Raw genomic sequence first — 57,671 nt, 5'->3', positions numbered from 1 at the left:
TTTTTGGCGAAAAATATCAAGTAAAAGATGGTATAAAAAATAACAAATATATTTTTAAGAGTTACATATCTTTAAATATAAATGTGTATTATTAATGACAGAGAGCACATGATTAGTTAGAGTGCTTATTTCTGGCCGATTAATTGGCATATAGTCTAATATCAATTTATTTTTCAGTTCTAGGTTCGGAATTATTGATGAGTCAGCAAGATCACAGCCCATCTAAGCGTCGTTTTATTCAAGGCGCCGCCGCAGTTATGTTACTGAGCGTTAGCCCATTCGGTTTTTCTGCTAATAGCAGCGTGATTGCTGTGCGTATTTGGCCTGCATCGAGTTACACTCGTGTAACGCTTGAATCAAGCGTTCCGCTAAAGTACCGCCAGTTTGTGCTGAATAACCCAGAGCGGATTGTTGTTGACCTTGAGGGCGTACAGTTAAATAACGTACTTAAGCAGATGGGAACTCAAATTCAAACACGTGACCCTTATCTCAAATTGGTCAGAGTGGGGCAATTTGATCCTAAAACCGTACGCCTTGTTTTTGAAGTGAAAAATAAAGTGACCCCACAATTCTTTACCATGTCGCCTGTGGGGGAGTTTAAACACCGCTTAGTCCTTGATTTCTATCCAGGCAAAGGTGTGGATACTAGCGATGATCCATTATTAGCATTACTCGAGGACTACAATAAAGGTGACCTCGAAGAAAGTATGCCTGCGCAAGCGAAAAAACCAGGTAAAGCAGGGACGGATCGCCCAATTATTATTATGATTGACCCTGGGCACGGTGGGGAAGACCCAGGTGCGATAGGGAAATATAAAACACGTGAAAAAGATGTTGTCTTGCAGATTGCACGGCGCTTAAAAGCGTTGATTGATAAAGATCCTAAAATGCGTGCTTACATGACACGTAATGAGGATGTGTTTATTCCTCTTAAAGTGCGTGTTGCAAAAGCACGTAAGATGCAGGCTGATTTATTTGTTTCAATTCACGCAGATGCATTTACTAATCGTTCAGCACATGGCTCATCGGTTTTTGCATTATCGACTAAAGGAGCTACCAGTAATACGGCTCGCTACCTTGCTCAAACTCAGAATGAGGCCGATTTAATTGGTGGTGTAAGTAAGAGTGGTGATGTGTATCTTGACCACACAATGTTGGATTTAGTCCAGACAGCAACGATTAATGATAGTTTGAAATTTGGTGATGAAGTACTCAAACGTATGGGGAAAGTCAACCGATTACACAAAAATAAGGTTGATCAAGCTGGATTTGCGGTACTCAAAGCACCTGAAATTCCATCAATATTAGTTGAAACCGCGTTTATCAGTAACTTGGAAGAAGAGCGTAAGCTGAAAACGGCTAAGTTCCAACAACAAATGGCAGAGTCTATCTTTGAAGGGGTAAAAGCTTACTTCCGCAATGGTGGTGAGTTAGCGATCCGCAACTAACCATAACGAACGGTAAATAAACAGGTGATAAGCAAAAGCGAGTCGCCTTTTTTATTTGTAAAAATAAAGGTGGTGATTAATATTTTTGAGAGTGTGGTGCTAGGGGAAGAAATGGTTGCGGGGGCTGGATTTGAACCAACGACCTTCGGGTTATGAGCCCGACGAGCTACCAAGCTGCTCCACCCCGCGACTGAAGAAGTAAAAAAATTGGTTGCGGGAGCTGGATTTGAACCAACGACCTTCGGGTTATGAGCCCGACGAGCTACCAAGCTGCTCCATCCCGCGACTGAATTCTTTACAACGTTTTGATTTTTTTTACTACTTTACTGATTAAATCAGTATTGGTTGCGGGGGCTGGATTTGAACCAACGACCTTCGGGTTATGAGCCCGACGAGCTACCATGCTGCTCCACCCCGCGTCCGATAGCGGGCACTATACTCGGGATGAGATCTGATGCAAGTTTTTTCGTGTTTTTTTTTCATTTTTAGCATTCTACAGAACAAAATACGCACGTTATGTTTATTTTTTGAACTTTGCGGGGGTGGCAAAGAAAAATAATTTAACTAAATATGTTTACTCGTTTCATTCCCATTTTGGGTTTGCTATTGTGCGTTGCATATTGGATTGTGGGTTGTATTTGGATGGTGGAGCATGAACTTAGAATTAATGAAGGTAATTAATATGCTATCGGTGAAAAAATGGTCAATAGTAAATAAGTGGATAGTCACAGGTGTCTTTTTTTCATTGTTGGCAGGATGCCAAACTCACCCAACGGATAAAGGCCAACAATACAAAGATGGTCGTCTTGTTGAAGACTTACAGAAAGTTAATCAGGTAAATGTTCAAGGCAAACCAATAAATGCACCTGACTTTAATCAGCAGATCGTTGAAATTAAAAATGCATCTCCGCGTTTATTCCAAAATAACCGTGACACTTATCATGCGATTGAAAATTGGTTAATGGCAGGTGGAAACCCCGCACAGCTCGCCAGCTTCAATTTATCGGCCTTCCAAATGGAAGGGGCTGATAATTACGGGAACGTTCAATTTACGGGGTATTACACACCTGTTATTGAAGCAAGACGTTCACCACAAGGGGAATTTCGCCATCCATTATATGGAATGCCCCCAAAAGGGAAATCGCGGTTACCTAGCCGAGCAGCTATCTATAATGGCGCGTTGAGTAATAACCTCATTTTGGCTTACAGTAATTCCGCTGTAGATAATTTTATGATGGAAGTTCAAGGGAGTGGCTATGTCGATTTTGGTGATGGTAGCCCGCTGAATTTCTTTGGGTATGCAGGGAAAAATGGCCACGCGTATAAAAGTATCGGTAAAGTTCTTGTTGACCGTGGCGAAGTGCCATTAAGCCAAATGTCTTTACAAGCTATCCACGATTGGACAAATAGCCATAGTGAGCAAGAAGTTCGTCAATTATTGGAGGAAAATGCATCGTTTGTTTTCTTCAAACCGCAATCTTTTGTACCAGTAAGAGGCGCTAGCGCAGTTCCGTTGATAGCAAAAGCGTCAGTTGCGTCAGATAAAACCTTGATCCCAGCAGGAACGGCATTGCTGGCGGAAATTCCTGTTTTAGATGGTAATGGTAAATTTACGGGGCAATACGAAATGCGTATGATGGTTGCCTTGGATGTAGGGGGAGCGATTAAAGGCCACCACTTCGATATTTACCATGGAACAGGTCATGACGCAGGCAAAATGGCTGGTTTTTATAACCATTATGGACGCGTCTGGGTGCTGAAAAAGAGTCAGCCCCTTTTTGGTGCAATGTAATTACCGTCTTAACTAAGGTTGTTTGTTATTATGCAAGCTAAGCTTTCAGATGCTTGGATGCAGCGTTTTGCTGGGATCGGGCGTTTATATGGGCAGAAAGCCCTTCATCTTTTTGCGCGCTCTCATGTCTGTGTTGTCGGTGTGGGTGGTGTTGGTGTATGGGCAGCTGAGGCATTAGCTCGTTCTGGAATTGGTGCAATCACCTTAATTGATATGGATGATATTTGCGTCACGAATACTAACCGTCAATTACATGCTATTAAATCAACCGTTGGCTTACCGAAGGTTGAGGTGATGAAAGCGCGGATTTTGGAGATTAACCCAGAGTGTGTGGTGAATGTCATTGATGATTTCATCACAGTCGATAATGTCGCTCAGTACTTCAGTACGGGGTTTGATTACGTTATTGATGCAATTGATAGTGTTCGGCCTAAAGCTGCACTACTGGCTTATTGTAGGCGATTTAAAATCCCTGTAGTCACAACTGGTGGGGCTGGTGGTCAAATAGATCCCACACAAATACAAGTGGTGGATCTGGCGAAAACCATTCAAGACCCATTAGCGGCAAAGCTTCGTGAGCGGTTAAAGTCGGACTTTAATGTGGTTAAAAATGGTAAAGGCAAGCTAGGAATTGATTGCGTGTTTTCCACGGAACAGCTTGTTTATCCACAAAGTGATGGCACTGTCTGCGCAGCAAAAAGTACTGCAGAAGGCTCAAAAAGAATGGATTGTGCATCAGGTTTCGGGGCCGTCACCATGGTCACAGCAAGTTTTGGCTTTATTGCTGTGGCGCATGCGTTGAAAAAAATGATGGCAAAAGCCCAAAGAAATGTAGAAAAAAACATTAAATAGTGAAGAGGCTATTGCGATACATAGCCTCTTTCGTTGATTAGGCTGGCGTCATTTCATTGGAAATATTTCGAATTGCCGTAATTAATGATTGAATACCATTTTGGCGAGATTCGCTGAGCTGACTGGGTAAGCCTGTTTGTTCCAACAATTCATTGAAGTCGAATTCCATAATTTCTTTCGCTGTTTTTTGCTCAATAGCCGCTAATAAAATCGCAAAAAGCCCTTTTACAACACGACCTTCACTGTCACCATAGAAATGGAAAGTTTCATCATCATTGAGTATTGCACCAATCCACACTCGGTTTTCACAGCCTTTCACTTCTTGAGTTTGTTGCTTCTCATCATCAGTTAGTGTCGGTAATTGTCTCGCTAATTGGATAAGTAAACGGTACTTATCTTCCCAAGCTTTATGTGCGGAAAACTGTTCAACTATTTCCTGAATTTTAATCTCTGTACCAAAAGGGTGCGGAGCAAGCTCATATTTAGTCGAAGTCATTAGGCTTCCTTTTTATCTTTAGTATTGATTTAGTCATTGAGTATTGAAAGTGAGCGAGTGACTGCATTAATAAGTTTATCAATATCTTGTAGGTTATTATATGGCATCACAGAGATGCGTATGCAGCCACTAATATTCAAGGCATCCATTAAAGGTTGAGCACAATGTTGCCCATAGCGTAATGCAATATGCTGTTCAGTCAAGAGCACACCTAAATCGCTATGGTGAATACTTTCAAAATTGAATGAAAGTAATGGTGAATTAGGCACACTATAACCAATAAAACCAGGAATGCGTGAGAGTTTTTTATTGGCTTGTTCGATAAGTGAGCAAGTATAAGCTTCTGCTTGTACTAAATCGATAGATTGAATCCACTCAAGAACGGCTGAAAAAGCAATAACCCCAGCAATATTAGGTGTGCCTGCTTCAAAACATTGAGGAATGGGGGCTGGCGTGAAACCTTCAAAAGTCACCTCAGTCAACATTTTTCCCCCGCCGTGCCAAGGCACCATGGCTTCTAATAATGCTGTTTTTCCATAACAAACACCGAGGCCTGTAGGGCCATACAGTTTATGGGCGGAAAAAACATAAAAGTCGATATCTTCAGCACTAACATCAATAGGGCAGTGTACAGCGCCTTGGGCGCCATCAACGATAACCAGGGCACCTATTTGGTGGGCGAGATGAGTGATTGCCGATAAGTCAGGCTGAAAGCCAGTGACGTTCGACATTTGTGTAATAGCAATGGCTTTGGTTTTGTTATTTAGCAGTGATTTTAGCGTTGCTAAACTGAGTGAGGCACCTTGTTCGATGGGCCATTTTATAATTTTAGCGCCAGTTTGCTTAGCAACTATCATCCAAGGTAATAAATTTGAATGATGTTCTATTTCGCTGACAATGATTTCATCACCTGCTTGTAAGATTGGCCGAAAATAACTCTGAGCAATCAAATTAATCGACTCGGTGGCACCTCGTGTCCAAATTATATTATTTTCACTGGCGGCATTAATAAATTTTGCCGTTCGAATACGGCCTAATTCATAGTCGCGAGTTAATTTTAATGACTCTGGTGATTGACCGCGGTAAACCGAGCTACCAGATAAGCGGTAGTAATTATTTGAAGCCTCAATCATTGCAATCGGTTTCAATGCAGTTGCTGCACTATCAAAAAATAATGTTGAGGAATTTATTGCAGGAAATAATTGGCGAAATGCGGTAGCGCTAAAATGATCCATGGGTTCTTTCTTTTTAGTCAATAATTATCTGTGTTATCTGATAGTTGTGGGTATTGTCTACAGAGATGTACATTTATCCGTACATTATTGATTATTTTTTGATTAATTTAAACTTGTCATTTTCAATCAAAACATTGAAATATTTTGTTACGTTTGGTATTACTTATTAGCAATATCAAAAGTAAATTTTCTTGGGTGATTCAGTGTATTGCACCGCAAAGTAATCCTTTTTGTTTGAGAGTTCTTTTTTAGAAAGCATAAACTGAATTATTTTCAGGAATTATCTTAAATATCTAACTTAAAGTTTTTTCGGTACACTAGTAATTATCTGTAGCTATTTGTATTTACTAAGTTAAATTTTTCATTTGTCCTAAGTAAATACCAGTAAAAAAATCAAAAAAAAGCACCGCGTTTTGGCGGTGCACTATAAAAAATCACTATGGACAGACAGGGTAAATGTACAGGAAGTGAAAAAAACAGTAGCAAAAGCTACAAAGTCTGGTTCAACCAGACAACTTGCAAACACAACATCACAACCACAAAGCCAAAAGTTTCAAAGTAACTAAACTCTGTAACTTTTCGTTCCGGCTTAGGAAGTGCGCATACTATAGGTATTTACTGGCAGATCCTCAAGGGACAAATTATAATGCTTCGGATGAAAAAAACTAATGCATAACGAGATGCCGAGTAGAAGTGATTATGTCTAAAAGATTACCGCCACTGAATGCGCTGAGAGTGTTTGACGCCGCAGCCCGTCATTTAAGTTTTACTAAGGCAGCAGAAGAATTATTTGTCACCCAAGCAGCCGTGAGTCACCAAATGAAAAGTTTGGAAGACTTTCTTGGGTTAAAGCTATTTCGTCGGCGTAATCGCTCGCTACTTCTTACGGAAGAAGGGCAAAGTTATTACCTTGATATTAAAGAAATATTTTCTTCTTTAAATGAAGCAACACGTAAGTTGCAAGCGAGAAGCGCCAAAGGTGCATTAACGGTGAGTTTATCACCCAGTTTTGCTATCCAATGGTTGGTACCTAGGCTTTCAGGGTTTAACCAAGCTTACCCAGGTATTGATGTCCGCATTCAAGCCGTTGATCGAGAAGAAGATAAACTCGCAGATGATGTGGATGTGGCGATTTTTTATGGTCGAGGAAATTGGTCTGGTTTAAGAACTGATAGGCTTTACGCTGAATATTTAATGCCAGTTTGTGCACCGTCATTAATGACAGGGGAAAACCAACTAAAAAATCCAGAAGATTTAGCAAAACATACACTGCTTCATGATTCTTCTCGAAGAGACTGGCAAGCGTATGTTAAACAGCTAGAGCTACAGAATATAGTGAATGTACAACAAGGGCCGATTTTCAGCCATAGCGCGATGGTGATTCAAGCGGCAGTACATGGACAAGGTGTTGCATTAACCAATAATGTAATGGCAAAGAATGAAATTGACGCAGGGCGTTTGGTTTGTCCCTTTAGCGAGGTGTTAGTTAGTAAAAATGCGTTTTATTTAGTTTGCCAAGAAAGCCAAGCAGATTTAGGCAAAATAGCTGCTTTTCGTCAGTGGATCCTTGCGCAAGCAGCGAGTGAACAAGAAAAATTGGGTTTTATTACGGGTGACCAAGATGTGGCGCTTATTCAGTAATCAAGTATTTAAACAAAAGGTGTTACTGTGAATAGTCGTTTGATGTTAATTTTCGCTGGAATTAGTGGCTTTTTTACTGTTGCTTTTGGGGCTATTGGTTCTCATGCGTTATCGTCAATTATGAGTGTCCATCAAATGGACTGGATTGAAACTGGATTGCGTTATCAGATGTTGCACACTATTGCATTAATGGTATTAGGCGCAATTTTATTACGTAAAGTGATCCTATGGTTTTATTGGTCAGGTGTTTTTTTCTCTGTTGGGATACTTCTTTTTAGCGGTAGCCTTTATTGTATGGCCCTATTGCAGGTAAAATACTTTTCTTATTTTACGCCAATAGGGGGAGTTTGTTTCCTGATTGGTTGGTTGTTAGTAGTTATTGGCGCTATGCGTCTAAGGAAATCGGCGTCACGTAATGAGTAATAAAATTGCACTTTATTGTCGGCCAGGCTTTGAAAAAGAGTGCGCAGCAGAGATTACGGATAAAGCAGGGCAAAAAGAAATTTATGGTTTTGCCCGTGTAAAAGAAAATAGTGGTTATGTCATTTTTGAGTGCTACCAAGCTGAAGATGCAGACACTCTCGCCCGTACATTGCCTTTTCGTGAGCTAATTTTTGCTCGCCAAATGATTGTGGTTGGTGATTTATTAAAAGACTTGCCACCTGAAGATCGTATCACCCCAATAGTCAATGCGCTAAGCCAACAAGTGGTGAGAGCAGGTGATATTCGGGTGGAGGTCGCAGATACCAACGAATCCAAAGAACTGATGAAGTTTTGCCGTAAATTTACGGTGCCTTTACGTAATGCGTTGCGTAAAGAAAAAATCTTACTTCCACTTGAGAATTTCAAAAGACCCGTGATCCACGTGTTTTTTATTGCACCAGGTTGCTGTTATACGGGATATTCATATACCAATAATAGCTCAAATTTTTATATGGGTATTCCGCGTTTAAAATTTCCATCAGATGCGCCCAGCCGTTCTACCTTGAAGTTAGAAGAAGCATTTCACGTCTTTATTCCTTATGAAGAGTGGGATGAGCGTCTTGCCAGTGGAATGAAAGCGGTCGATTTAGGCGCTTGCCCTGGGGGCTGGACTTATCAACTAGTGAAACGTAGCATGATGGTTCATGCGGTTGATAATGGCCCGATGGCAGAAAGTTTGATGGATACAGGGCAAGTTACTCATCACCGTGTAGATGGTTTTAAGTTTCAACCTTCATCACAAAACATCACATGGTTAGTGTGTGATATGGTTGAAAAGCCAGCAAAAGTGGCTGCATTGATGACGGATTGGTTAGCTCAAGGTTGGTGCCGCGAGGCCATATTTAACCTAAAACTGCCAATGAAAAAGCGCTATGAAGAAGTCTCACACATATTAGAAAAGATGCAGGTGCAGCTGAAAGAACGGGGTGTAAACGTGCTAATCCAAGCTAAGCAGCTTTATCATGATCGTGAAGAAGTGACTGTGCATGTGATGCGTGTTTGGTCAGCAAACCCAATGGCGCGTGAATATTATTAATTTATAAAACTAATAAGAAAGGCCACTAATTAACTCAGAGGCCTTTTTATTTTGATCAGTTGCTTATATAACGTAGCTGGTTTAAATTTCCTTGCAGTGCAATATCCGTTCTTAATGTGGCAATATCGCGGCAAATTAATGCGATTTCTTGTTGATTAACTAGTTTTTTTTGCCATTTTTCTTCCAGTTTATCTAAATTCGCAAATAAGTTTTCGATAGAGTGATATTGCTGCAATAGTATTGCCGCACTTTTCGGGCCAATACCTGCGACACCTGGAACCTTACTGCTACTGATCCCCGCAAGTCCCCAATAATCAGGAAGTTGTTCAGGAGAAACGCCAAATTCCTTTTCGATAAAAGGAATATCTAGCCAGCGTTTTTGGAAATAATCGCGAATGCGTAGATTAGGCGAAAGCAGTTGACAGTAGCCTTTATCGGTGGAAACGATGGTAACAGTGTGCCCAGCTCCCGCGATACGTGTTGCTAACGTGGCCGCTAAATCATCAGCCTCATCCCCTACAGATTGCCAACAGTGAATGCCTTTTTCTGTAAATAAAGCCATTAGATCAGAGAGCTCAGCGTGTAAATCTTCAGGCATCGGCGACCGACCTGCTTTGTAATCAGGGAGTTTTTCATGACGCCAGCTTTGATGGCGACCTTCTTCATCAAACACTGCGACAATGTGTGTGGCATCTGTATGAGTGAGCAACTGTGATATCGCAGATAGACAGGTTTCTCCACACGGGCTTCCTTGCACCGCATGGATACGGCGTATTAAATTTAATGCATCAATAATTAATAAATGGATCATAAATACGCCATTACAGATTTATTTCACGATTTCATAGCAAGGCTCATATGCAGTGCCACCTGGCAATTTCATTCGATGTTGTTCAACAAAGCCTTGGAGTAACACATCCATACGCCTCATGAGATCGCTATCACCGTGAATTTTGAATGGGCCATGTTTTTCAATGGCTTTCATACCAAATTCCTTCACATTACCTGCAACGATACCAGAGAACGCACGGCGTAAATCTGAAGCCAATTTTTCAGGTGCTTGTCCTGGATGAAGGTTCAGTGAGGCCATGTTTTCATGTGTTGGTTCAAACGGATGCTGCAAGTCGTGCGCAATTTTAATTGACCAGTTGAAGCTGTATGCATCGCCTGTGCTACGGCGATTCTCTTTCACTTGTGGCATGCTTCTTTTCATCACACGCGCCACTTCTTGAGCATCATCGATAATGATTTGATAGTGTTTGCTCGCTTCATCCCCTAAAGTATGTCGGATAAAATCATCGAGAACTTCAAAGTATTCAGCGCTTTCTTTCGGACCCGTTAAAATAAGCGGGAGAACTTGCTCTTTATTGGCTGGATCCATCAAGATGCCCAGCAAATACAGCAGCTCTTCAGCGGTACCAACGCCACCTGGAAAAATAATAATACCGTGACCTAAACGGACGAACGCTTCTAACCGTTTTTCAATGTCAGGCATAATAATTAACTCGTTAACTAATGGGTTAGGTGGCTCTGCTGCGATGATTGAAGGTTCGGTTAAGCCAATGAAACGGCTATCTTTATACTGTTGTTGGGCATGACCAACAGCTGCACCTTTCATTGGGGCTTCCATCGCACCAGGCCCACAGCCCGTACAGATATTCAGTTCACGTAAACCCAGTTCGTTACCAACTTTACGGCCATATTGATATTCAATTTCATTTATTGAGTGGCCGCCCCAGCAAACTATCATGCTTGGGTCATCATCAATATGTAATGCACGAGCATTGCGTAGGATAGAGAAAATCATATTGGTGATGTGCGTGCCATTTTCCGTATCAAAATGGAGTTGCTCTTTAGCTTGGTTTATTTGCGCATGAACGAATAAAATATCGCGTAAAACTGCAAATAAGTTAGCTTGCAAAGTACGAATAATTTTCCCGTCAACAAATGCTTTTTCTGGTGGCTCGATAAGCTCAAGTTTTACACCACGTTCACGACGTAATACGTTGATATCAAAGTCTTTGCTTTTTTCTAGTAGCTCTTTACTGCTATCAGTAAGGCTTCCAGAATGTAAAACCGCGAGTGAGCAGTTTCTAAATAACTGGTATAAATCGCTACTTGCAGTGCGTTTAAGCATGTCAACTTCAAGCTGCGAAAGTAGATCCATAGATCCTAATGGACTGATATGCGTAATCAAGTAGTACTCCTTTACCCCATGGGTTCTTGATAGGTGAATTGTACCGCAAATACACTAGTGCATTTACTTTTCAACTGTTTTTCAAGCATTTTTTAACTACATGTGTACTTATTGGCGAGCCAAACGACCAAGTTCAGGTTCAAAAATTTCATTACTACGCCATGGGTTAATGTCCAGCCCCCCGCGGCGGGTATAACGCGCGTAAACACTCAATTTTTCGGGTCTACACAGTTGCATAATGTCGTTAAAAATTCGTTCAACACACTGCTCATGAAACTCATTATGATGGCGAAACGAAACCAAATAGCGTAAGAGCGCTTCATGATTGATTTTAGGACCATGGTAGTGGATTTGTACAGAGCCCCAGTCAGGTTGATTTGTAATCAAACAATTCGATTTTAGCAAATGACTGACTAATGTTTCTTCAACAATCGGTTCTTGAGTACAACCCGCTAGATAGTCACGATTAAACTCGTACTGTTCGATAGTAATGTCTTGCTCATCAATACACAGCCCTTTAAAGGGTAAGATTGGCTGATGAGAAAAAGCCTCTAGCTTATGAAGTGTAACGTCAACTTTGCCATTAGCACAGTGGCTTAAGTCATTTTGCAAAACGCTTCGCACATTTTCCCAAGTTTCAAAGCGAGTTTGATTAAAGCTGTTGAGATAGAGCTTAAAACTTTTAGACTCAATCAGGTTGTCACTTGTTGCATCCACACTGATTGAACCAATAGCCACTTGGGGAACGCCACTTTGATTTAGCCAAGAAAGTTCATATAAGGTCCAAATATCAGCACCATGAAATGGCAGTGAATTTGCATAAATATCCAGTGGATCACGGTTTAAGCTCCTAGGGACGGGCTGCAGTAGCGAGGCATCGTATTGGTCGTGATACGCCGTTTTTTTCCCGAGGGTTAAATTGTCAAGAGCGGGATTGTTCTGGTAGTGTGACATAGTGATCCTTATACTTCATAAACAAAATGAGGCTAAAAGGCGCAATGAGTACATTTTATTCGCCTGCAAACATCTGTCATAATACCATTTATCCATCATATTGACGTCTTTCAATTTAGGCTAGCCGTAAAAATTACGTAATTATGAATACAATACTCTCTCAAGCGTTACAGCGTTTTACTCAAAACTATATTTCAGCGTGGGAACAACAAACGGGGTTACCACCTGCATCTGTTGATTTATATGGTATTCCTTCTCCTTGTGTCGTGAGAACAGGCGAGAACTGGGTCTATTGGGAACCGCAAGCATTTCCCATTAAGGATGCACATTTAAATAAAGTCGCTACGGCATTGGATATCAGTTTACAGGACGATATTCATCACTTTTATACCACTCAGCTGGCTGGGGATATGAAAGCCACATTTCGTGATATTACCTTAAGTTTGGTACAAGTATGGAATGAAGAGGATTTTATTCGCTTACAAGAAAATTTAATTGGGCATTTAGTCACTCAAAAGCGTTTAAAGTTATCGCCAACTCTGTTTATTGCCACAATAGACTCTGAAATTGAAATGATCTCGTTGTGTAATTTGACAGGGGAGGTGATCTTAGAAAAATTTGGTAGCCAAGAGCGGCGCGTACTTTCACCAAATTTAGCGAGTTTTATTGGAGAGTTACTCCCTGTTGTTGAGCTTCAGGAGTAAGTATTTTAGGATAAATGTTGTAAGTCAGGACTTACAATTGGGTTAAGTAATTTCTCAAAGTTATTTAATTTTATTTAAATGATAATTAATTAACTTTTAATTTCATGACGTTACTACCAATAATGGAAACACCGCTTTTTTAAATTAATTTTTGTTTGCTCAGCTAGGTTGTTTCATTAATAGATTTAATACATTCTTATGCCGCTGGACAGGGTAAGTTCGTTTAGCTTTTTATACATCGTAATGTATAAAAAATGAAAAAACCAAAGCGATGGACTGCTTAATAGGCAGGAACAACCTATTAAATTGTTTTATTCAACAGGATGTTGAACGACAGGATGTCGTTTTGCAGGATGCATTAAAATCTAAAATGTGATGTTAAGCCAGTCGGCCTGATTTAGGCCGGCTGGCTTTTTTTGTTATTCTAGCTTGTAATCAACGGATTGTTACTTCGTTGAGTTCGCACTGAGTGATGCAATAATTTCTTGGCTCATCGCATCACGAAGTGCTTCACGTCGACGAAATTCAGCACGACGCTGGCTTTTCACGGATTCTATATCACGAACTGGCTCTTGTAATGGAAGCTGGTACCAACCATCAGATGATAATGTTGCACTACATTCTTGCCAAAAAGTATCATAGCTCGATTTTAAATGTTGGCTCTTAATATGGCTATTGTTTGAAATGCCTTGGATTGATGTCACTTTGAAATAGGTCGCGACAGCATAAACAGCAGACATTAATAGGTTTTTGGGCCTCATACCATGCATTTGTTTGGTGATTAGGCGAACCTGCTCAACACTTTGGTCGGTTGATGGGCCTTGCAGTGAGCAAACATAGAGTTGCCCTTCAGGCCCAAAAGAAAAACTCATTAAATAGATATCATCACCCGTTTCATTACGCAGGTGTAAGGTAAGATCGCCTTCTCTTGGGTATTGAGAATAAATCAAGGTGAGCTGTGCAAAATCACCAGATTTCAGCTCAATATTTGCAACAGTTAACCCTTCACGTTTTGCCGAAAACATTTTTTCGACGGCTTTAGGGGTAAAGGTTTTTTCAATTAAATCCAGTGTATAGCTTGCTGTCAGCAATTTTTGCTTTCCACTCCAAGCTTTATGCAGATATTTATTAATTGGGCGCTCAATAAAATGGGGAACTCCGTTAATTGCAGAAGCGAGCTGAGCACTTTGATATGTCTGACACATGCCTTGGTACTGTTGATATTGCACTGAAGGGAGTTTCGCTATGCGAATTTTTCTTTTGAGCTCAACATATTTACCACTGAAGGCCTTCCATGCCTTATTTTCCTTGCGCCACTGCTTTAGTAATCCCATAGATAGACCATTTTATTGTTAATTATTTTGCTAAAATTCAATTAAAAAAAAACATTTTATTATATCCGTATACACCCTAACAAAACATCAACGAAACTTATTGAATTGAATTTATTATGAATAAATAAATGCAATAGAAGTAAACCCGCTTGTATATAAGACAGAACAACCCCATTTATCCGACAGAATCATTGGCAAAATTACAGTATATTTCGCAGCATAAAGGTTAAAAGGGTTACATATGAACAAAGAACAACGCATTGTTGAAAAGCTTCGCCATCTCGAAGAGGAAATGAAATTAAAATTATTGTGGCGTGAGCATCCACCTGAACAGGATGCGTTTAAAAGTGTCGAGCCATTTTGTATTGATACGATGGAAGCACTGGAATGGCTACAATGGATCTTAATTCCACGTTTACAAGCGATTATTGACCAAGGTGGCATGTTACCTGCAAATTTTGCTATCGCGCCGTATTTTGAAGAAGCCTATAAGCACGATGAAGAAGAGCAATATGTGGCTCTTATCCAGCACTTGCGTGAGCTAGACAGCATCTTTTCAACTAATTCAAACGGGTGATTGATGTTAGAAATCATTTATCAAGATGAATATATGATTGCGGTGAATAAACCCGCAGGTATGTTAGTTCACCGCAGTTGGTTAGATAGCAAAGAAACTGTTTTTGTGATGCAAACATTGCGTGACCAAATTGGCCAATATGTTTATCCCATTCATCGTCTCGATAGACCGACATCAGGTATTTTATTATTTGCGTTATCGAGTGACATTGCGAGGTTGCTAGCTACTCAGTTTGAAAAACATCAGTTAGAGAAAACGTATCATGCCATTGTGCGTGGCTATCTGACAGATGAGCAAACTATTGATTACCCTTTACTGGAAGAGTTAGACAAAATTGCAGACAAACATGCCACTCGGGAGCCTGTGTTACAAGAGTGCATTACCCATTGCCGTCCAATTGCGACGGTGGAATGCCCTGTGGCCATCGGTCGCTATGAAACAGCACGCTTTAGTTTAGTCGAATTAACACCACAAACAGGTCGAAAACATCAGCTCAGGCGGCATATGTCTCACTTACGTCACCCAATTATTGGGGATAGTAAACATGGTGACTTACGCCAAAATCGAGGGGTAACAGAACATTTTTCTGTGTCGCGTCTAATGTTGCACGCAAGTCAATTAAATTTAAGTCATCCTATAACAGAAGAAAATATATCTCTGGTTGCACCTTGGGATGCACAATGGATATCACTGATTGAGCAGTTTGGATGGTCAGCACAAGTCGCTAATTTAAGTATGAAAGTTATTAATCCATCAGTTTAAATAAATTTAGAGGGAGGCGTTATGTCAAAAATAGGTATCTTTGTTGGTACTGTCTATGGCAACTCTTTAGCTGTGGCTGAAATAGCACAAGAAATCTTAGAGGAACGAGGGCATGAAGTGGTTGTCTTTGACGAACCCACTCTGAATGATTGGCAATTATACAATTCAGGAAATGAAATTGCGTTAATCGTGACTTCCTCTACAGGACAAGGTGATTTACCTGACTCTATTGCACCACTTTTTAATGAAATCAATGATGTTGTTGGTTACCAACCTGATTTACGTTATGGGTTAATTGCTTTAGGTGATAGCAGTTATGAAAGTTTTTGTGGCGCTGGGTTACGTTTTGATGAAGTGCTGACCGAACAATCAGCTACGCGTATTGGTGATATTCTTTTTATTGACGCTATTGAAGTGGATGTTCCTGAAGAGTTTGCAAAACCGTGGGTTGAAGCGTGGAGTGAATTACTTTAAGTACCTGCACCGTGGAGTAACCCTTTTCGATACGAATTCAGGTGATTTCACGGCGCAGTAAATTATTTTGCAGGTCAGTTACTTACGAGTCAGTTTTTCTAAGTCAGCTTCAATTTCTGCAATTTTGTTTGAAACTACATGTTCTAAATGACGTAAGTCATCAAGGATTTTGTGTTTTAAATCAATATCAGTTTTATCTGTTTGGCAAATTTGATCAAGTTCTTCAATGGCATAGCGAAGGTTGGTGTTAATTTCGTGGATCTCTTTGAAATTATTACCACCATCCGCGATAGTTTTACGTTGGCGTGGGTATTTGAATTTTACACTTTTGGCAAAAAATTCCCCTTTGTCTTTACGGAAGTAAATTTTCAAAATATCGTTATTTGCTTCTTGGCGCAGGGTATAGCGGTCGATATCCTGAGGGTTACTAATGCCTAAACTTTTCAAATTATCGTACATGTTAGCTCGCTTAACTGTAGAGTCAGAGTCGGTGAACAGAATAATCGTGTGAACAGGCCGCAACAATACCAGTCTATTTCTCTTGTACTGTGCTATTGACCTAAAGACGTAAATAACATTAAGCCATTACGTAAATAGCATCATGATAATGAAAAATAAAATAATACAGTTTTATTGATGGTAAACGGCAAAAGTCACGAACATATTATGCGCGATTTCTCGAAATTGACCAACTTCTCTTTGCAATAAAACGGTGAAAAGAAAAAGGAGATGTGGGGGAGATAAGGGAACTTGGCCACCCGAGTTGCATACAGCGTATGCATTTCGGGATAGCTTCGTTTTACCAGATTACTGCTAAGTGATTCAAAAACAGCAGTAAAAGGTTCAGGAGGAGAAACTGTTAGAAAACTAGTTATTCATCAATAGTTCTTAATAATTCATTGATGCCAACTTTTCCGCGCGTTTTTTCATCCACTTTCTTGACGATGACTGCACAATATAAGCTGTAGTTACCCTCTTTCGACGGTAAATTGCCTGATACAACGACAGACCCCGCAGGAACGCGGCCATAAAAAATTTCGCCCGTTTCACGGTCATAAATTTTAGTGCTTTGCCCCAAATAGACGCCCATGGAAATCACCGATCCTTCCTCGACAATGACACCTTCAACAACTTCAGAGCGTGCGCCAATAAAGCAGTTGTCTTCGATAATGGTTGGGTTCGCTTGTAATGGTTCTAACACGCCACCAATACCGACACCGCCAGATAAATGCACGTTTTTACCAATTTGCGCACAAGAGCCCACTGTTGCCCAAGTGTCGACCATTGTTCCTTCATCGACATAGGCACCAATATTGACATAAGATGGCATGAGTACACTATTCTTGGCGATATAGGCACCTTTACGAACCGCGGCAGGTGGTACAACGCGAAAACCTTCTTTTTCGAAGCGTGTTTGGTCGTAATCGGCAAATTTCATTGGTACTTTGTCGAAGTAGCGACTTTCAGCACCGTCAATCACTTGATTGTCTTGGATACGAAATGACAGTAAGACGGCCTTTTTTAACCATTGGTGAGTGACCCAGACACCTGCGATTTTTTCGGCAACACGCAGTTTACCGCTATCTAATAACGCGATAGTGTCCAAAACGGCTTGTTTAACGGGGGCTGAAACCGTATTTGGCGTGATGTTAGCACGGTCTTCAAATGCGTTTTCAATGATCGCTTGTAAATGCTGCATTGATTCTATTTCCCTCTTGAATAACATAAAAGTGAGCGTTCACCATAAAAATGTGATGAACGTTATATTTTATCCTTCGATTGTAGGGCTTCTGTCAACCTTTCTGATAACACTTGTTGCATTTTTTTATCGAGTGCTTTGTGTTCTTTATCTGCTAACACAAAGAAATCCTCTACTTTTTCGCCAATTGTGGTGATCCTCGCGCCGTATAAAGAAATTTCTAGCTGTGCAAAAATATGGCCAATTCTTGCCAGCAAACCGGGCTGGTCTAACGCGAATAATTCCATGTAGGTACGGCGTTCATTGGTGGAGTGCAAGAAGTTGACCTTGGTAGGAACCGTAAAATGGCGCAATTTAGAGGGCAATGTACGTTGTTTCGGCAGGGAAATTTCAGGTTGCTGTACCGCCAGTAACAACATTTTGCGTATGTGGTCATAACGGTCTTTGGCGAGCGGCGAGCCATTTGGCTCAAGGACTACAAAGGTATCCATCGCCATATTGTCTTTATTGGTGAATATTTGAGCGCTGTGAATGCTTAAATTGCGACGGTCTAGTTCACTGGCTACGGCGGCAAACAGATGCGATTTATCGTGACACCAAATAAAAATTTCTGTTCCACCATGTTTCGGTTGAGTGCTGATTAGCACTAAAGGCTGAGTTAAATCATGATGTAACAGGTTTTTGGCATGCCAAGCGAGTTGCGACGGGGTGTGGCGTAAAAAATAGTCGGCATGGCAGCGTGACCACAGTTTTTGCAGTTTCTCTTCATCAATTGCAAGAGGGCGAAGCAGAGATAACGCTTGATTGCGGTGATGGCGAATGCGCTCCCGTAAATCTGGCGTACTTTGCATGCCTTGGTTGAGCTGATGTTCCGTTGATAGGAAGAGTTCGCGAATTAAGCTCTGCTTCCAGCTGTTCCATAAAGTGCTATTGGTGGCGCAAATATCTGCAACCGTTAGACACATCAAATAGTTAAGTCGAGAAACCGATTTCACCTCACCTGCAAATTGCTTGATAACATCAGGGTCTTGAATATCTCGGCGTTGAGCAGTAACCGACATCAATAAGTGGTTTTTAACAAGCCATGCAGCAAGCTCAGCTTCTTTTGCTGATAAATCATGCAGTAGCGCAAAGTCATACACAAAATCAGCGCCTAAATCGGAGTGATCCCCTGAACGGCCTTTGGCGATATCATGGAAGATAGCCGCAAGGCGTAAAATCTCAGGTTGTAGCAGTTTAGGGTAAACGCTGACACACAAAGGGTGCTCGCGACGGTTTTCTTCAAGTGTAAAACTGTCGATTTTTTGTAAAACACGGATGGTGTGCTCGTCAACGGTATAGGCGTGAAACAAGTCAAACTGCATTTGCCCAACAATGTTGCTCCAAAGCGGCGTATAGGCGCTAAGTACGCTGTGCAGGTGCATGGGAACAAATGCGCCTTTAATTGCTCGTGGGTGGCGCAGAATTTTTAGGAACAACTTGCGTGCCTCAGGGATTTCACACAGTGGCACGCTCAAGTTTCGTCGAGCAAAGCGCAGTAGGCGCAATGTTGTGGAATAGATACCCGTGATGTTTGGATAGCGAGCCATTTGGTAGAACATTTTTAAAATAGCGGCAGGTTGGTTGATAAATAGGTTTTCATCGATAACATCAATTAATGTGCCGCGTAATTGAAATTGTGAATCAATCGGTCGCGGTTTTTCATTTGGTTTAAGGGTTAAAATCGCTTCATCAAATAGCTGTAATAGCATTTGATTTAGCTCCCTCACGCGGCGAGTCACACGATAAAAATCTTTCATCATGCGTTCTACAGGCTGATTTTTCTCACCGACATAACCTAGTAAACGTGCAACGCTAAATTGGCGATCGAACAGTAAACGGTTATCGTGGCGCTTCACCACTAAGTGGAGCGCGAAACGAATTTTCCATAAAAAAGTGAGGCATTCTTTGAGCTCTTGGCGTTCTTCTTCAGTCAAAAAACCAAAACCAACCATCTCATCTACTGTGGTCGCACCAAAATGGCGCCTTCCAACCCAAAGTAAGGTATGAATATCCCGTAGGCCGCCAGGGCTGCTTTTGATGTCGGGTTCTAAATTGTAACTGGTACTATGGTAACGCTGGTGGCGTTCTTGTTGCTCAGCAATTTTTGCCGCAAAAAAGGTGGCTGATGGCCAAAAATCATCACTGAAAATGGTTTTTTGTAGCGATAAGAAAAGGGTGATATCACCGCAAATAAGCCGTGATTCGATTAAATTGGTTGCTGTTGTTAAATCGGCATTGCCTGCTTCGATACATTCAGCAAGAGAACGGACGCTATGCCCAATATCAAAGCGTAAGTCCCACAGTAACGTGATAAATTGGCCAATTTTTGTAGCGATATCCTCGGGAAGTGGTTGTTTACTGAGAATTAAAATATCAATATCAGAAAGTGGATGGAGCTCATGTCGCCCATAGCCCCCGACAGCCACAAGGGACATATTTGCTTGTTTGTCGAATTCGAAAGCCTGCCAAAGCCTTGTCAACAAAGCATCAAGGTAATCACTGCGAACGTGAATTAAATCAACCACATTTTTACCTTGATTAAAGCTGTCTTCAAGCCAACGATCAAAATCATCAACATGTTGCCTTAAGGTAATGAGGTCAAGGTCGTGGGCAGTGAAGTGGTTTGGTGCAAGATATGTTGCAGAGGATGCCGTCATCTTTATCTTTCCGTATTGATAGCCATAAAGAAACTACGACCAGCTTACGGTTTTTTGTGAAAGATGAACAGAGGAAGAACCCTCTTAATCGAGGGTTCTTGGGGAAATTTATTCGTTAACTAAAACCGCAGAAATAAACGGCTCTTCTTCTTTACGCAGTGTGAGGATCTCACAGCCATTGTCGGTGACAACTAAGGTGTGCTCATATTGTGCAGACCAGCCGCGATCTTTGGTTTTTACCGTCCAGCCATCTTTCATCGTGCGAATACGGTGGTCGCCTGTATTCACCATCGGTTCGATGGTGAATGCCATGCCTTTTTGCAGAATGACGCCACTGTCATCTGCATCATAATGCAGCACTTGTGGCTCTTCATGGAAACCTTCGCCAATACCGTGACCACAATATTCACGAACAACGGAGAAACTTTGTTTTTCAACGAATTCTTGAATCGCTTTACCGATGGTACGTAGGCGAATGCCAGGTTTAACCATACGAATGGCTAAATATAGGCTTTCTTGGGTGACTTGGCACAGGCGTTCGCCTTGAATAGTTGGTTTTCCAACAATAAACATCATTGAAGTATCGCCGTGGAAGCCTTCTTTAATCACGGTGACATCGATATTCACGATGTCACCGTCTTTTAGGATTTTTTCATCGCTTGGAATACCGTGGCAGATAACATCATTAACGGAAATACAAACGGATTTTGGAAAACCATGGTAGTTCAGGCATGCTGGAATTGCTTGTTGTGTATCAACAATGTGTTGATGGCAAAGTCTATCCAGCTCACCTGTGCTAACACCTGGTACCACATGCGGTGCGATCATTTCTAATACTTCGGCAGCTAAGCGGCCAGCAACACGCATTTTCTGAATATCTTCTTCAGTTTTGATAATAATAGCCATGAGTTCAGTCCATTCATGCCAGCAATGATTGATGACATGTTAAAAAATGAGAGGTTGAAAATGGGTTTTTGAGACCATTTTTTAGCATTAATAACACTTATGGTAACAGCCACCGCATTTTCTGCCAACTAGCTATCGAAAGGTTCGAGAGTTGAAGTTGCTATTAGAATAAGGTAACAGAAGCGAGTGGCTTGTTCATTTTGAGCTTTTAACCGCACAAATTGCAAAAAACACCAGTAAGTGAATGAGTATCCATTATAAAAATAGGGCTTTTTCATCACATCAAAAAAGGTCTATAATTAACCCAATACGGATCACGTATTAGATAGGCGAAATGCGAACCATAAAATCCATTTTTCACGCATTTTTATGTGTGAAAAAATCAACAAAAGTTGGCTTCTAAGTTGGTTTTATGGTATAAAGCGCGCCGGCAATCCATATTATTTCTTCTCATCTTCATTGAAATGTCAACTTATGGCAGCAAAATGAGGTTTCCTGAAAAGGAAATTGGATTTGCGAAACTTAAACTCAATTGTGTATAACACACACGAATCGACACGTGCGCCGGGGTGCTCTTATGCGTTTAGACGCAGCTTTGGAGTCGGTAGTATGGGATTCGTGGAGGCATAACCCCAATTACTTAAATACAGAGGTATTAAATGGCAACTGTTTCCATGCGCGATATGTTACAAGCGGGCGTTCACTTTGGTCACCAGACTCGTTACTGGAACCCAAAAATGAAACCTTTCATTTTCGGCGCGCGTAATAAAGTTCATATCATCAACCTGGAAAAAACTGTTCCAATGTTCAACGAAGCTCTGGCTGAGTTGACTAAAATTGCTTCTCGTAAAGGCAAAATTCTGTTTGTTGGTACTAAACGTGCTGCAAGCGAAGCCGTTCAAGAAGCTGCTAACAGCTGTGACCAATATTTCGTTAACCACCGTTGGTTAGGCGGAATGTTGACTAACTGGAAAACTGTTCGTCAGTCAATCAAACGTCTGAAAGATTTAGAAGTTCAATCACAAGACGGTACTTTCGACAAACTGACCAAGAAAGAAGCGCTGATGCGTACTCGTGAACTTGGCAAGTTAGAAAACAGCTTAGGCGGTATCAAAGATATGGGCGGTTTACCTGACGCTCTGTTCGTTATCGATGCAGACCACGAACACATTGCTATCAAAGAAGCAAACAACCTGGGTATCCCAGTATTTGCTATCGTTGATACTAACTCTGATCCAGATGGTATTGATTTCATTATCCCTGGTAACGACGATGCAATCCGTGCAATCAAACTGTATCTGGGCGCTGTAGCAAGCACCGTTCGTGAAGGTCGTTCGCAAGATCTGGCTGTTCAAGCAGAAGAAAGCTTAGTAGAAGCTGAATAATAAGGTTTTAACCTTATTAACAGGTATTGCTATACAGGTACTGCTATATGTTAGAAGGGGCCTGATTTAGGCCCCTTTTATATATGAATCAGAACTATCCACGTGGGGAAGACTCTCACGGGGAATATCGAGGAATAAATCACATGTCTGGAATTACCGCTGCATTGGTAAAAGAACTGCGCGAACGTACTGGCGCAGGTATGATGGAATGTAAAAAAGCACTTGTTGAAGCTAATGGCGACATCGAATTAGCGATTGATAACATGCGTAAATCAGGTCAAGCAAAAGCGGCTAAAAAAGCAGGCCGTGTTGCAGCTGAAGGTGTTATCCTGACTGAAGTTTTCAACGATGGTAAAACAGGTGCTCTGGTTGAGCTGAACTGTGAAACTGACTTCGTTGCTAAAGACGCAGGTTTCTTAGCATTCGGTAAAGAAGTTTTAGCTTCTGTTGTTGCTGATAAAAATGCTGACATCGACGCGCTGAAAGCAAAATTCGAAGAAGCTCGTACAACATTAGTTGCGAAAATTGGTGAAAACATCAATATTCGTCGCGTTGCTATTCTGGAAGGCGCACAAGTAGGTAGCTACCTGCACGGTGCTCGTATTGGTGTTTTAGTCGCTGGCGAAGGCGCAGACGAAGAATTACTGAAACACATCGCTATGCACATCGCTGCAAGCAAACCTGAATATGTGACTCCAGACAACGTTCCAGCTGATGTTGTTGCTCATGAGCACCAAATTCAGTTAGACATCGCAATGCAATCAGGTAAACCACGCGAGATCGCTGAAAAAATGGTTATCGGTCGCATGAACAAATTCACTGGCGAAATTTCTTTGACTGGCCAACCTTTCGTCATGGATCCAAGCAAATCTGTTGGTGACTTACTGAAAGAGAAAGGTGCTACTGTTTCTGGTTTCCTTCGTTTCGAAGTTGGTGAAGGTATCGAGAAAGTTGAAACTGACTTTGCAGCAGAAGTTGCTGCGATGAGCAAGTAATCAACTAAGGGCCGCCAATTGGCGGCTCTGTTTTATTCACGTTTCTTTCAAGTAAACAAACATGAGTTAGCGGGTATGAGAGACCATCAACGTTATCTTTTGGCTTGAAATATTACGTGGGTAATTAAGGTTTAAAAATCTATTCAAATTTAGGTATGTAGAACCTGTGTGTTCTGCGTATGTTACCCCAATAAATAATCTGTTAGGACAGAACACCATGGCTACCAATGCAAAACCCGTTTATCAGCGTATTCTGCTTAAATTAAGTGGCGAAGCCTTACAAGGCGCAGAAGGTTTTGGTATCGATGCTAGCGTTTTAGATCGTATGGCTCAGGAAATCAAAGAACTCATAGAACTGGGTATACAGGTCGGTGTGGTTATTGGCGGTGGTAACCTGTTTCGTGGTGCTGGTTTGGCACAAGCTGGTATGAACCGTGTTGTCGGTGACCACATGGGTATGTTAGCCACGGTGATGAACGGACTCGCTATGCGCGATGCTTTGCACCGTGCTTATGTGAATGCAAGACTGATGTCTGCTATTCCATTAAACGGCGTCTGTGATAATTACAGCTGGGCAGAAGCCATCAGCTTGCTACGTCACGGCCGTGTTGTTATTTTTTCTGCGGGAACAGGTAATCCATTCTTTACAACAGACTCTGCAGCGTGTTTACGCGGTATTGAAATTGAAGCGGATGTTGTGTTAAAAGCCACAAAAGTTGATGGCGTCTATTCAGCTGATCCAGCAAAAGACCCTGATGCTGTATTATATGAAAACCTGAATTATCAAGAGGTTTTGGAACGTGAATTAAAAGTGATGGACTTAGCTGCCTTCACATTAGCTCGCGATCATAACTTACCAATTCGTGTTTTCAATATGAATAAACCAGGTGCATTACGCCGTGTTGTCATGGGCGAAAACGAAGGTACTCTGATTTCTCACAACTAATACTCAGAGACACAGCCTGAGTTTAAATGTATTATCTAAGATAAATTCAGACAATTTAAGCGAGGTCGCATTGCGGCCTTTAATAATCAGTTCTTAAGGGTTGAAAACGTGATTAACGAAATCCAAAAAGATGCTCAAGACCGTATGGAAAAGAGCCTTGAAGCATTCAAAAACCAAATCAGCAAAGTTCGTACAGGCCGTGCATCTCCAAGTTTATTAGATGGTATCACTGTTGAATATTATGGCTCAGCGACACCATTGCGCCAATTAGCTAACGTGACGGTTGAAGATTCACGTACATTAGCTATTTCTGTTTTTGACCGTAGCATGTCACCTGCGATTGAAAAAGCGATTATGGCGTCTGATTTAGGCTTGAACCCATCTTCTGCTGGCACTGTTATCCGTGTTCCGCTTCCTCCGTTAACGGAAGAACGTCGTAAAGACTTAATTAAAGTGGTTCGTGGTGAAGCGGAGCAAGGTCGTATCGCTGTTCGTAACGTGCGTCGTGACGCTAATGACAAAGTAAAAGCGCTGCTAAAAGATAAAGAAATTAGTGAAGATGATGAGCGTCGTTCACAAGATGACATTCAAAAGCTGACTGATAGCTACATCAAGAAAGTTGATGAGTCATTAGCGCAAAAAGAAGCAGAATTGATGGAGTTTTAATCCATTATGATGATAAAGCCACCAATGCAAACTGTAAAAGTGTGCGTTAGCGTGGCTTTATTATTTTTCGTACCCATTAAAAAATCCTTTCTTATCACTAAGCTGATATAATCTCAGTATTGAATTAATACAGAGTATCCGATCACTATGAAACGTCTGACAGTCCTGGGTTCAACAGGTTCAATTGGTACTAATACACTTTCTGTTGTTCGTCAAAATCCTGAAAAATTCCAAGTTCTTGCCCTTGTTGCAGGTAAAAATGTTGCCGAAATGGCAAAGCAGTGTCTTGAGTTTAATCCGAAATATGCCGCCATGGCGGATGAGTTATCGGCGAAGGCATTACGGACAATTTTATCTGAGAATAATAACAAAACAGAAGTGTTGTCGGGCAAACAAGCAGCAATTGACCTTGCAGGTCTTGATGAGGCAGACCAAGTAATGTCAGCAATCACGGGTGTTGCTGGGCTATTACCCACCTTGGCGGCGATCCGCAAAGGTAAAAGAATATTATTAGCGAATAAAGAGTCTTTAATTACCAGTGGCCGCTTATTCTTTAATGAGATTCGACAACATAATGCCTCAGTCTTTCCAATTGATAGTGAGCATAATGCTATCTTCCAAAGTTTACCTGAAATTATTCAGCTCAACTTAGGTTTTGCTGATTTAACGGCTTCAGGTATTTCCAGTATTGTTTTAACAGGCTCAGGTGGCCCATTTAGAGATACACCACTATCGCACTTTGATAACGTGACGCCAGATGAAGCGTGTAATCACCCGAATTGGTCGATGGGACGTAAAATTTCAGTTGATTCAGCGACTATGATGAATAAAGGGCTAGAATATATTGAAGCCTGTTATTTCTTCAATGCAAATGCTGATCAGATGGAAGTGATTATTCACCCGCAATCGGTGATCCACTCAATGGTGAGGTATCGTGATGGCAGCGTCATCGCACAGCTTGGTACCCCTGATATGCGCACCCCAATTTCGTATAGCATGGCTTACCCACAGCGTATTATGTCAGGCGCAAAACCGCTTGATTTCTCTAGCCTTTCATCGTTAACATTTGTGCAACCTGATTATCAGCGCTACCCTTGTTTGAAACTTGCTATTGATGCGTGTCATCAAGGGCAAGCAGCGACAACAGCACTGAATGGGGCAAATGAAATGACGGTAGCGGCGTTCCTTGAAGGGAAAATTCGTTTTACAGATATCGCGAAAATTAATCACAAAATCCTAGAAAACCAAGTTTTTTCTGAACCTGTTTCTATTGAAGAGGTCTTAGAAATCGATGAATGTGCACGTCGTGATGCGATAAAAATAATCGCTCAGACAGTTTAAGCTTGGTATGTGATTTATTTAGTTGCTGATAACCATAATTTATCTTTAATATGTGATGCGTTTAAAAAAAGAAAGATAACCTAGTATTTAGCAGAGAATTAAGGATGTGTCTTATCAGCAAACTTAATAATAGTGGTTATTATTGAGTGGTATTCTCAAAGCGGTACTTACAAGGATTAACATTTAATGAACTCTAGTGGTGAAAATCTCTCTGAATCGATGATGCCTAAGCATGTCGCTATCATTATGGATGGTAATGGGCGATGGGCAAAACAGAGAGGAAAACTCAGAATAACAGGCCATAAGGCAGGTGTTGAATCTGTACGTAATTCTGTGCGTTTTGCGGTAAAAAATAAAATCAGCTCGCTCACGCTTTATGCATTTAGCAGTGAAAATTGGCGAAGGCCTGAAAAAGAAGTCAGTTCGTTGATGGAATTATTCGTTTTTGCACTCGATAATGAAGTCAAAAACCTACACAAGAACAATGTTAAATTAAAAGTGATAGGGGATATTGACCGCTTTAGCGAGCGCCTTAGAAAACGCATTGATAAAGCAGAAGCACTGACGCAAAACAATACAGGCTTAATATTAAATATTGCAGCGAACTATGGTGGGCGCTGGGATATCGCCAATAGTGTGAAGCAAATCTTTGCAAAAGTGCAAAGTGGTGAGCTTTCTATTGATGATATCAGTGAAGACTCTATTAATAACTCAATCTGTATGCATGACCAAGAGAATGTCGACTTAGTCATCAGAACAGGGGGAGAACATCGAATTAGCAACTTCCTATTATGGCAAGTCGCTTATGCGGAATTTTATTTCACCAACGTTTTGTGGCCAGATTTTGATGAAATGGTGTTTCAGGATGCGGTTGATGCATTTAGTAAGCGCGAGCGTCGTTATGGTGGGGCTGAATCAGATGACGAACTCGTCAAAGAATAGGGGATAGATGTGCTGAAATATCGTTTGCTTACTGCGATAGTATTGATACCAATTGTTATTGCGGCGTTGTTTTTTCTTTCTCCAGCGAATTTTGGTTTAGTTGTGATTGCTGTTTCTGCACTAGGTGCTTGGGAATGGGCACAATTTGCAGGATGGCACTCACAGGTTAAACGAATTAGCTTAGCAGTTGTTTTTGCTGCAATATTACTTGCAATACAATTTTCAATCCCTGACATCACGGTATTATCCAATGCGCCAATGATCCTTTATGGACTATGGGCAGGGCTGGTCTGGTGGGTTGTTGCTATTATCCTTGTTGTCACTTATCCAGCATCAGCGTCATGGGGTAAATCTGTTATTATTCGCTTATTATTTGGGGTATTAACCATAATCCCTTTCTACTGCGGAATGATGGCACTACGTACCGTGGGCTACCAGAATGACACCGCTATTGGTGCATGGTGGCTACTGTATGTCATGTTATTGGTATGGGGGGCAGACTCTGGTGCTTATGCCTTTGGTCGTACGATTGGCCGTAATAAAATGGCCCCAAAAGTCTCGCCAGGCAAAACGTGGGAAGGCCTCGTTGGTGGTTTAATCACAGCTGGGATTATTTCTTGGGTATTTAGTGCATATGCGCCAATCCCTGCTATGCCAGATTATTTGCTAGTGACTTCAATTATTGTTGTTGTAGTATCTGTATTTGGCGATTTAACGGAAAGTATGTTTAAGCGCCAATCTGGTATTAAAGATAGTAGTCATTTAATCCCTGGTCACGGTGGTATCCTTGACCGTATTGATAGCTTAACTGCAGCAATTCCAGTGTTTGCTGGGCTGAATTTGTTAATTTTTAACGGCTTTGGGCTGTAGGAAGATAAATGGGATTTATTTGGAGCTTAGCGGCATTTATTATTGCAATTGGTGTGCTGATAACCGTACACGAATTTGGCCATTATTGGGTTGCACGTCGCTGTGGCGTTTATGTTGAGCGTTTCTCCATTGGCTTTGGTAAAACGTTGTGGCGTAAAGTAGATAAACACGGTACTGAGTTTGTCCTTGCGTTAATCCCGCTGGGCGGTTATGTCAAAATGTTGGATGAACGTGTTGGTGACGTTTCTCCTGAACGCCGACATGAAGCATTTAACAATAAAACGGTAGGGCAACGTGCGGCAATTATTAGTGCTGGCCCAATTGCGAACTTTTTGTTAGCTATTGTTGTCTACTGGATAGTCTTTATGATTGGTGTTCCTTCTGTTAAGCCAGTTATTGAGGATATAAAACCTGGTTCGATTGCAGCAGTTGCGAATTTTGAACCCAAAATGGAACTAAAATCCATTGATGGTATCGAAACACCTGATTGGAATTCGGCGCGCTTAGCATTAGTTGGCAAAATAGGTGATCGCGAGTTAACTGCGCAAGTGTTGCCACAAGGGTATAGTGAACCCATAACCAAAACAGTTGATTTAACTGACTGGAAATTTGATCCTGAAAAGCAAGATCCGATTTTGTCACTGGGTATTATGCCAGTTTCAGTCAGAATTGACCCTGTGATTCAAAAAGTAACAGCGGGTCAAGCTGGTGAACGCGCGGGCTTAATTCCAGGCGATAGAATTGTGAGTGTTAATGGTGAGGAACTTGGGTATTGGAATCCTGTGACTCGAATTATTCGTATGAATCCGGGAACACCGTTAAAATTAGAAATTGAACGTTCTTCACAACGTATTTCACTCACCTTAACGCCAGACAGCCAAGATGGGCAGCGTGGTGAGAAAATTGGATTTGCGGGGGTGGAACTTTCAGTGTTACCGTTGGCAGATGAATATAAAATGGTTCAGCAATACGGGCCATTTTCTGCGTTTTACCAAGCAAGTGATAAAACGTGGCAGTTGATGAAGCTAACGGTCAACATGATGGGTAAATTAGTTGTTGGGGATGTCAAACTCAATAACTTAAGCGGTCCGATATCTATCGCGAAAGGAGCGGGGGTATCAGCCGAATCAGGCTTGGTATATTATTTGATGTTTATTGCGCTTATTAGCGTGAATTTAGGTATCATCAATCTGTTTCCATTGCCTGTTTTAGATGGGGGGCATTTGCTCTTCTTATTAATTGAAAAAATTAAGGGAAGTCCAGTGTCTGAGCGAGTACAAGACTTTAGTTTTCGGATAGGTGCAATGGCATTGATTCTGTTAATGGGACTTGCACTTTTTAATGATTTCTCTCGCTTCTAATTTTGTAAGCTGGGGACCAGTAAGGAATACGCATAACAACGATGGCGATGAAAAAGTTGCTCATAGCGTCGCTGCTTCTAGGCAGCGCCACTGCATACGGTTCAGACGGATTCGTAGTTAAAGACATTCGTTTCGAAGGTCTACAACGCGTCGCCGTTGGTGCAGCATTATTGAACATGCCAGTTAGGGTTGGTGATTCGATTGATAACGACGATATCAGTCGTTCGATTCGTTCACTATTTTCAACGGGTAACTTCGAAGATGTTAGGGTCCTGCGTGATGGAAACACGCTGATCGTTCAAGTTAAAGAGCGGCCAACCATCGCAAGCATCACGTTTACAGGTAATAAATCTGTTAAAGACGATATGCTCAAGCAGAACTTGGAGGCTTCAAATATTCGCGTAGGTGAGGCACTTGACCGCACGACAATCGCGAATATTGAAAAAGGCTTAGAAGACTTTTACTACAGTGTGGGTAAATACAACGCGACAGTGAAAGCCGTTGTGACGCCATTACCGCGTAATCGTGTGGATTTAAAATTTGTATTCTCCGAAGGTGTTTCTGCGCAAATTCAGCAGATTAACATTGTGGGGAACAAAAACTACACGACTGCTGAATTGGTTAACAAGCTGCAATTACGTGATGATGTCCCATGGTGGAACCTTGCGGCTGACCAAAAATATCAGAAGCAAAAACTGGCAGGTGATTTAGAAACGCTGCGCAGTTTCTATCTTGATCGCGGTTATGCACGCTTTAATATTGACTCAACACAAGTCAGTCTGACCCCAGACAAAAAAGGTATTTACATCACGATTAACATTACTGAAGGCGACCAGTACAAAATTTCTGGCGTTGAAATTAATGGTAATACGGCTGAACATTTAAATGAAATCAAAGAGCTGATCACAATTACACCAGGTGAGTTATACAATGGTGCGCAAGTGACGCGGATGGAAAACCAGATCAAAGAATTGTTTGGTCGTTATGGTTATGCCTATCCACGAGTGATGACTCAGCCTGAAATTAACGACACCGATAAAACAGTTAAATTACATCTGAACATTGATGCAGGTAACCGTTTCTACGTTCGTGAAATTCGTTTCCAAGGTAATGACACCAGTAAAGATACTGTCCTACGTCGCGAAATGCGTCAAATGGAAGGAGCATGGCTGGGGAATGACCTTGTCGAGCTTGGTAAAGAACGTCTGAATCGTACAGGGTATTTCGAAACTGTTGATGTTGAAACTCAGCGTGTGCCAGGCAGCCCTGATCAAGTTGATGTTATCTATAAAGTTAAAGAACGTAATACAGGCTCGATGAACTTCGGTATCGGTTTTGGTACAGAAAGTGGCGTGAGCTTCCAAGTCGGTGTTACACAGGATAACTGGTTAGGTACAGGTAACGCGGTTGGTATCAACGCAAGTAAAAATGACTATTCAACTAACGTTGAGTTCTCCTTTACTGACCCTTACTTCACTGTTAATGGTGTGAGCTTGGGTGGTCGTATTTTCTATAACGACTTTAGCGCGAAAGATGCTGACCTGTCTGGCTATAACAACAAAACGTATGGCTTAGATAGTTTCTTAAGCTTCCCATTCAATGAAAATAACTCTTTCCGTGTGGGAGCGGGTTATGTTCATAACAAACTATCTGATATGCGTGCGCAAGCTGCGATGTGGGATTACCTTGATTCTATGGGTAAAAATCCACCAATCACAGAAAATGGCCGTAATAAAGAAAGTTTTGATGCGGATGACTTTACGCTTAACTTAGGCTGGACATACAACTCGTTAAACCGTGGTTTCTTCCCAACTTCAGGTAATAAAACGAATGTCTCTGGTAAAGTGACTATTCCTGGCTCCGATAACGAATACTATAAATTACGTTTTGATACTGCGCAGTACTACCCATTAGATGAAGATGAAACATGGGTTGTATTGGGTCGTGCTCAAGCAGGTTATGGTGATGGTATCGGCAGCAAGCAAATGCCATTCTATGAAAACTTCTATGCGGGTGGTTCGAGTACCATTCGTGGTTTCCGCTCGAACAATATCGGTCCGAAAGCGGTTTACCTGAAGCGTTTCAAGGATTCAGCAGGGAATTGGGTAAATGGCCCTGAGCCAGGTAGCCCATCGAGTGATGCAGTAGGTGGTAACGCCATGTATGCAGCATCATTTGAGTTAATTACCCCTACACCGTTCCTCGATGAGAAATATTCGAACTCGGTTCGTACCTCTCTTTTCGTTGATGCAGGTACTGTATGGGACACTAACTGGAATAGTATTCCATCCGATTGGCGTGCGGGTATGCCTGACTACGGTAAGGCATCCAATGTCCGTGCTTCAGCGGGTGTGGCTTTACAATGGATGTCCCCACTTGGACCACTGGTCTTCTCTTATGCGCAGCCGATTAAGGACTACGAAGGGGATAAATCAGAACAGTTCCAATTTAATATTGGTAGAACGTGGTAATCTAGTCTAGTTTCTATCTATGAAGGCTCCCATAATTTTATGGGGGCAACCAAAATTTCCAACCATACATATGGGCTAAGGAGTTTAGTGTGAAAAAATTGTTGTGTGCAGCGGGTGTGAGTATTGCTTTAGCAATGTCTGCGGGGGCTTATGCTGAAAAAATCGCTATCGTAAACGTTGGTGAAATTTTCCAAAATATGCCTGCGCGTGAAGCCGTTGCTAAACAGCTTGAAAGCGAATTCAAAAGCCGTGCAACTGAATTGCAGAATTTGGAAAAAGACCTGCAATCGCGCGTAGAAAAACTGCGTCGCGATGGTGCTACCATGAAGCAAAGCGAGCGCGAAAAGCTTGAATCCGAACTCATGACTAAACGTGACACTTTTGCTGAAAAAGCGCAGAAATTTGAAGAAGACAACCGTCGTCGTCAAGGTGAAGAGCGTAATAAGATTTTAACTCGTATTCAGGACTCTATTAAGTCTGTTGCCGCTAAAGAAGGCTACGATGTCGTTATCGATGCAAACGCAGTTGCGTATGCAAAAGATAGCATCGACATCACGAGTCAGGTTCAAAAACAGGTTAAGTAATAGATGTCTTCAATTCGATTGGCTGACCTTGCTCAGCAGTTGAATGCACAATTACATGGTGATGGCGATACCGTCATCACCAGTATTGCGCCTATGCATTCAGCGAATAATCAACAGATAACTTTTTTATCTGATAGCCGTTACAGCGATAAATTGGCCGATTGCCAAGCTGCCGCGGTGGTCCTCACAGCAAAAGATCTCGAATCCTGCAAAGTAGCAGCACTGGTTGTTGATAACCCGTACTTAGCCTATGCACGGATGGCTCAAATCATGGATACCACGCCAAGCCCGGCAGAAGATATTCATGCATCCGCAGTGATTGCAAGTGATGCAACACTCGGTAAAAATATTGCAATTGGCGCAAATGCCGTTATCGAAAGTGGTGTTGTACTGGGTGATAACGTGGTGATTGGCGCAGGTTGCTTTGTGGGTAAAAACACGCGTATTGGGGCAGGCACCCGTTTATGGGCAAATGTCAGCGTTTACCACAATATTGAAATTGGCGAACACTGCTTAGTGCAATCTGGTACTGTGATCGGGTCAGATGGCTTTGGCTATGCAAATGATCGCGGTAATTGGATCAAAATCCCGCAATTAGGCACAGTGATCATCGGCGATCGCGTTGAGATCGGCGCAAGTACAACAATTGACCGGGGCGCACTCGACAATACAGTGATAGGTAATGGGGTTATTATCGATAACCAGTGCCAAATTGCACATAATGTCATTATTGGTGATAATACCGCAGTTGCTGGTGGTGTAATTATGGCTGGCAGCTTAAAAATCGGTCGTTACTGTATGATTGGTGGCGCGAGTGTGATCAATGGCCATATGGAAATTTGCGATAAGGTCACAGTAACGGGAATGGGAATGGTCATGCGTCCTATCACTGAACCAGGTGTTTACTCTTCAGGCATCCCTTTACAACCTAATAAAGTTTGGCGTAAAACAGCTGCTTTAGTCTTAAGTATCAATGAGATGAATAAGCGCCTGAAAAATGTTGAACGTGAATTAGATAGCCAAAATCAAAAAAATCAGTAATCATTTTGTAATTCAGGCTAAAATAGTTATCTGAGTTACGTTTTCCGGCCTGCCAGTTAACCTAATTTAAGGTTAAAGCAGGCCGATTCGTTAATAATAATCGTATTAATAGACAGGAAGAGTATTTCGATGAGTGATAATCATACTCTGAATATTGAAGAAATTTTAGAGCTCCTTCCACACCGTTACCCATTCCTTTTGGTTGACCGTGTATTGGATTTTGAAGAAGGCAAATCTTTGCGTGCAGTTAAAAATGTTTCCTTCAACGAGCCATTTTTCCAAGGGCATTTTCCTGGTAAACCAATTTTCCCAGGTGTTTTAATTTTAGAAGCGATGGCGCAAGCAACGGGTATTCTTGCATTTAAAAGCGTTGGAAAATTAGAGCCAGGTGAACTGTATTATTTTGCAGCGATAGACAATGCACGTTTTAAACGTCCTGTTCTACCTGGGGACCAAATGGTCTTAGAAGTTGAATTTATTAAAGAACGTCGCGGAGTCGCACGTTTTAAAGGCGTTGCAAAAGTTGATGGAGAAGTGGCCTGCGAAGCAGAAATGATGTGCGCCCGTCGCCGTGAGGTCTGATATGATTGACAATACTGCCTATATCCATCCTTCCTCCATTGTTGAAGAGGGTGCGATTATTGGAGCCAATGTGCGTATTGGCCCTTTTTGTTATATTGGCGCGAATGTTGAAATTGGCGAAGGCACTGAGCTGAAATCTCACGTTGTTGTTAATGGCCATACTAAAATTGGCCGCGATAATGTCATTTTCCAGTTTGCTTCAATTGGTGAAATTAACCAAGACTTGAAGTACCAAGGCGAACCAACTCGTGTTGAAATTGGTGATAGAAACCGCATTAGAGAAAGCGTAACGATCCACCGTGGTACCGTCCAAGATACTGGCCTAACAAAAGTGGGTGACGATAACCTATTGATGGTTAACGTGCATATAGCTCACGATTGTATCATTGGTAATCGCTGCATTATTGCAAATAACGGAACCCTTGGTGGCCATGTCACGTTAGGCGATTACGCGATTATTGGTGGCATGACTGCGGTTCATCAATTTTGTAAAATTGGTGCTCATGTTATGGTTGGTGGTTGCTCTGGTGTGGCGCAAGATGTGCCTCCTTATGTTATCGCACAAGGTAACCATGCAACACCATTTGGCTTAAACCTTGAAGGTTTAAAACGTCGTGGTTTTGAAAAAGAATCACTTCATGCTATTCGTAATGCATACAAGACGTTGTATCGTTCAGGTAAATCATTAGAAGAAGCACGTGAAGAAATCGCAGAAGCGGCAAAAGTAAACGAACATGTTAAAGTGTTTAGTGATTTCTTAGAAGATTCTGCACAATCTAAGCGTGGTATTATCCGTTAATCACAAGGTAATGTGCTTAACGTGACTAGGCCTTTATTAAGGAGCGAATTTCGGTGATTGATAACCGTCCACTTACTATTGGCCTTGTTGCCGGAGAGACATCTGGTGATATTCTCGGTGCGGGGCTTATTCGTGCACTTAAAGAACAAGTGCCTAATGCGCGCTTTGTTGGTGTGGCAGGTCCGTTGATGCAAGCTGAAGGCTGTGAAGCTTGGTACGAAATGGAAGAATTAGCCGTGATGGGAATTGTTGAAGTTCTCGGCCGGTTACCTCGCTTATTATCCATTCGTAAAGACTTGACCCAGCGTTTTACGCAGTTACAACCCGACATTTTTGTTGGGATTGATGCCCCTGATTTTAACATCACTCTAGAGGGGCGCTTAAAAGCGAAAGGCATTAAAACCATTCATTACGTTAGCCCTTCCGTTTGGGCATGGCGCCAAAAACGCGTATTTAAAATTGGTCGCTCCACTCATTTAGTCTTAGCATTTTTACCCTTCGAAAAAGCGTTTTACGATCGTTTCGATGTACCTTGTCGCTTTATTGGCCACACGATGGCGGATGCGATCCCGTTGAACCCAGATAAACTTGCTGCGCGAGAACGCCTCGGCATTCCCGAAAATGCAAAATGCCTCGCATTATTGCCTGGAAGTCGCCATTCAGAAGTCGAAATGTTGAGTGCCGATTTTTTACAAACGGCGCAAATACTCCAACAACGCTTCCCTGATTTGCACATTGTGGTACCGTTAGTTAATGCAAAACGCCGTCAGCAATTTGATACCATAAAAGCCACTGCTGCGCCTGAATTATCTGTGCATATTTTAGATGGGCAAGCCCGTGATGCGATGATAGCGGCGGATGCTACGCTGTTAGCATCGGGAACCGCAGCCCTAGAGTGCATGCTAACTAAATGTCCTATGGTGGTTGGTTACCGAATGAAACCATTCACTTTTTGGCTTGCTAAGCGCTTAGTCAAAACCCCGTATGTTTCCTTGCCAAATCTGCTTGCTGAAAAAGAAATTGTCAAAGAACTGCTGCAAGAAGAGTGTCAGCCAGAAAAACTGGCGCAGGAACTGCTTCCATTACTGGAAGGGGGGGAGCGAGTTGATGAATTAAAAGAAACTTTTTTACATCTGCATCAACTCATTCGTTGTGATGCAGATAAACAAGCTGCACAAGCAGTACTCGATTTGGTTAGAAATTAATGGAATTTATATATCCTAAAGCCAACTTAATTGCTGGCGTTGATGAAGTCGGACGCGGGCCATTAGTGGGAGCAGTAGTCACCGCTGCGGTGATCCTTGACCCGAATAACCCGATTGCAGGGCTCGCCGACTCTAAAAAAATCAGCGAAAAGAAACGTGAGAAATTGTTCGACGAAATTAAAGAAAAAGCGTTGTGCTGGTGTATTGGTCGTGCAGAACCTGAAGAAATTGATAAAATAAATATATTACATGCGACGATGTTAGCCATGCAGCGTGCCGTTGCAGGGTTATCTATCGTTCCTGAATTTGTTTTAATTGATGGCAATCGCTGCCCTGAACTGCCAATGCCTTCACAGGCGGTGGTCAAAGGCGATAGCCTTGTGCAAGAAATAAGCGCAGCATCCATTTTAGCGAAAGTGGTACGGGATAGGGAGATGGTTGAGCTGGACAAAGCATTTCCAGAATATGGCTTTGCAAAGCATAAAGGCTACCCAACCGCATATCACTTAGAAAAATTGGCGCAGTATGGTGCAACCGAATTCCATCGTAAAAGCTTTGCTCCTGTGAGACGAGCTTTAGACAGTCAAAAATAGGTATTTAATCGATGGCATCACCTCGTTTTATTCATTTGCGTGTGCACAGTGACTACTCAATGATTGATGGGCTCGCTAAAACAGGCCCATTAGTCAAAAAAGTCGCGGCGATGGGCATGCCTGCCTTTGCAATTACGGATTTTACTAACCTTTGTGGGTTAGTCAGATTCTACGGTGCTGCTCATGGTGCAGGGATCAAGCCGATCATCGGCGCTGATTTTTATGTTGAAAGTGAGTTATTAGGCGATGAAATCTCTCACCTAACCGTTCTCGCTCGCAATAATGAAGGGTATCAAAACCTGACTCTGCTGATTTCAGAAGCTTACCAAAAAGGTTATGGTGCAATTGGGCCAACGATTAAGCGTGAGTGGCTAGCAAAGCACAAAGATGGGCTTATTTTGCTCTCTGGTGGGCGTAAAGGGGATGTCGGGCAATTTCTCTTGCGCGGCAACCAAGCTCTTGTAGACGAATGTCTTGAATTTTATGAAACGCATTTTCCAGGTTGTTATTACCTTGAGTTAGTGAGAACAGGCCGCCCCGATGAAGAAAGCTATCTTCATGCTGCCGTCGAATTGGCGACAAAAAAAGGTTTACCCGTCGTTGCGACTAATGACGTCTGCTTTATTGAAAGCAGCGATTTTGATGCCCACGAAATTCGTGTCGCCATCCATGATGGATTCACGCTTGCCGACCCAAAAAGACCAAAAAACTATAGCCCTCAGCAATACTTACGTACAGAAGAAGAAATGTGCGAGCTTTTTGCCGACATTCCTGAAGCATTAGAGAACAGTGTAGAGATTGCTAAGCGTTGTAACGTGACTATTCGTCTTGGTGAATACTTCTTACCGCAATTCCCGACAGGGGATATGAAAACCGAAGATTTCTTGGTTATGCGGTCAAAAGAAGGGCTTGAAGAACGCCTTGAATTTTTATTCCCTGACGAAAAAGTGCGTGCAGAGAAACGTCCTGAATATGATGAGCGTCTGGACATTGAACTTAATGTTATTAACCAAATGGGCTTCCCTGGTTACTTCTTGATCGTGATGGAATTTATCCAATGGTCAAAAGATAACGGTGTTCCTGTTGGGCCTGGAAGGGGGTCTGGTGCGGGGTCATTAGTGGCTTATGCCCTTAAAATAACGGATCTTGATCCATTAGAATTTGACTTACTGTTTGAGCGTTTCTTGAATCCTGAGCGGGTTTCAATGCCTGACTTTGACGTCGACTTCTGCATGGAAAAACGTGACCAAGTTATTGATCACGTGGCGCAAATGTATGGTCGTGATGCGGTATCACAAATTATTACCTTCGGTACGATGGCGGCAAAAGCGGTTATTCGTGACGTAGGGCGTGTCCTTGGGCATCCTTATGGCTTTGTGGATAGAATTTCTAAATTAGTTCCTCCTGATCCAGGAATGACATTAGAAAAAGCTTTTGAAGCAGAGCCTCAGCTTCCTGAAATTTACGAAGCAGATGAAGAAGTTAAAGCGTTGATTGATATGGCGCGAAAACTTGAAGGGGTGACTCGAAACGCAGGTAAACACGCTGGTGGTGTGGTTATCGCACCAACAAAAATTACTGATTTTGCCCCACTGTATTGTGATGCAGAAGGGAATAACCCCGTTACACAATTCGACAAAAACGACGTTGAATATGCTGGGTTAGTGAAATTCGACTTCCTTGGTTTACGGACGTTAACGATCATTAACTGGGCGTTAGAGATGATTAACGCTCGTCGAGCTAAGAAAAACTTAGAACCAATTGATATTGCAGCGATTCCATTACACGACCAAAAAAGTTTTGATATGCTGCAACGTTCTGAAACCACGGCGGTGTTCCAGTTAGAATCCCGTGGAATGAAGGACTTAATTAAGCGGTTACGTCCTGACTGCTTTGAGGACATGATCGCTCTGGTCGCGTTATTTCGCCCTGGTCCTTTGCAATCAGGCATGGTAGATAACTTTATCGACCGTAAACATGGCCGTGAAGAGATTTCATACCCTGATGTACAGTGGCAACATGAATCGTTAAAACCTGTTCTTGAGCCAACTTATGGTATTATTTTATACCAAGAGCAAGTTATGCAGATTGCGCAGGTTCTGGCGGGTTATACTCTTGGTGGCGCGGATATGCTGCGCCGAGCCATGGGTAAAAAGAAACCAGAAGAGATGGCGAAGCAGCGCTCTGTTTTTGAAGAAGGCTCAATCAAAAACGGTGTTGATGGCGAACTGTCGATGAAAATCTTTGACTTGGTAGAGAAATTTGCTGGTTATGGGTTTAACAAATCGCATTCCGCAGCGTATGCATTGGTTTCTTACCAAACACTGTGGTTAAAAGCACACTATCCTGCTGAATTTATGGCCGCGGTAATGACCGCAGATATGGATAATACAGAAAAAGTCGTTGGTTTAGTTGATGAATGCTGGCGAATGGGCTTGAAGGTATTACCGCCAGATATCAATAGTGGCCTTTATCACTTCCATGTGAATGATGAAGGTGAGATAGTTTACGGAATTGGTGCCATCAAAGGGGTAGGGGAAGGCCCAATTGAAGCCATCGTCGAAGCTCGCCAACAAGGTGGGATTTTCAAAGAAATTTTTGACCTTTGCGCCCGTGTTGATATTAAAAAAATTAACCGCCGCGTGATGGAAAAGTTGATCATGGCAGGGGCGTTTGATCGATTAGGCCCTCACCGTGCGGCTTTGATGTCTTCCCTTGAGGATGCACTTAAAGCTGCTGATCAACATGCGAAAGCTGAAGCGATTGGCCAAGCAGATATGTTTGGGGTATTAGCTGAAGCGCCAGAGCAAGTGGAAAGCTCGTACGCAAGCGTGCCAAAATGGCCAGAACAAGTGGTGTTGGATGGGGAAAGGGAAACCCTAGGCTTATATTTAACAGGCCACCCAATAACGCGATACTTGAGTGAAATAGAACGCTATACTAATGGCCTTAGATTAAAAGATGTGAACCCAACCCCTCGTGGTCAAGTGACAACTGTGGTAGGTTTAGTACTTTCAGCTAAAGTGATTACGACCAAGCGTGGGAATAGAATAGGTATCTGCACGCTTGATGATCGTTCTGGTCGTCTGGATATTATGCTATTTTCAGATGCACTTGATAAATACCAACATATGTTGGAAAAAGACAATATCCTGATAGCCACTGGTCAGGTCAGCTTTGATGATTTCAATGGTGGTAATAAAATGACAGTGCGTGAGTTAATGGACATTAGTGAGGCAAGGGAAAAATATGCACGCGGACTTGCGATTTCACTGTCAGATAAACAAATTAACGATCAATTACTGAACCGGTTGCGTAGTGCGCTTGAACCTCACCGTTCGGGCACTATCCCGGTTCATCTGTATTACCAGAAGGACGATGCCAGAGCCAAGCTTAAATTTGGCGTTGTTTGGCGTGTGACACCCGTGGATCCCCTTCTGAACGATCTTCGAACTCTGCTGGGTAGTGAGCAGGTAGAATTAGAATTTGACTAAAATAGGAATATTATGAGTCTGGATTTTCTTGATTTTGAACAGCCAATTGCGGAATTAGAGGCAAAAATTGATTCTCTAAAAGCCGTAAGCCGTCAAGATAACAACTTAGAGGTCAACCTTGATGAAGAGGTTGCTCGTTTACGTGAAAAAAGTGTTGAACTGACACGTAAAATTTTCTCTGATCTGGGGGCTTGGCAAATTGCTAAACTCGCTCGTCATCCTCGTCGTCCTTATACACTGGACTACATTTCTCGCATTTTCACGGACTTCCAAGAATTAGCGGGTGACCGTGCTTATGCTGACGACAAAGCCATTGTCGGTGGTTTGGCGCGTTTAGAGGGTCGTCCAGTGATGATTATCGGGCACCAAAAAGGGCGTGAAACGAAAGAAAAAATCCGTCGTAATTTTGGTATGCCAGCCCCTGAAGGTTACCGTAAGGCGCTGCGCCTGATGGAACTGGCTGAGCGTTTTAATCTGCCTATTATCACTTTCATTGATACTCCAGGGGCCTATCCAGGTGTTGGTGCAGAAGAACGTGGTCAATCCGAAGCGATAGCACGTAACCTGCGTGAAATGTCACGTTTATCTGTACCAGTAATTTGTACTGTCATTGGCGAAGGCGGCTCTGGTGGTGCGTTAGCCATTGGTGTGGGTGATAAAGTGAACATGCTGCAATACAGCACTTATTCCGTTATTTCACCTGAAGGTTGTGCATCCATTCTGTGGAAAAGTGCAGACAAAGCCCCATTAGCGGCTGAAGCGATGGGGATTACAGCACCGCGCCTGAAAGAACTAAAACTGATTGATAACGTTATTTCTGAGCCTTTAGGTGGAGCACATCGTAACTACGATGAAATAGCCGCACATCTAAAAGCACGTATCACTGAAGACCTTAACGAGCTGGAAATTTTAGATGCGGATGCATTAAAAGACCGTCGTTATCAGCGCTTGATGGAATACGGTTATTGCTAATTTCTAGCAAACCCTATATTAGATAAAACGGGAGTTCGCTTTTGCTAACTCCCGTTTTTTATTGAACATTATCAATATTCACTACAAATAATAAAAAATAGGTATGGCAGTGCGACAATATAATTATTTAATTTATGCTTTTTCTTGCGTATTGATTTGGAGCTTTATCCCAATAGTTTCACGCTTTGGGCAAAATGGGATGGATAGTTTCCAATTTCTATTTTGGTCAAACCTTATTTCGGTCATTGCCGTTATCTCGGTGGCACTGGCATCAGGCTATACACCTGCCAAATTGTTGATTTTACCTAGAGATATTTTAGGCAAAGTCTTTGTTCTTGGATTTCTTGATTGTCTTTTCTATTTGTTATTGTACTACGGTTATTCCATAGAAAATGGTATCGCTGTTTTGGTGATCCAATATAGTTGGCCACTAATAATTATTCTTTTATCGGTAATATTATTAAAAGACAGATTGTCGGGGCGGCAAATTGTGGGGGTTGTGGTTGGTTTTATTGCCGTTATTATCACGTTTACTAAAGGGCAAATTACCCAATTGCATGTGGATAACCCAATAGCATTATTGTTAGTGTTTAGTGGTGCATTTTGCTTTGCTTTAATGTCAGTATTTTCACGCCAATATTCTATTGATCCGTATATTAGCACAGTCTGGTTATTTATCTTCTCGACATTGACTTCGTTGGTTCTCCTATTGTCATTTAGTGAAATGCAGTTGCCATCGCAAGGTACATTTTGGCCGACGCTGATTAATGGGGTACTTATTAATGGTGTGTCTTATATCTTGTGGTTTAAAGCAATGAATACGGGGAACTCAACAAAAATTGCCTCAGTGGTATTTTTATCACCTGTATTATCTGTGTTGTGGTTAGTTTTACTTTTAAGTGACCCATTTGAAATCGCATATATTATTGGGGTTATGTTAGTGATTATTTCAGGCGTTTTATGTGTTGGTGCAAAACGCCGCAATCAGCAATAGCTAAAAAGGGCGAATGAATGGAACAGATATCATCCATGGTCATTGAGCGGGTACGTGAAAAAATTGGTGATTATAAAAAAATACTGGTTGGGTTTAGTGGTGGAATTGACTCAACAGTATTGTTACATGCCCTTTGCCAGCTCAAGAAAAGTAATGACTCATCACTAATTATTCGTGCTATCCATGTCCACCATGGCCTAAATACTAAGGCAAATGCGTGGGCGCAGCATTGTGCACAGCTATGCCAACAATGGGAGATTCCTTTTGTCTGCCGCCCTGTTTTCATTGATCCTAGTGAAAAAGGTATCGAGGCCGCTGCGCGGGATGCTCGTTATCAGGCTTACCGTGAAGAACTTGATGTTGATGAAGTGTTGGTGACAGCTCAGCATCTGGATGACCAAGCAGAAACATTTTTATTAGCTTTAAAACGTGGAAGTGGCCCTGCGGGGTTATCATCAATGCCTGAATCTCTGCCCTTTGTTACGCAACAAGGGCAAACACAATTGTTGCGCCCATTATTAACCGTCGGCCGTATCGATTTAGAAGCTTACATGCAAGAGCAGCAATTACCTTGGGTGGAGGATGATAGCAACCAAGATGATCGTTATGACCGCAATTTTCTTCGGTTGCATATTTTACCCCGTTTAACTGCCCGTTGGCCGCATATGTCCAATGCCATTGCTCGAAGTGCATTGCTATGTGCGGAGCAAGAATCCTTGCTGGATGAGTTATTGCAAGAAACGCTTGAAGGTATGATTGATTACCGAGGTGGTTTATTTATTGATGAATTACAGCACTGTTCTTCGGCGAAACGTAACGCGTTGATCCGCCGCTGGATTGGGCTGCATCAACTCCCGATGCCACCATTTAACCAGTTAGAGCGTATTTGGCAAGAAGTGGCGCTAGCCAGACAAGATGCTGAACCTGTTTGCCGTCTAGGGCAGGTTGAAGTCCGCCGTTACCAAGGTGTATTGTGGGTAGTTCCACGTGTTGAAAACTTGGTGGGACAGCAATATGCGTGGTCATATCCCGCTTCGTTTGAATTACCTGGATCACTTGGGCGACTACAGGTTATGGAAGGGCAAGGGCAAATCCGTCCTCCAGAGCCAGATGAAAAAGTGACTGTGCGTTTTGGTTTGCAAGGCACTCTTAATATTGTGGGGCGGCACCGTTCAAGAAGCAGTAAAAAAATATGGCAGGAACTGGGCATTGCGCCATGGATGCGGGAGCGTATTCCACTGATTTATTACAATGATCAACTGATTACGGCAGTGGGTTGTTTTATCACACCTGAAGGGTTAATGAATGATGAATTATTGGGGATTGCAATAGATTGGCAGCAGGAATCGAGATTCCAGTTAGCCTTATAATAAGAAACCCCTTATGACTGTGACCATCATAAGGGGCAAGAAGAACTCAAATTGTGAGTATTAGTGAGAGTGGTCGACAACAATTGTGCCGATTTCAGGATGACTGAAGGAATTAATGCAATCCAGTCGTAGCTCCTTGGTTCCTTCATGTGTTTCAACAATCAGGTACTCGACTTTTTTTCGTAGGAGCAAATCACTAGCTTGCCCTTCAATATTCTCGCCGTCATTAAGTTTTATTTGCAACTTCAACTGACGTTGGCATGCAATTTCTAGATATTCGTAATCATCACAATTGATAGGTTGATATTCAGTATCTGTAGACATATTCCCTCACCACTGTGTTAGTGGCGGTTATTGCCGCCTTGAACATATTGTATCAAGCAAAAAAAATGCTTAGTACGATAATAGCATAGTAATTTTAATAACTATAATCGCTACTGGATGAAAAAGATAATTCTTATTCATCAAATTAATGCGTGGTATTTTTTATCAGTTATGTCTGAATTATGTTACTGTTTCCACTCTTTTATGGCTTGAGATGCTATGATGTTTAATATTGGTAAACGAGTTAAAAACGAATGATTTCAAGGGAATTATCATGAAAAAAACACTATTATTAGTCTTAATGGCGGTTGGTACAGTGGCATTAGCAGGCTGCCAAAGTAGTGCGCAAAATACCAATACAACGCCAGTTGATCAGGTCTATACTGGGGTATTACCTTGTGCAGATTGCTCAGGCATTGAAGCAACATTGTTAGTTAACCAAGATGGCAGTTATGTAGAACAATTGATTTACTTGGGAACAAAAGACGGCAATAGCGGCTTCCATGAAGCAGGCAAATGGAACCTTGAAGGTAATAAGCTCCGTACTACTAATCCGAAAGGTGAGAATACCTTTTTTGCTAAAGCCGACAATGGTGAGTCCGTCACTTTGCTGGATTTAGAAGGAAACCCAATTGAAACGGAACTGAACTATACGCTAAACCGTGTTCAGCCAAGTAAAAAAATAGGGAAATATCGCTATATGGCGGATGCCGCAGTATTTACAGAATGTGATACAGGGCGTCAATACTCAGCATCTGGTATTGAATTAGAAAAAGCCTATAGGGAAACGGGGGTTGACGGTGGAACCCCTGTATATGTTGAGGCTGAAGGTTATTATACCGTTCGTCCATCAATGGAGGATGGCCAATTTGACTCTGCATTCGTCCAAACAGGGCAAATTAAATTCGATAAAACGGCGTCTTGCAAATAATTTAGATTGCATTTTCTTCCTAAAAAGCTCAGTAGAAATATTGGGCTTTTTTATTTAACGTCTTAAAATTCCAATAAAAAATCACCGCATCTATTTTTCACTCCTTCACATACTCCTTTTTTGATATCAGTATAACTTTTTTATTGTCGCAAAATATTTGTGTATTTTGTGAAGGTTGTCATGGCGATTGGTCAATCAGGAGCAATTAGTGATAACAATGAAATATCGTAAACTAAGGGAATTCCGTATACTCCATTCAACTAGAAATAATTTTAATTTTTAGTTTGTTGATTTAAGAAAAGCCGTAAGTCTGTAAAAAAAATTTATAAATCTAAGCGGTAACTAAAAAATAGAACGAATCAAAGGATAAGGAATGAAGAAGAAAAATATCTATTTATTTTGTTCTGCTGGCATGTCGACTTCATTGTTAGTCAACAAAATGAGGCAACAGGCAGAAAAATACGATGTCCCCGTCAACATAGAGGCTTTTCCTGAAAGCTTAGCAAGTGAAAAAGGTGTTGATGCAGATTTGGTTTTACTCGGTCCACAAATTGCTTGGATGTTAACGGATATTCAAAAAATACTGCCAAATAAACCTGTCGAAGTGATTGATTCATTGTTATACGGCAAAGTGGATGGACTTGGGGTATTAAAAGCAGCCGTTGCAAGCATAAAAAAACAAACAGCAAATTAACATTAGAGAGCTACCTCTACTCAATAATAACTCCATCAACCTTAGCGCTATTCATTGCAGATTAGCCTATTCAGAATGGAGCACACTCAAAAAATCGAGGGTATTTTTATGAGTCTTGTTATCACTTCGCTTGAAAAGGTACTTCTGCCCTTCGCAGTTAGATTGGGGAAGCAACCTTACGTTAATGCAATAAAGAATGGTTTTATTCGTATTATGCCACTGACATTAGTCGGGGCAATGTTTGTATTAATTAATAATGTGTTTTTAAGCTTTGATGCAGGGTCGTTCTTCTACTCATTGGGCGTGAGATTAGAACCATCGACAATTGAAACTTTAAATGGATTTAAAGTGATTGGGGGGAATGTGTATAACGGGACACTAGGTATCATGTCCCTCATGGCGCCCTTTTTTATCTCGATGGCATTAGCTGAAGAGCGAAAAGTTGACCCATTAGCCGCAGGACTACTGGCTGTTGCTGCTTTTATGACGGTGACACCTTACGAAGTGAATGGTGCTTATGCCGTTGGCGCGAATTGGTTAGGTGGGGCAAATATCATTTCGGGTATTATATTAGGGTTAGTGGTTGCCGAAATGTTTGCATTTATTGTACGCCGTAACTGGGTGATTAAATTACCTGATAGCGTGCCTCCATCTGTTTCTCGTTCATTCTCTGCACTTATTCCTGGTTTTATTATCTTATCAATAATGGGGATTGTGTCATGGGCGCTTTCTAGCGGTATTAGTACAAATTTCCACCAAATTATTATGGATACGGTGTCGACTCCTCTTGCATCAATGGGGAATGTCGTTGGTTGGGCCTATGTGGTATTTACGTCATTGCTGTGGTTCTTTGGTATTCACGGTTCACTCGCCTTGACAGCCTTAGATAGTGGGATTATGACGCCATGGGCACTGGAAAACGTCTCATTATATGCGGAGTATGGTTCGGTCGATGCGGCAATTGCTGCGGGTAAATCTTTCCATATGTGGGCAAAACCAATGCTTGATTCCTATGTCTTTTTAGGTGGAACAGGGGCAACATTAGGGCTGATCATTGCCATCTTTATTGCTTCACGTCGTGCAGATCACCGGCAAGTTGCAAAATTAGCGTTACCAGCGGGTATTTTCCAAATAAATGAGCCGATTATTTTTGGATTACCTATCATCATGAACCCAGTTATGTTTATTCCATTTATTCTTATTCAGCCTTTATTGGCGGGAATAATGGTAGCAGCGTATTCTTTAGGGATTATCCCACCAGTGACCAATATTGCACCGTGGACAATGCCAACAGGTTTAGCAGCCTTCTTTAACACCAATGGAAGTATTGCCGCTTTACTACTTGCTTTATTTAACCTTGGTGTTGCTGTTCTGGTTTATCTACCATTTGTGGTGATTTCGAATAAAGCCCAAAACACGATAGATGAAGAAGAAAGCGAAGAAGATATTGCTAATGCACTGAAGTTTTAAAAAACGGAGGAGCTTGCTCCTCCCATTTAAGTAGAGATAAAAAAATGTTTGAACTCGATGATATTCAAGAAGATGCAGCTAACGAATTAGAAGAAGTTGTCATGGGCTTAATTATTAATGCAGGGCAAGCAAGAAGTTTAGCCTATACGGCATTAAGAAAGGCCAAAGAGGGGGACTTCACAACGGCAAAAAGTTTAATGGAGCAATCTCACTCTTCTTTGAATGACGCACATAAAGTACAAACTCAGCTCATTGAAAGCGATATGGGGGAGGGCAGAATCAAAGTCAGTTTAGTCCTCGTCCATGCTCAAGATCATTTAATGAATGCTATGTTAGCTCGCGAACTGATTACAGAATTAATTGAGCTACATGAAAAATTAAACCGTTAAAAGGGGATAATGATGCAGACACTGATGAATAGAACCGACACTAATGCTGAAATTAAATTAGTTCAAGAAAGTGAACTGTTTAACAATAAAACCTTTCATGTCTTTATTTATAATAAAGTTGAGAGTGCAAGTGGACTGCATCAACACGACTATTATGAATATACGATTGTATTAACGGGTCGTTGTTACCAATTTATTAATGGAAAGAAGATATTATTAGAGCGCGGGGATTTTGTTTTTTTACCTATTGGTTCATATCACGAAAGTGCTTATGACTTTGGTCCAACTAGAATATTAAATGTTGGAATTAGCAAATCATTTTTTGATAAACATTATTTGCCATTATTGCCAAGCTGTTTTGTTGCATCACAAAGCTACCCACTAAAAAATGAATTTATGGCTTATATTGAGTCCGTCATCGCCTCTTTAAATTTCAGAGATAGCGAATTTAATGAGTTTATTGAATTAGTCACGTTTAATGTCGTCAATCGATTACGTCATTTTCGTGAAAAAAGCCTGCAAGACGATGCTCCTCAATGGCTTAAAAACACACTTGAAGACATGCATGATATTGCGATGTTCAGTGAAAGTGCGCTACAAAATATGATCACTATGACGGGGAAATCACAAGAGTATCTAACGCGGGCGACAAAACGTTTTTATGGTAAAACACCAATGCAAATTATTAACGATATCAGAATTAATTTTGCTAAAAAACAATTAGAAATTACCAACTATTCGATTACCGATATTGCATTTGAGTCTGGTTACAGTAGCCCAAGTTTATTTGTGAAAAAATTTAAAGAATCAACCTCACTGACGCCGAGTGATTATCGTAAAAATTTATACAGTGTTGAGCAGAAAATGGTGGGTTAATTAGCATTAATTAAACTAAGCTTCAAAACGTTCTTAATTAAAAAATTCAAGCATAACCATCTTTTCTAATAAAGATGGTGTGTCTTTCTATGTCTATTGTATAAGGTTCTATGAGGTTAATATGACTCAGAAGTTAAAAGTTGTCACGATTGGTGGCGGTAGTAGCTATACACCTGAATTACTCGAAGGTTTTATTAAACGTTACCATGAACTTCCGATCACTGAGTTATGGTTGGTGGATGTTGAGGAAGGCAAAGAAAAATTAGAGATTATTTTTGATTTATGCGAACGCATGGTTAAACATGCAAACATTCCATTAAAAATAGTGAAGACATTGGATCGTAAAGAAGCACTTAAAGATGCTGATTTTGTGACTACGCAATTAAGGGTCGGCCAATTAAAAGCTCGTGAATTAGATGAGTCTATTCCATTAAAACATGGTTATTTAGGCCAAGAAACCAATGGTGCTGGTGGATTATTTAAAGGGCTGCGTACAATTCCAGTTATTTTTGACATTATTAAAGATGTGGAAGAAATCTGCCCTAATGCATGGGTGATTAACTTTACTAACCCAGCAGGGATGGTGACAGAAGCGGTTTACCGGCACACTAACTTTAAGCGTTTTATTGGTGTGTGTAATATACCGATTGGCATGAAAATGTTTATTACAGATGTTCTTAATCTGTCAGATAACGATGAGTTATCCATCGACTTATTCGGTTTAAACCATATGGTTTTTATCAAAGATGTGATTGTTAATGGAGTTTCTCGTTTTGATGAGCTATTAGATGGTATTGCGTCAGGTACGTTAAGTGCCAACTCAGTAAAAAACATCACTGACCTTGCGTTTGACGAAGGGCTAATTCGCAGCTTAAATCTGATCCCTTGTTCTTATTTACTGTATTACTTTAAACCAAAAGAAATGTTAGCTATCGAGCTTGGTGAATATTATAAAGGTGGGGCTCGAGCTCAAATCGTGCAAAAAGTAGAGCATCGGCTATTTGAACTTTATAAGGATCCATCACTTGATGTGAAACCTAAAGAGCTTGAGTTACGTGGCGGAGCTTATTATTCGGATGCAGCTTGTGAAGTCATTAACGCGATCTATAACGATAAAAATACGGAGCATTACGTTAATATCCCACATCAGGGGCAAATTGATAATATTCCTGAAGATTGGACGGTGGAAATGACTTGCCTACTTGGGCGTGATGGTGCGAAACCGCACCCACGAGTAACGCATTTTGATGATAAAGTACTTGGCTTAATTTATACCTTAAAAAACTTTGAAGTTGCTACTAGCCAAGCCGCAGTCAATGGTCAGTTTAATGATGTATTACTGGCGATGAATTTGAACCCGTTAATTCACTCCGATAATGATGCGCGTTTAATTTCGAAAGAACTACTTATCGCCCATAAAAAATACCTGCCGAACTTTGCGAAAGCAATACAACAAATTGAGCAGGAAGGTTAATGAGTTAAATAGCTTATAGAATTAAGGGAGAACAAATGGCTTCATTACTTATTGTGAATGCTGATGATTTTGGATTATGTGAAGCCGTTAATTACGGGATTATTGAATCTCATCGTAATGGGGTTGTTAATTCAACGAGTGCAATGATGAATATGCCTGCCATATCCCATGCGGCTAAATTAAGTCATGAAAATCCGAATTTAGCGGTGGGAATGCATTTTGTTTTAACGGCAGGTAAGCCTTTTTCATCAATGCCGACTCTCAGCCGTGATGGAATGTTGGGTAAATGGCTGTGGGATATCGATATTAATGATTTGCCTTTGTCTGAGATTGAACAAGAACTGAATCTGCAATATCACAAATTTATTGAAATTTTTGGCCAAAAGCCCAGCCATATTGATAGCCATCATCACGTGCATATGATTGAAGGAATTTTCCCAATAGTCGTGGGTTTTGCTCAAGAACAGGGAGTTGCATTGCGTGTAGACCGCCAATTAGAAAAAAATTGGCCGCCATTGTCATATCAAGTGGCAAGCACTGACTGTTTCAGTAGTGAGTTTTATGGTGATGAAATTTCAGAAGCATTGTTTTTGAAGATTATTGATGAAGCCAAAGCACAGGGCCATCATTCTATTGAGGTCATGAGTCATCCCGCTTTTATTGATAATGCGTTATTAAAAAGCAACTACGCTTATCCACGTTTAAATGAGCTAGAAGTATTAACATCGGAAAATTTAAAATCACAAATAATAGCACGTGGTTTTAAAGTTGGTTCCTACCGAGATATTTAAAGAAAAAGGCCCAAATTCAATATGACTGGAATTTGGGCTCTATTTTTTGGCTTTTAACCTAACTTATTTGCCGAGCTTACCTTTAAGGAAACTAACGACATTTTCTAAGCCAACCAATTCTTTATCATCACTGCGGCGTGATTTATATTCAATCTGGTTGTTATCTAAGTTACGGTCACCAATCACGATAGTGTATGGAACGCCAATCAGCTCCATATCCGCAAACATCACACCTGGGCGTTCTTTACGGTCATCAAAAATCACATCAATGCCGTTTGCTTTTAAGTCTGCATACAGTTTTTCAGCAACTTCTTTAACGCGGTAAGATTTGTGCATGTTCATTGGCAAAATTGCAACTTGGAAAGGTGCAATTGCATCTGGCCAAATAATCCCACGTTCATCATGGCTTTGCTCAATAGCTGCGGCGACGATACGTGTTACACCAATACCATAACAACCCATGGTGACGATTTGGTTGTGGCCTTCTTCGTTCTGTACAGATGCTTTCATCGCTTCTGAGTATTTGGTACCTAATTGGAAAATATGACCAACTTCGATACCACGTTTAATTTGTAGTACACCTTTACCGTCTGGGCTTGGATCGCCTTCGACGACATTGCGTAAATCATAAGCTTCAGGTAATGCTAAATCACGTTCCCAGTTGATGCCAAAGTAGTGTTTACCATCAACATTTGCACCTGCACCAAAGTCACTCATTACTGCAACACTGCGATCGATAACAATCGGTAGTGGCATATTGATCGGGCCTAGTGATCCTGGGCCTGCATTCACTGCATTTCTGATCTCAGCTTCTGTTGCAAACTCGAGTGGGCTAGCGACTAAAGGATGTTTTTCAGCTTTAACTTCATTCAGTTCATGATCACCGCGGATTAATAGTGCCACTAACGTATGACCTGAATCTTTTTCGGCATGAACAATGAGAGTCTTAACTGTTTTCTCAACAGGTAAGTTAAATTGCTCAACCAACTCAGCAATTGTTTTTGCATTTGGTGTATCGACTAAACGAAGCTCTTCGGTTGGTGCCCCGCGTGGCGAGGTTGGTGCTAATGCTTCGGCAAATTCGATATTTGCGGCATAGTCAGACTCAGTGGAGAAAATAACGTCATCTTCACCGTTTTTCGCTAACACTTGGAATTCGTGAGATGCACTACCGCCGATTGAGCCAGTGTCCGCTTGAACCGCTCGGAAATCAAAGCCAATACGCGTGAAAATTTTGCTATATGCTTCGTACATTGCATCATAGGTTTCTTGCAATGATTCTTGGCTAATGTGGAAAGAGTATGCATCTTTCATAATAAATTCGCGTGAACGCATGACGCCAAAACGCGGGCGAACTTCATCACGGAATTTGGTTTGAATTTGGAATAAATTCAATGGCAGTTGTTTATAAGATGTGATTTCGTTACGCACTAAATCAGTGATCACTTCTTCATGGGTTGGACCAAGGACAAATGGGCGCTCACCACGGTCAACAAAACGCAGCAACTCAGGGCCATACTGTTCCCAACGTCCACTTTCTTGCCATAAATCTGCGGGCTGAACGACGGGTAAAGATACCTCGATAGCGCCTGCATTTTCCATTTCTTCACGGACGATGTTTTCGACTTTACGCAGAACACGCACGCCTGTGGGTAACCAGTCATACAGACCAGAAGCAAGTTTACGGATCATTCCTGCACGCAGCATCAGCTGGTGGCTGATAACTTCTGCATCCGCAGGGGTCTCTTTTAGAGTTGAGAGCAGATATTTGCTAGTACGCATTGTATAGGTTCCATTAGAACAACAAATTATGGCAAGCCGCTTGCTTACCAAAGTATATAGAGAGCTAGTCTACCAGTGACTGAGACTCGCCAAAAGGGGTTAACACGTTTTTTCATAGGGTTCGATAGCGAATACTTCAGTCACACCATTAAATACTCGCCAACGAATATTAAAATCTAATAAATGAACCGCATAGTCACGAATTTCAGTAGATTGTTTTTTATACGCAGGGCGAGGGTCTTGCATCAAAATTTGTTCAATAAATTGTTTTAGCGCAGGGTATTGGTGTTGATAAGACACTAATTGATTTTCAACGGCTGGCGTGAATATAACCTGCATATTATCTGAAGGTGCAGCCTGTGCATATCCCGCGGTAGCCTCTGGTATTGCCTCAGCAAAAGGTAAATAAGGCTTTATATCAATCACCGGAGTGCCATCAACCAAATCCAGGCTACCAAGCTCGAGTATAGCTTGGTTGTTTTTTATAGAAACCCCTTTTAATTCAACAAGGGACATACCAATTGGATTTGGTCTAAATGTTGAACGAGTTGCAAACACACCCATTTTATCATTACCACCGAGACGAGGTGGACGAACTAATGGTTTCCAGCCGCCTTTCATTGTTTGATGAAAAACAAAAATTACCCAGATATGACTAAACTGCATTAAGCCACGAACGGTATTCGCATCATTGAAAGGGGGATGGAGGTGTAGACGTCCTACACCACCTGGAACAAGCCCAGGTTGGCGCGGGATGGCAAACTTTTCTTTATATGGTGATTCGATATGACCAATAGTATCAAATTGAAAAGATTGCATATGACGGTTATTCAACAATTTTTAATGCGCTACCTTCACAAATCGTTGCTTGATAACAACCAGGAGCGGTCATTGTCTGGCATTGGTGCAAAAGGACGGCATCAGCAGCGATAAAAGCAGCTTGTGATAACATACTGTTTTTCGCTGTATTTAGATTTGCAGGGGGGCTTTGAACGCTTTCTCTGCAAGATTCGCCAGAAACAATACCTAAATCTTTGAAAGGCATCCCTAGGAGTTCTTCAGGGCTATTCATTAATTTAACATTTGCTGTTTCTGGTTCTTCAGTCACACTCGGCACAGGCTTAGACAATTTCATACTCGTGAAACCTTTGTTTGCCCCTGGACTCGTGTATTGGTTAATCCCACACCCAGCTAACGTAAACGCTACTAAGGTGAGCAATAACAGTCTCATAAGTTATTACCTTTCTTATATGATTCAATAAAATATCGTTATTTTTATAGTCTATAAATTGCAAAAAATACCAGATGGCACGGAGCCATCTGGTATTTTAATCGTTTTTTTAATAATAAAAAAGATTACCAGCCTTTAACTGCACCACCATCAAAGGCTTCGTTAGCTTTGTTAGCAACTTCATCTGATTGATAAGCTTGGATAAATTTCTTTACATTTTCGTTATCTTTATTGTCTTCACGGGCAACAATAATATTCACATACGGAGAATCTTTATCTTCAACAAATAAACCATCTTTTGCTGGCGTCAGTTTAGGTGTAGCGCTGCTTGCCCAAGTGGTGTTGATGATAGCTAAAGCAATTTTTTGGTCGTCAAGTGCGCGTGGTAACTGTGGCGCTTCTAGTTCAACAAATTTCAGATTTTTTGGATTCTCAACAACATCCAGAACAGTAGGCATTAAGCCTGTGCCATCTTTTAGTTTAATTAAACCTTGTTGTTGCAGTAGCAGTAAAGAACGACCTAAGTTTGTTGGGTCATTCGGTAATGCGATTTGTGAGCCATCAGCTAATTCATCAACAGATTTGATTTTTTTAGAATAAGCAGCAATTGGGTAAATAAAAGTATTGCCAACTGGCACTAACTTATAATTACGATCTTTAATTTGTTGATCAAGGTATGGCTTGTGTTGAAAGGCGTTTAAATCGATATCGCCTTTGCTTAATGCTTCGTTTGGCAATACGAAATCATTAAATGAAACTAGCTCAACATCTAAACCGTATTTTTCTTTAGCAACTTTCTGTGCGACTTCAGCAACTTCTAACTCTTTGCCCATGATCACACCAACTTTAATGCTGTTAGCATCTTTTTCTTTTTCGCCACAACCCGCTAAAACGAGTGTGCCTAATAGCGCGCCGACAACTGCGATAGATTTTAACTTAATAGACATTGGTAGTACCCCTTTCATACTGACTTTATAAGCACCCTAATGGCGCCGCTATTTTACTGACTATCGATGTGAAACTTTTTTCATTAAGTACTCGCCACCAAACTGGATTGCGTTTACTAAAATGACAAGAAGAACAATCACGGTATTCATCACAACAGGGTTATAGGTTTGATAACCATACTGCAGCGCGATTTGACCCAAACCACCCGCTCCCACTGCGCCGCCCATTGCTGAATAACCGACTAACATAATTAAGGTAATGGTTGCAGCATTGATCAGGCTTGGCATTGCTTCAGGGATCAATATTTTACGAATGATCTGAAGAGGCGTTGCCCCCATGGCACGTGCTGATTCAATCAAACCACTTGGAATTTCTAATAGCGCATTCTCTACCATACGTGCAATAAATGGCGCAGCACCAATGGTTAAAGGGACGATCGCGGCTTTTAAACCAATGGTTGTACCCACTAAAAATGACGTTAATGGAATAATCCAAACGAGTAAAATAATAAATGGTACTGAACGGAAAATATTAATTATAACGGCAAGTGCACGATATAAACCGACATTTTCCATCACTTGGTCTTTACGCGTAATATAAAGTAAAACACCTAATGGTAAGCCTAAAACAAAGCCTAAAAAGCCAGAAACAAAGGTCATTGTGATAGTGTCGATGGTGCCGTTAATCAGCAAATAAATCATTCTCTCAGACATAACCCAAAACCTCTACTTTCACGTGGTGCTCTTTCAAAAATTCAATTGTGGACTCAACACCACCATTAATGCCATGCAGCTCAGCTAGCATCACACCAAATTTTACGCCGCCTGCGTAATCAATCTGAGAGCTTAAAATATTAATATCAATATCAAACTTACGTACTGCCATCGAAATTAGCGGCGCATCAACGGATTGACCTGTAAATTCTAATTTCACTAATGGCGATAAATCTTTACCTGCCTCTGTACTCATACGCTCTTTATAGTCATCTGGAATATCAATAATTAATGTTGACTGAATAAAAGCCTGTGCAACAGGTGTTTTCGGGTGAGAGAACACTTCGCTCACTTTATCTTGTTCGATTAATTGACCACCACTAATCACTGCGACTTGGTCACAAATACGTTTTACGACATCCATTTCGTGAGTGATTAATAAGATGGTTAACCCTAAACGACGGTTAATGTCTTTTAATAGTTCTAAAATAGAACGCGTTGTTGCAGGGTCTAATGCGCTAGTCGCTTCGTCACACAATAAAACTTTGGGTGAATTAGCTAAAGCACGCGCGATTGCAACACGTTGTTTTTGCCCACCCGATAAATTAGCAGGGTAAGCATCTTTCTTTTCACTTAAACCGACTAACTCTAATAGCTCATCAACACGTTCTTTAATTTTTTCTTTGGGCGTATTGTCGAGTTCCAGTGGCAGTGCCACGTTATCAAAAACAGTGCGCGAAGATAATAAGTTAAAATGTTGGAAAATCATGCCAATACCACGGCGTGCTCTCGTCAACGCTTTTTCTGTCATTAATGTTAAATCTTGCCCATCAACAACAACTTGGCCTGATGTTGGGCGCTCTAGCATGTTTACGCAACGAATTAACGTACTTTTACCTGCGCCTGAAGCACCAATAACGCCATATATCTGACCAGCAGGTACATGCAAGCTAATATCAGTCAGCGCTTGAATGCTACGGCTTCCTTGCTGGAAAACTTTATTTATATTTGAGAGCTTTATCATTTATGTTTTCTAACTTTTATCTGAATTGTTCTTTAGATAGTGTATCTAATATGGTTGGATGTTAAGGCGTCTAGACGTCTAAGTCAACAAAGATTGTGCGATTTATTCTATTCTCATTTCATTTCTTTTCGTGAGATACTAAAAAGATATTTGGTTTGAGGAGTAAACAGGTGAGTAACGGGATACCAGCAGTCTTTTTAGACAGAGACGGAACAATTAATATCGATCATGGCTATGTACATAAAATAGATGACTTCGAATTTATTGAAGGCGCTATTGAAGCCATGTTGGAATTAAAAAAAATGGGTTATGCATTAGTGGTTGTCACAAATCAATCGGGTATTGGTCGTGGCATTTATACCGAAGACCAATTTATGCAATTAACCGAATGGATGGACTGGTCACTTGCTGATCGTGGTGTTGACCTAGACGGCATTTATTTCTGCCCACATCACGCTGAGTCAGATGTTGAAGAGTATCAGCAAGACTGCAATTGCCGTAAACCAAAACCTGGCATGCTATTAGATGCTCAGTCTTTCTTAAATATAGATATGGCAGCTTCTATAATGGTCGGTGATAAACTCGCAGATATTTTAGCAGGTAAAGCAGCAAACGTTGGGGCGACAGTGTTAGTTAAAAGTGGCGAACCTGTGACAGAAGAAGCAATGAATAGTGCCGATTTCGTGATTAATAGCATTGCAGACCTGCCAGCAACGTTAAAAAGAATCAAAAAATAGTCATTTTGGGTGATAAGCGAGCAGTCAGAAAAAAGTTTTAAAAAAACACTTGCCAGATTTTTCTGACTCCCTATAATGCGCATCCACTGACCGGGAACAAGACAACGCAAAGCGCGGTGAACACTGAAACGGCAGCGAGAGATTCTGAAAAGAAAAAGCAAAAAAAATGCTTGACTCTCACGGAGGAAAACGTATTATACGCCTCCTCGCAGCAACGACCCAGAAGGTCAATTTCACGATGAAATGCTGCAACGCTCTTTAACAATTTATCAGACAATCTGTGTGGGCACTCACAGGACACTATCAAAAAAATATTTGATTTTAAGTCTTGAAGAGTGACTAACACGTTAATTCATATATATGAACTAATAGGTAATATGTTTTCGT

Annotated in this window: 54 protein-coding genes and 3 tRNA genes; 37 read left to right on the top strand and 20 right to left on the bottom strand. The window is 41.3% G+C overall.

Going from position 1 to position 57,671, the window contains the following annotated elements; genetic code table 11:
- The first annotated feature begins 197 nt into the window (after positions 1–197).
- On the top strand, positions 198–1,448 hold the full coding sequence (gene amiC, locus AABS66_RS17495; RefSeq protein WP_206083730.1) for an N-acetylmuramoyl-L-alanine amidase AmiC: 1,251 nt from the start codon (positions 198–200) through the stop codon (positions 1,446–1,448).
- A gap of 112 nt (positions 1,449–1,560) precedes the next feature.
- Here the strand turns inward: amiC and AABS66_RS17490 are convergent.
- From AABS66_RS17490 to AABS66_RS17480, 3 genes are all read right to left on the bottom strand, one after another.
- Positions 1,561–1,637: transfer RNA gene (locus AABS66_RS17490), tRNA-Met, on the bottom strand.
- 19 nt (positions 1,638–1,656) lie between these two features.
- Positions 1,657–1,733, bottom strand: a tRNA-Met gene (locus tag AABS66_RS17485).
- Positions 1,734–1,790: 57 nt separating this feature from the next.
- Positions 1,791–1,867 (bottom strand) — tRNA-Met (locus AABS66_RS17480).
- A gap of 263 nt (positions 1,868–2,130) precedes the next feature.
- Here AABS66_RS17480 and mltA point away from each other — a divergent pair.
- Both mltA and tcdA read left to right on the top strand, forming a co-directional pair.
- Entirely contained in the window at positions 2,131–3,240 is a 1,110-nt protein-coding gene (mltA, locus tag AABS66_RS17475; RefSeq protein WP_206083809.1) for a murein transglycosylase A, read from the top strand.
- Between the two features lie 30 nt (positions 3,241–3,270).
- On the top strand, positions 3,271–4,092 hold the full coding sequence (gene tcdA, locus AABS66_RS17470; RefSeq protein ID WP_206083731.1) for a tRNA cyclic N6-threonylcarbamoyladenosine(37) synthase TcdA: 822 nt from the start codon (positions 3,271–3,273) through the stop codon (positions 4,090–4,092).
- Positions 4,093–4,129: 37 nt separating this feature from the next.
- Here the strand turns inward: tcdA and csdE are convergent, their stop codons facing one another.
- Both csdE and csdA read right to left on the bottom strand, forming a co-directional pair.
- Complete coding sequence (csdE, locus tag AABS66_RS17465; protein WP_206083732.1) at positions 4,130–4,588, bottom strand: cysteine desulfurase sulfur acceptor subunit CsdE; 459 nt, start codon at positions 4,586–4,588, stop codon at positions 4,130–4,132.
- A 29-nt stretch (positions 4,589–4,617) separates the two neighbouring features.
- On the bottom strand, positions 4,618–5,823 hold the full coding sequence (csdA, locus tag AABS66_RS17460) for a cysteine desulfurase CsdA (protein ID WP_206083733.1): 1,206 nt from the start codon (positions 5,821–5,823) through the stop codon (positions 4,618–4,620).
- A gap of 699 nt (positions 5,824–6,522) precedes the next feature.
- On the opposite strand from csdA, the gene AABS66_RS17455 reads away from it, so the two are divergent.
- The 3 genes from AABS66_RS17455 to rlmM are packed head-to-tail and all read left to right on the top strand — an operon-like array spanning position 6,523 to position 8,983.
- Positions 6,523–7,464, top strand: a complete 942-nt coding sequence (locus AABS66_RS17455; RefSeq protein ID WP_206083734.1) for a transcriptional regulator GcvA — start codon at positions 6,523–6,525, stop codon at positions 7,462–7,464.
- Positions 7,465–7,491: 27 nt separating this feature from the next.
- The gene (locus tag AABS66_RS17450; RefSeq protein ID WP_206083735.1) at positions 7,492–7,887 is read left to right on the top strand and encodes a DUF423 domain-containing protein; all 396 of its coding nucleotides are present in this window, start codon (positions 7,492–7,494) and stop codon (positions 7,885–7,887) included.
- Positions 7,880–8,983, top strand: a complete 1,104-nt coding sequence (gene rlmM / locus AABS66_RS17445; RefSeq protein WP_206083736.1) for a 23S rRNA (cytidine(2498)-2'-O)-methyltransferase RlmM — start codon at positions 7,880–7,882, stop codon at positions 8,981–8,983. The genes AABS66_RS17450 and rlmM overlap by 8 nt, the downstream gene beginning before the upstream one ends.
- Before the next feature lie 55 nt (positions 8,984–9,038).
- Here rlmM and xni read toward each other — a convergent pair whose 3' ends face one another.
- The 3 genes from xni to queF all read right to left on the bottom strand — a co-directional run bounded on the left by xni (position 9,039) and on the right by queF (position 12,134).
- Positions 9,039–9,794: a flap endonuclease Xni gene (gene xni, locus AABS66_RS17440; RefSeq protein ID WP_430225218.1), complete on the bottom strand. Its 756-nt coding sequence runs from the start codon at positions 9,792–9,794 to the stop codon at positions 9,039–9,041.
- An 18-nt stretch (positions 9,795–9,812) separates the two neighbouring features.
- Positions 9,813–11,180, bottom strand: a complete 1,368-nt coding sequence (gene ppnN, locus AABS66_RS17435) for a nucleotide 5'-monophosphate nucleosidase PpnN (protein WP_206083738.1) — start codon at positions 11,178–11,180, stop codon at positions 9,813–9,815.
- Positions 11,181–11,288: 108 nt separating this feature from the next.
- Positions 11,289–12,134: an NADPH-dependent 7-cyano-7-deazaguanine reductase QueF gene (gene queF, locus AABS66_RS17430; RefSeq protein WP_206083739.1), complete on the bottom strand. Its 846-nt coding sequence runs from the start codon at positions 12,132–12,134 to the stop codon at positions 11,289–11,291.
- A gap of 143 nt (positions 12,135–12,277) precedes the next feature.
- Here queF and syd point away from each other — a divergent pair, with 143 nt between their 5' ends.
- Positions 12,278–12,838, top strand: coding sequence for a SecY-interacting protein (gene syd, locus AABS66_RS17425; RefSeq protein WP_272539791.1), 561 nt, complete (start codon positions 12,278–12,280; stop codon positions 12,836–12,838).
- Between the two features lie 446 nt (positions 12,839–13,284).
- Here syd and AABS66_RS17420 read toward each other — a convergent pair whose 3' ends face one another.
- The gene (locus AABS66_RS17420; RefSeq protein ID WP_272539790.1) at positions 13,285–14,172 is read right to left on the bottom strand and encodes a DUF535 family protein; all 888 of its coding nucleotides are present in this window, start codon (positions 14,170–14,172) and stop codon (positions 13,285–13,287) included.
- Between the two features lie 241 nt (positions 14,173–14,413).
- Between AABS66_RS17420 and AABS66_RS17415 the strand changes: the two genes are divergently transcribed.
- Genes AABS66_RS17415 through AABS66_RS17405 form a run of 3 tightly spaced genes read left to right on the top strand, consistent with a single transcriptional unit; the run spans position 14,414 to position 15,985 of the window.
- Positions 14,414–14,749 carry a YqcC family protein gene (locus AABS66_RS17415; RefSeq protein WP_272539789.1) on the top strand — a complete coding sequence of 112 codons (336 nt, stop codon included), beginning with the start codon at positions 14,414–14,416 and terminating at the stop codon, positions 14,747–14,749.
- 3 nt (positions 14,750–14,752) lie between these two features.
- On the top strand, positions 14,753–15,511 hold the full coding sequence (gene truC / locus AABS66_RS17410; protein WP_225818385.1) for a tRNA pseudouridine(65) synthase TruC: 759 nt from the start codon (positions 14,753–14,755) through the stop codon (positions 15,509–15,511).
- Positions 15,512–15,532: 21 nt separating this feature from the next.
- A complete protein-coding gene (locus AABS66_RS17405) occupies positions 15,533–15,985 on the top strand; it encodes a flavodoxin (RefSeq protein WP_047755915.1) in 453 nt (150 codons plus the stop codon).
- Between the two features lie 78 nt (positions 15,986–16,063).
- Here the strand turns inward: AABS66_RS17405 and AABS66_RS17400 are convergent, their stop codons facing one another.
- The 4 genes from AABS66_RS17400 to map form a co-directional block, all read right to left on the bottom strand.
- Positions 16,064–16,444, bottom strand: coding sequence for a DUF3461 family protein (locus tag AABS66_RS17400; RefSeq protein ID WP_047755916.1), 381 nt, complete (start codon positions 16,442–16,444; stop codon positions 16,064–16,066).
- Positions 16,445–16,856: 412 nt separating this feature from the next.
- Entirely contained in the window at positions 16,857–17,684 is an 828-nt protein-coding gene (dapD, locus tag AABS66_RS17395) for a 2,3,4,5-tetrahydropyridine-2,6-dicarboxylate N-succinyltransferase (protein WP_206083744.1), read from the bottom strand.
- Positions 17,685–17,746: 62 nt separating this feature from the next.
- Positions 17,747–20,383 carry a bifunctional uridylyltransferase/uridylyl-removing protein GlnD gene (gene glnD, locus AABS66_RS17390; protein WP_272539787.1) on the bottom strand — a complete coding sequence of 879 codons (2,637 nt, stop codon included), beginning with the start codon at positions 20,381–20,383 and terminating at the stop codon, positions 17,747–17,749.
- A gap of 108 nt (positions 20,384–20,491) precedes the next feature.
- Positions 20,492–21,289 carry a type I methionyl aminopeptidase gene (gene map / locus AABS66_RS17385; protein ID WP_206083746.1) on the bottom strand — a complete coding sequence of 266 codons (798 nt, stop codon included), beginning with the start codon at positions 21,287–21,289 and terminating at the stop codon, positions 20,492–20,494.
- Positions 21,290–21,948: 659 nt separating this feature from the next.
- Here map and rpsB point away from each other — a divergent pair.
- The 19 genes from rpsB (at position 21,949) to tilS (ending at position 43,900) form a co-directional block, all read left to right on the top strand.
- Complete coding sequence (gene rpsB, locus AABS66_RS17380) at positions 21,949–22,674, top strand: 30S ribosomal protein S2 (RefSeq protein WP_102139937.1); 726 nt, start codon at positions 21,949–21,951, stop codon at positions 22,672–22,674.
- 143 nt (positions 22,675–22,817) lie between these two features.
- On the top strand, positions 22,818–23,669 hold the full coding sequence (gene tsf / locus AABS66_RS17375) for a translation elongation factor Ts (RefSeq protein WP_206083747.1): 852 nt from the start codon (positions 22,818–22,820) through the stop codon (positions 23,667–23,669).
- 217 nt (positions 23,670–23,886) lie between these two features.
- Entirely contained in the window at positions 23,887–24,615 is a 729-nt protein-coding gene (gene pyrH, locus AABS66_RS17370; protein WP_206083748.1) for a UMP kinase, read from the top strand.
- A 108-nt stretch (positions 24,616–24,723) separates the two neighbouring features.
- Complete coding sequence (gene frr / locus AABS66_RS17365; protein WP_206083749.1) at positions 24,724–25,281, top strand: ribosome recycling factor; 558 nt, start codon at positions 24,724–24,726, stop codon at positions 25,279–25,281.
- 147 nt (positions 25,282–25,428) lie between these two features.
- Positions 25,429–26,622, top strand: a complete 1,194-nt coding sequence (ispC, locus tag AABS66_RS17360; protein WP_206083750.1) for a 1-deoxy-D-xylulose-5-phosphate reductoisomerase — start codon at positions 25,429–25,431, stop codon at positions 26,620–26,622.
- 186 nt (positions 26,623–26,808) lie between these two features.
- Positions 26,809–27,564, top strand: a complete 756-nt coding sequence (locus AABS66_RS17355; protein WP_206083751.1) for an isoprenyl transferase — start codon at positions 26,809–26,811, stop codon at positions 27,562–27,564.
- A 9-nt stretch (positions 27,565–27,573) separates the two neighbouring features.
- Positions 27,574–28,434 (top strand): phosphatidate cytidylyltransferase, encoded by an 861-nt coding sequence (gene cdsA / locus AABS66_RS17350; protein ID WP_206083752.1) that lies wholly within the window; start codon positions 27,574–27,576, stop codon positions 28,432–28,434.
- 8 nt (positions 28,435–28,442) lie between these two features.
- Complete coding sequence (gene rseP / locus AABS66_RS17345) at positions 28,443–29,795, top strand: sigma E protease regulator RseP (protein WP_206083753.1); 1,353 nt, start codon at positions 28,443–28,445, stop codon at positions 29,793–29,795.
- A gap of 41 nt (positions 29,796–29,836) precedes the next feature.
- On the top strand, positions 29,837–32,266 hold the full coding sequence (gene bamA, locus AABS66_RS17340; protein ID WP_206083754.1) for an outer membrane protein assembly factor BamA: 2,430 nt from the start codon (positions 29,837–29,839) through the stop codon (positions 32,264–32,266).
- 89 nt (positions 32,267–32,355) lie between these two features.
- Positions 32,356–32,850 carry a molecular chaperone Skp gene (gene skp, locus AABS66_RS17335; protein WP_206083755.1) on the top strand — a complete coding sequence of 165 codons (495 nt, stop codon included), beginning with the start codon at positions 32,356–32,358 and terminating at the stop codon, positions 32,848–32,850.
- A gap of 3 nt (positions 32,851–32,853) precedes the next feature.
- Entirely contained in the window at positions 32,854–33,891 is a 1,038-nt protein-coding gene (gene lpxD, locus AABS66_RS17330) for a UDP-3-O-(3-hydroxymyristoyl)glucosamine N-acyltransferase (RefSeq protein WP_206083756.1), read from the top strand.
- Between the two features lie 129 nt (positions 33,892–34,020).
- Positions 34,021–34,473: a 3-hydroxyacyl-ACP dehydratase FabZ gene (fabZ, locus tag AABS66_RS17325; protein WP_047756012.1), complete on the top strand. Its 453-nt coding sequence runs from the start codon at positions 34,021–34,023 to the stop codon at positions 34,471–34,473.
- A 1-nt stretch (position 34,474) separates the two neighbouring features.
- Positions 34,475–35,272: an acyl-ACP--UDP-N-acetylglucosamine O-acyltransferase gene (lpxA, locus tag AABS66_RS17320; protein ID WP_206083757.1), complete on the top strand. Its 798-nt coding sequence runs from the start codon at positions 34,475–34,477 to the stop codon at positions 35,270–35,272.
- A gap of 56 nt (positions 35,273–35,328) precedes the next feature.
- Positions 35,329–36,477 (top strand): lipid-A-disaccharide synthase, encoded by a 1,149-nt coding sequence (gene lpxB, locus AABS66_RS17315; protein WP_272516358.1) that lies wholly within the window; start codon positions 35,329–35,331, stop codon positions 36,475–36,477.
- Positions 36,477–37,070, top strand: a complete 594-nt coding sequence (rnhB, locus tag AABS66_RS17310) for a ribonuclease HII (protein WP_206083758.1) — start codon at positions 36,477–36,479, stop codon at positions 37,068–37,070. Before lpxB ends, rnhB begins: the two co-directional genes overlap by 1 nt.
- Positions 37,071–37,081: 11 nt before the next feature.
- The gene (gene dnaE / locus AABS66_RS17305; RefSeq protein ID WP_272539784.1) at positions 37,082–40,564 is read left to right on the top strand and encodes a DNA polymerase III subunit alpha; all 3,483 of its coding nucleotides are present in this window, start codon (positions 37,082–37,084) and stop codon (positions 40,562–40,564) included.
- Positions 40,565–40,576: 12 nt separating this feature from the next.
- Positions 40,577–41,536, top strand: a complete 960-nt coding sequence (gene accA / locus AABS66_RS17300; protein WP_206083760.1) for an acetyl-CoA carboxylase carboxyl transferase subunit alpha — start codon at positions 40,577–40,579, stop codon at positions 41,534–41,536.
- Positions 41,537–41,645: 109 nt separating this feature from the next.
- Complete coding sequence (locus tag AABS66_RS17295) at positions 41,646–42,530, top strand: DMT family transporter (RefSeq protein WP_206083761.1); 885 nt, start codon at positions 41,646–41,648, stop codon at positions 42,528–42,530.
- Positions 42,531–42,547: 17 nt separating this feature from the next.
- The gene (gene tilS / locus AABS66_RS17290) at positions 42,548–43,900 is read left to right on the top strand and encodes a tRNA lysidine(34) synthetase TilS (RefSeq protein ID WP_430225217.1); all 1,353 of its coding nucleotides are present in this window, start codon (positions 42,548–42,550) and stop codon (positions 43,898–43,900) included.
- Positions 43,901–43,960: 60 nt separating this feature from the next.
- Here tilS and rof read toward each other — a convergent pair whose 3' ends face one another.
- Positions 43,961–44,224 (bottom strand): Rho-binding antiterminator, encoded by a 264-nt coding sequence (rof, locus tag AABS66_RS17285; RefSeq protein WP_042848970.1) that lies wholly within the window; start codon positions 44,222–44,224, stop codon positions 43,961–43,963.
- A gap of 274 nt (positions 44,225–44,498) precedes the next feature.
- Here rof and nlpE point away from each other — a divergent pair, with 274 nt between their 5' ends.
- The 7 genes from nlpE (at position 44,499) to chbG (ending at position 50,849) form a co-directional block, all read left to right on the top strand.
- Positions 44,499–45,155: an envelope stress response activation lipoprotein NlpE gene (nlpE, locus tag AABS66_RS17280; protein ID WP_206083763.1), complete on the top strand. Its 657-nt coding sequence runs from the start codon at positions 44,499–44,501 to the stop codon at positions 45,153–45,155.
- 373 nt (positions 45,156–45,528) lie between these two features.
- The gene (locus AABS66_RS17275) at positions 45,529–45,849 is read left to right on the top strand and encodes a PTS sugar transporter subunit IIB (protein WP_206083764.1); all 321 of its coding nucleotides are present in this window, start codon (positions 45,529–45,531) and stop codon (positions 45,847–45,849) included.
- 108 nt (positions 45,850–45,957) lie between these two features.
- The gene (gene chbC, locus AABS66_RS17270; RefSeq protein ID WP_430225216.1) at positions 45,958–47,319 is read left to right on the top strand and encodes a PTS N,N'-diacetylchitobiose transporter subunit IIC; all 1,362 of its coding nucleotides are present in this window, start codon (positions 45,958–45,960) and stop codon (positions 47,317–47,319) included.
- Between the two features lie 44 nt (positions 47,320–47,363).
- On the top strand, positions 47,364–47,708 hold the full coding sequence (chbA, locus tag AABS66_RS17265; protein ID WP_206083766.1) for a PTS N,N'-diacetylchitobiose transporter subunit IIA: 345 nt from the start codon (positions 47,364–47,366) through the stop codon (positions 47,706–47,708).
- Between the two features lie 9 nt (positions 47,709–47,717).
- Positions 47,718–48,584 carry a transcriptional regulator ChbR gene (gene chbR, locus AABS66_RS17260; RefSeq protein ID WP_206083767.1) on the top strand — a complete coding sequence of 289 codons (867 nt, stop codon included), beginning with the start codon at positions 47,718–47,720 and terminating at the stop codon, positions 48,582–48,584.
- 121 nt (positions 48,585–48,705) lie between these two features.
- Positions 48,706–50,058 (top strand): 6-phospho-beta-glucosidase, encoded by a 1,353-nt coding sequence (locus AABS66_RS17255; protein WP_272539781.1) that lies wholly within the window; start codon positions 48,706–48,708, stop codon positions 50,056–50,058.
- 35 nt (positions 50,059–50,093) lie between these two features.
- Complete coding sequence (gene chbG / locus AABS66_RS17250) at positions 50,094–50,849, top strand: chitin disaccharide deacetylase (protein ID WP_272539780.1); 756 nt, start codon at positions 50,094–50,096, stop codon at positions 50,847–50,849.
- A 63-nt stretch (positions 50,850–50,912) separates the two neighbouring features.
- Here the strand turns inward: chbG and proS are convergent, their stop codons facing one another.
- From proS to metN, 6 genes are all read right to left on the bottom strand, one after another.
- On the bottom strand, positions 50,913–52,631 hold the full coding sequence (proS, locus tag AABS66_RS17245) for a proline--tRNA ligase (RefSeq protein WP_206083770.1): 1,719 nt from the start codon (positions 52,629–52,631) through the stop codon (positions 50,913–50,915).
- Between the two features lie 99 nt (positions 52,632–52,730).
- Positions 52,731–53,450 (bottom strand): tRNA (N6-threonylcarbamoyladenosine(37)-N6)-methyltransferase TrmO, encoded by a 720-nt coding sequence (tsaA, locus tag AABS66_RS17240; RefSeq protein WP_206083771.1) that lies wholly within the window; start codon positions 53,448–53,450, stop codon positions 52,731–52,733.
- A gap of 7 nt (positions 53,451–53,457) precedes the next feature.
- Positions 53,458–53,862, bottom strand: a complete 405-nt coding sequence (rcsF, locus tag AABS66_RS17235) for an Rcs stress response system protein RcsF (RefSeq protein WP_206083772.1) — start codon at positions 53,860–53,862, stop codon at positions 53,458–53,460.
- A 125-nt stretch (positions 53,863–53,987) separates the two neighbouring features.
- Complete coding sequence (locus AABS66_RS17230; protein ID WP_430225215.1) at positions 53,988–54,809, bottom strand: MetQ/NlpA family lipoprotein; 822 nt, start codon at positions 54,807–54,809, stop codon at positions 53,988–53,990.
- A 60-nt stretch (positions 54,810–54,869) separates the two neighbouring features.
- Positions 54,870–55,523 carry a methionine ABC transporter permease MetI gene (metI, locus tag AABS66_RS17225; protein ID WP_206083774.1) on the bottom strand — a complete coding sequence of 218 codons (654 nt, stop codon included), beginning with the start codon at positions 55,521–55,523 and terminating at the stop codon, positions 54,870–54,872.
- Positions 55,516–56,547: a methionine ABC transporter ATP-binding protein MetN gene (metN, locus tag AABS66_RS17220; protein WP_206083775.1), complete on the bottom strand. Its 1,032-nt coding sequence runs from the start codon at positions 56,545–56,547 to the stop codon at positions 55,516–55,518. Before metN ends, metI begins: the two co-directional genes overlap by 8 nt.
- A 170-nt stretch (positions 56,548–56,717) precedes the next feature.
- On the opposite strand from metN, the gene gmhB reads away from it, so the two are divergent.
- Positions 56,718–57,284 carry a D-glycero-beta-D-manno-heptose 1,7-bisphosphate 7-phosphatase gene (gene gmhB, locus AABS66_RS17215; protein WP_206083776.1) on the top strand — a complete coding sequence of 189 codons (567 nt, stop codon included), beginning with the start codon at positions 56,718–56,720 and terminating at the stop codon, positions 57,282–57,284.
- Positions 57,285–57,671: the final 387 nt, after the last annotated feature.

It is taken from the genome of Providencia sp. SP181, from assembly GCF_050446505.1.
Lineage (GTDB): Bacteria > Pseudomonadota > Gammaproteobacteria > Enterobacterales > Enterobacteriaceae > Providencia > Providencia vermicola.
Note: the sequence above shows the minus strand (reverse complement) of the source record. Positions and strands in the feature narration are given on the sequence as shown.

Excerpts from the sequence above, each read along its gene's own strand:
- amiC (WP_206083730.1), top strand. The coding sequence starts at position 198 with ATGAGTCAGCAAGATCACAGCCCATCTAAGCGTCGTTTTATTCAAGGC.
- mltA (WP_206083809.1), top strand. The coding sequence starts at position 2,131 with ATGCTATCGGTGAAAAAATGGTCAATAGTAAATAAGTGGATAGTCACA.
- tcdA (WP_206083731.1), top strand. The coding sequence starts at position 3,271 with ATGCAAGCTAAGCTTTCAGATGCTTGGATGCAGCGTTTTGCTGGGATC.
- csdE (WP_206083732.1), bottom strand. The coding sequence starts at position 4,588 with ATGACTTCGACTAAATATGAGCTTGCTCCGCACCCTTTTGGTACAGAG.
- csdA (WP_206083733.1), bottom strand. The coding sequence starts at position 5,823 with ATGGATCATTTTAGCGCTACCGCATTTCGCCAATTATTTCCTGCAATA.
- AABS66_RS17455 (WP_206083734.1), top strand. The coding sequence starts at position 6,523 with ATGTCTAAAAGATTACCGCCACTGAATGCGCTGAGAGTGTTTGACGCC.
- rlmM (WP_206083736.1), top strand. The coding sequence starts at position 7,880 with ATGAGTAATAAAATTGCACTTTATTGTCGGCCAGGCTTTGAAAAAGAG.
- xni (WP_430225218.1), bottom strand. The coding sequence starts at position 9,794 with ATGATCCATTTATTAATTATTGATGCATTAAATTTAATACGCCGTATC.
- queF (WP_206083739.1), bottom strand. The coding sequence starts at position 12,134 with ATGTCACACTACCAGAACAATCCCGCTCTTGACAATTTAACCCTCGGG.
- syd (WP_272539791.1), top strand. The coding sequence starts at position 12,278 with ATGAATACAATACTCTCTCAAGCGTTACAGCGTTTTACTCAAAACTAT.
- AABS66_RS17420 (WP_272539790.1), bottom strand. The coding sequence starts at position 14,172 with ATGGGATTACTAAAGCAGTGGCGCAAGGAAAATAAGGCATGGAAGGCC.
- AABS66_RS17415 (WP_272539789.1), top strand. The coding sequence starts at position 14,414 with ATGAACAAAGAACAACGCATTGTTGAAAAGCTTCGCCATCTCGAAGAG.
- truC (WP_225818385.1), top strand. The coding sequence starts at position 14,753 with ATGTTAGAAATCATTTATCAAGATGAATATATGATTGCGGTGAATAAA.
- AABS66_RS17405 (WP_047755915.1), top strand. The coding sequence starts at position 15,533 with ATGTCAAAAATAGGTATCTTTGTTGGTACTGTCTATGGCAACTCTTTA.
- AABS66_RS17400 (WP_047755916.1), bottom strand. The coding sequence starts at position 16,444 with ATGTACGATAATTTGAAAAGTTTAGGCATTAGTAACCCTCAGGATATC.
- dapD (WP_206083744.1), bottom strand. The coding sequence starts at position 17,684 with ATGCAGCATTTACAAGCGATCATTGAAAACGCATTTGAAGACCGTGCT.
- glnD (WP_272539787.1), bottom strand. The coding sequence starts at position 20,383 with ATGACGGCATCCTCTGCAACATATCTTGCACCAAACCACTTCACTGCC.
- map (WP_206083746.1), bottom strand. The coding sequence starts at position 21,289 with ATGGCTATTATTATCAAAACTGAAGAAGATATTCAGAAAATGCGTGTT.
- rpsB (WP_102139937.1), top strand. The coding sequence starts at position 21,949 with ATGGCAACTGTTTCCATGCGCGATATGTTACAAGCGGGCGTTCACTTT.
- tsf (WP_206083747.1), top strand. The coding sequence starts at position 22,818 with ATGTCTGGAATTACCGCTGCATTGGTAAAAGAACTGCGCGAACGTACT.
- pyrH (WP_206083748.1), top strand. The coding sequence starts at position 23,887 with ATGGCTACCAATGCAAAACCCGTTTATCAGCGTATTCTGCTTAAATTA.
- ispC (WP_206083750.1), top strand. The coding sequence starts at position 25,429 with ATGAAACGTCTGACAGTCCTGGGTTCAACAGGTTCAATTGGTACTAAT.
- AABS66_RS17355 (WP_206083751.1), top strand. The coding sequence starts at position 26,809 with ATGAACTCTAGTGGTGAAAATCTCTCTGAATCGATGATGCCTAAGCAT.
- rseP (WP_206083753.1), top strand. The coding sequence starts at position 28,443 with ATGGGATTTATTTGGAGCTTAGCGGCATTTATTATTGCAATTGGTGTG.
- bamA (WP_206083754.1), top strand. The coding sequence starts at position 29,837 with ATGGCGATGAAAAAGTTGCTCATAGCGTCGCTGCTTCTAGGCAGCGCC.
- lpxD (WP_206083756.1), top strand. The coding sequence starts at position 32,854 with ATGTCTTCAATTCGATTGGCTGACCTTGCTCAGCAGTTGAATGCACAA.
- fabZ (WP_047756012.1), top strand. The coding sequence starts at position 34,021 with ATGAGTGATAATCATACTCTGAATATTGAAGAAATTTTAGAGCTCCTT.
- lpxA (WP_206083757.1), top strand. The coding sequence starts at position 34,475 with ATGATTGACAATACTGCCTATATCCATCCTTCCTCCATTGTTGAAGAG.
- rnhB (WP_206083758.1), top strand. The coding sequence starts at position 36,477 with ATGGAATTTATATATCCTAAAGCCAACTTAATTGCTGGCGTTGATGAA.
- dnaE (WP_272539784.1), top strand. The coding sequence starts at position 37,082 with ATGGCATCACCTCGTTTTATTCATTTGCGTGTGCACAGTGACTACTCA.
- accA (WP_206083760.1), top strand. The coding sequence starts at position 40,577 with ATGAGTCTGGATTTTCTTGATTTTGAACAGCCAATTGCGGAATTAGAG.
- tilS (WP_430225217.1), top strand. The coding sequence starts at position 42,548 with ATGGAACAGATATCATCCATGGTCATTGAGCGGGTACGTGAAAAAATT.
- rof (WP_042848970.1), bottom strand. The coding sequence starts at position 44,224 with ATGTCTACAGATACTGAATATCAACCTATCAATTGTGATGATTACGAA.
- nlpE (WP_206083763.1), top strand. The coding sequence starts at position 44,499 with ATGAAAAAAACACTATTATTAGTCTTAATGGCGGTTGGTACAGTGGCA.
- AABS66_RS17275 (WP_206083764.1), top strand. The coding sequence starts at position 45,529 with ATGAAGAAGAAAAATATCTATTTATTTTGTTCTGCTGGCATGTCGACT.
- chbC (WP_430225216.1), top strand. The coding sequence starts at position 45,958 with ATGAGTCTTGTTATCACTTCGCTTGAAAAGGTACTTCTGCCCTTCGCA.
- chbA (WP_206083766.1), top strand. The coding sequence starts at position 47,364 with ATGTTTGAACTCGATGATATTCAAGAAGATGCAGCTAACGAATTAGAA.
- chbR (WP_206083767.1), top strand. The coding sequence starts at position 47,718 with ATGATGCAGACACTGATGAATAGAACCGACACTAATGCTGAAATTAAA.
- AABS66_RS17255 (WP_272539781.1), top strand. The coding sequence starts at position 48,706 with ATGACTCAGAAGTTAAAAGTTGTCACGATTGGTGGCGGTAGTAGCTAT.
- chbG (WP_272539780.1), top strand. The coding sequence starts at position 50,094 with ATGGCTTCATTACTTATTGTGAATGCTGATGATTTTGGATTATGTGAA.
- proS (WP_206083770.1), bottom strand. The coding sequence starts at position 52,631 with ATGCGTACTAGCAAATATCTGCTCTCAACTCTAAAAGAGACCCCTGCG.
- tsaA (WP_206083771.1), bottom strand. The coding sequence starts at position 53,450 with ATGCAATCTTTTCAATTTGATACTATTGGTCATATCGAATCACCATAT.
- rcsF (WP_206083772.1), bottom strand. The coding sequence starts at position 53,862 with ATGAGACTGTTATTGCTCACCTTAGTAGCGTTTACGTTAGCTGGGTGT.
- AABS66_RS17230 (WP_430225215.1), bottom strand. The coding sequence starts at position 54,809 with ATGTCTATTAAGTTAAAATCTATCGCAGTTGTCGGCGCGCTATTAGGC.
- metI (WP_206083774.1), bottom strand. The coding sequence starts at position 55,523 with ATGTCTGAGAGAATGATTTATTTGCTGATTAACGGCACCATCGACACT.
- metN (WP_206083775.1), bottom strand. The coding sequence starts at position 56,547 with ATGATAAAGCTCTCAAATATAAATAAAGTTTTCCAGCAAGGAAGCCGT.